The sequence below is a fragment of the Vibrio sp. 2CM40D genome, assembly GCF_023161825.1.
In the GTDB taxonomy this organism is placed as follows: Bacteria; Pseudomonadota; Gammaproteobacteria; order Enterobacterales; family Vibrionaceae; genus Vibrio; species Vibrio alginolyticus.
Genome location: NZ_JALNTL010000005.1, coordinates 173,014 through 230,684, shown reverse-complemented (window position 1 = coordinate 230,684; position 57,671 = coordinate 173,014). Strand labels below are relative to the sequence as shown.

The window sequence follows — 57,671 nt, the reverse complement described above, 5'->3', positions numbered from 1 at the left end:
CGTCTGCTTGAAACTAATCTCGTCATTCGTGGAAGTGCAGCGCCACCACAGCGACCTTAACCTAAAGATTAGGTATTCATCCCCAAAGCGGTGCTAAGGCGCCGCTTTTTTATTTACCCCTCCTGCTTTTTGTATATCCCCGAATAAATATAAGCGAGAACAGACACACACTCCTACACTCGGGCGTTGTCGCGCTTTAGCTATCAAGATTCTATCAATAGGGTGTTTTCTCAACTCGTTCTGGATTAACATATTTGCAAGAATCCTTGATGACCAGAAATAACCGTGGCAAATAGAGATTATGTAAGACGGGGGCGAGGCGCCCCAAAAAAGTCGACAAAAAAACAGCCGCCGAGAAGAAAAAAACCTTGGCGCAGTGGCCTGCTCGCTATCTTGCTCGTGGGCGGTTTTGGCTATGGTCTTTACCTTTTGAGTAGCGACCCAGAACCTAAACAACCAGTCGTGAAGCAGCCAACAACCACTGTAAGCAAACCAAAGCCGAAAAAAGACTTGCCGCCACCACCAGAAGAAAAATGGGAATATGTTGAGTCACTACCGAAACGTGAAGTTGAAGTTGTGGCCAAAGAAATTGAAGTTTCTAAAATTCCTTACATCATGCAGTGTGGCGCGTACAAAACTCAGGCACAAGCCGAAGAGCGCAAGCTTGCAATCGCGTTCCAAGGGATGTCGAGCAAGATTCGTAAGAAAGAAGGCAGTTCATGGTATCGCGTGGTGCTAGGTCCGTATAAGTTCAAACGTGATGCAGAACGTGACCGTCATAAACTGCAACGCGCGAAAATCGAGCCGTGTGCGATTTGGAAAGAAAATCTTTAAACTCAGGCCCTAGGAGCTAAGATCCTAGGGCCTTTCTTTTTGCCCCCTTGAATCCCCATTTCTCCTCCCCCATATACTGAATTAAATCCAAAGAGAAATAATCAAGAGGTCGACTGTGACTACCATTGTATCTGTACGTCGAAATAATAAAGTCGTCATCGCGGGTGATGGCCAAGTATCTCTAGGCAATACCGTAATGAAAGGTAATGCGCGCAAAGTTCGCCGCCTATACAACAACCAAGTACTAGCGGGCTTTGCCGGCGGTACTGCGGATGCCTTCACCCTTTTTGAGCGCTTCGAAAGCAAACTGCAAATGCACCAAGGTCACCTAACCAAAGCGGCAGTTGAGCTAGCCAAAGACTGGCGTAGCGATCGTGCTCTGCGCAAGCTCGAAGCCTTACTTGCCGTTGCCGACGAAACCGCGTCGTTAATCATTACCGGTAATGGTGATGTCGTACAGCCAGAACACGACCTGATTGCGATTGGCTCTGGTGGTGCTTACGCACAAGCTGCCGCAACCGCCCTACTAGAAAACACAGATCTAGATGCTCGTGAGATCGCGGAAAAAGCTCTCAATATCGCGGGTGATATTTGTGTCTTCACTAACCATCACCACACGGTAGAAGAGCTAGACTCAACAGTAGAGTCTGAAAAACCAACCGCGTAATCGTAACGAAGTAAGGAAAGAATATGTCTGAAATGACGCCTCGCGAAATCGTTCATGAATTGAACCGCCACATTATCGGTCAAGAAAAAGCCAAGCGTTCGGTTGCGATTGCACTTCGTAACCGCTGGCGCCGCATGCAGCTTGAAGAAAGCTTGCGTGCCGAAGTGACACCAAAAAACATCTTGATGATTGGCCCTACTGGTGTTGGTAAGACTGAAATCGCACGACGCCTTGCAAAACTAGCAAATGCCCCTTTCATCAAAGTTGAAGCGACAAAATTCACCGAAGTGGGTTACGTTGGTAAAGAAGTTGAAACCATCATCCGTGACCTAACAGATGTTGCTGTGAAAATGACGCATCAACAAGCGATGGAGAAAGTGAAATTCCGCGCAGAAGAGCAAGCAGAAGAACGCATTCTTGATGCGCTACTGCCACCAGCACGTGATAGCTGGGGTCAAGCAGAGCAAACGGAAGAGTCTTCTCACACTCGCCAGATCTTCCGTAAGAAACTGCGTGAAGGCCAACTAGACGATAAAGAAATTGAAATCGACGTAGCCGCACCACAAATGGGCGTAGAGATCATGGCGCCTCCTGGTATGGAAGAGATGACTAACCAGCTGCAAGGCATGTTCCAAAACCTGGCAGGCGACACTAAGAAAAAACGTAAGCTGAAAATCAAAGACGCAATGAAAGCGTTAGCGGAAGAAGAAGCGGCGAAACTGGTTAACCAAGAAGAGCTGAAAGAAGCAGCGATTTTCAACGTTGAAAACAACGGCATCGTATTTATCGATGAGATCGACAAGATCTGTAAACGTGGCGAGAGCTCAGGCCCAGACGTTTCACGCGAAGGTGTTCAGCGCGACCTACTTCCATTAATTGAAGGCAGCACGGTATCAACCAAGCACGGCATGGTAAAAACAGACCACATTCTGTTTGTTGCATCTGGAGCATTCCAAGTGGCAAAACCATCTGACTTGATCCCAGAATTGCAAGGTCGTCTACCAATTCGTGTTGAGCTAGAAGCACTAAGCAGCAACGACTTCAAACGCATTCTGACAGAACCAAAAGCCTCTCTAACAGAGCAGTACGTTGCGTTGATGAAAACGGAAGATGTGGACATCGAATTCACAGAAGACGGTATCACGCAAATCGCGGAAGCGGCATGGACGGTCAACGAAAGCACAGAAAACATCGGTGCTCGTCGCTTACACACCGTAATGGAACGCTTGATGGATGAAATCTCTTACGACGCAGCGGAGCAATCTGGCGCTAAATTCGTTATTGATTCCGCTTACGTGAAAGCGCGCCTAGGCGACACGATTGAAGATGAAGATCTAAGCCGCTTTATTCTTTAATCGCAATCTATTTTACCAAAGCCCAGAACCTTGTTTCTGGGCTTTTTGTATAGAATGACGACCACTGTGACAACACCTAAATCAAAAGATCTCGTCATTCTAGCGAGCTCAAGCGAGACTAAGAATCTGCTCACAGCAGACGCCTATTCTTTCCCACTCGCCTTCACCACTGCACAACCGGACGATAGATTCTGAATCACACTCGTTCCTCGCTGTTCAAAACGACGGTGACTTTGACAACATCTAAATCAAAAGACCTCGTCATTTTAGCGAGCTCAAGCGAGACTAAGAATCTGCTCACAGCAGACGCCTATTCTTTCCCACTCACCTTCACCACTGCACAATCGGATGATGGATTCTGAATCACACTCGTTCCTCTTTGTTCAGAATGACGGTGACTTAGACAACACCCAAATCAAGGATCTCGTCATTCTAGCGAACTCAAGCGAGGCTAAGAATCTGCTAACAGCAAGCGCCTATTCTTTCCTCTCACCGTAACACTTCACAATCGGATGATAGATTCTGAATCACACTCGTTCCTCGCCGTTCAGAATGACGGTGACTTAGACAACATCTAAATCAAAAGCTCTCGTCATTCTAGCGAGCTCAAGCGAGACTAAGAATCTGCTAACAGCAGACGCCTATTCTTTCCCACTCACCTTCACCACTGCACAACCGGACGATAGATTCTGAATCACACTCGTTCCTCGTTGTTCAGAATGACGGTGACTTTGACAACATCTAAATCAAAAGACCTCGTCATTTTAGCGAGCTCAAGCGAGACTAAGAATCTGCTAACAGCAAGCTCCTATTCTTTCCCACTCACCTTAACCACGGCACTATTGGGACGATAGATTCTGAATCACACTCGCTCCTCGCTGTTCAGAATGACGGTGACTTTGACAACATCTAAATCCAAAAGATCTCGTCATTCTAGCGAGCTCAAGCGAGACTAAGAATCTGGCAACAGCAGACGCCTATTCTTCCCCACTCACCTTAACCACCGCACAATCGGATGATCGATTCTGAATCACACTCGTTGTTCAGAATGACGGTGACTTTGACAATACCTAAATCAAAAAAGATCTCGTCATTCTAGCGAGCTCAAGCGAGACTAAGAATCTGCTAACAGCAAACGCCTTTCTTTCCCACTCACCTTCACCACTGCACAACCGGATGATAGATTCTGAATAACCCTTTGACTTCTAGTTGAGTTGTTTTAGGTCAATAGCGTATCTGCCTCTTTGTGCTTATACTGGGCACATTGGTTACTAGCACGAAATTTCCATGAAACAATCTCTACAGATCTGGCTTGAAGCCGCTCGTCCAAAAACATTACCTCTGGCATTGGTCTCTATCTTAACAGGTAGCGTGCTCGCGTACTCGGCGGGTCATTTCTCACTGACGATTGCCATCATGGCTTTCGTAACCGCGACATTGCTGCAAATTCTTTCCAACCTGGCAAACGACTATGGCGATGCCGTTCAAGGTACAGATAACGACAAACGCCTCGGCCCATTACGAGCGATGCAGTCTGGCGCGGTAAGTGCTAAACAGATGAAACAAGCGATTATCTTTAACATCGTTCTAACCGCCATTTCAGGCCTAGTATTAGTTTTCTATTCACTAAGTTCACTGGAAAGCATTGTTACTTTTATCGGGCTGGGAATTTTGGCCATTCTCGCAGCCATTGCTTATACCATGGGTAGCAAACCATACGGTTACGTGGGGCTTGGCGATATATCAGTGTTCTTGTTTTTTGGTCTACTAGGCGTATCCGGTACCTACTTCTTGCATACTGGTCACGTAGACACCACGCTATTCTTACCTGCTTTAGGCTGCGGTTTACTCGCCGTTGCAGTACTCAATATCAACAATATGCGTGATATAGAGAACGACCGAGAGTGTGGTAAACGCACGGTGGCGGTACGCTTAGGTCAACGTAAAGCCAAACAGTACCACTTTATTTTACTTGGCGGAGCTATCCTTGCCTTTGCGGCTTACTTGTTAATTCAAGACAAACCCGTTTGGATTAGCTTGCCATTCTTACTTAGTATTTATTTCGTGGCCGATCATGGTAAAGCGGTTTGGCATACACAAAAGCCTGCTCAAATAGCACCAATGATGCCAGTCATCGTGAAATGCTCTCTAGTCACCAACGTTTTGTTTGCAACAATTGTGGTAGCTCAAACTCTAGTAAGTTAAAAAAGGATTGTCATTGCATTGACTTAATGCCTAGATATACTCAAAGACAACCAATTTCTGTTTAGAAAGGTACGCTATGGAATACAATACCTCAGCACTCTGTGATATCTACCTCGATCAGGTAGATGTGGTTGAACCAATGTTCAGTAACTTTGGCGGTCGCGCTTCATTTGCCGGGCAAATCACCACCATCAAGTGTTTTGAAGATAATTCGTTGATCCGCGAGACATTAGAGCAAGATGGACTTGGTCGCGTTTTGTTAATTGACGGTGGCGGTTCCCTACGTAAAGCCCTTATCGATGCAGAAATCGCAACCATTGCGGAAGAAAACGAGTGGGAAGGCATTGTCGTTTACGGCTGTGTTCGTGAAGTAGATGAACTTGAAGATATGAACTTAGGCATTCAAGCCCTCGCTTCTATTCCTGTTGGAGCGACCAGTCAGGGTATTGGCGAATTGGATGTACCAGTCAACTTTGGCGGCGTTAGCTTCCTTCCAGAAGATTACATTTATGCTGATAGCACCGGAATTATCCTGTCGCCAGAACCATTGAATATTGATTTAGAGTTGGATGAAGAAGCATAACGAGTCTTAGACGCCTAAGTTATAGGGCCTTCTCCTAGCTCTTAGCGCCTAGCCTTGTCTCAACATTATCTACTTCCCTAAAACACAAACACCCGCTTAACGCGGGTGTTTTTAATTTGGAATGAAGAAGCCGAATTATTCCACTTCGTCCATTTTGCCAAGTAGTGCACGAATGCGCTCTTGCCATTGTGCGTGCTCTTGCTGTGCTTGTTGTGCTTTTTGCTCTAGCTCTTCACGTTGAGAGCGAAGCTCGTTCGCTTCTTCCGCAAGTTTAGCTTTATCTTCTTTCAGCTCTTCGACTTCCATCTGAAGAAGAGTGATTGTGTCAACTGCAGTTTGAATTTTAGATTCTAGTTGTTCTAGTACTTCAAAAGACATCTTGGCCTACCTATGTTATTCCGTTGGGACGATGTGCGAGATTGATGCACACCTAACCTATATAAGGTTCATTCTACTCAGCGTCGCGATGAGAAACACTCACTATATTCGATATTTTGCATCATTCGGTCAAAAAATCAGCGCAATCTCACTAAACGCTGACTTTTCTTGTCGCCGAAGCATTTTTGAGCAAGGATTTTGCGTCTCGCTACGCTGAAAATCGCCCTAAGTATTGATCAAATTCAAGTTAGATAAAGTAAAAGCCTCGCAAAAAGGCAAACGTTTACTCGACCTTGTGATAGAATCGCCGCGCAAATTCTTCTTCCCTCTTGCTTACTTGGAGACATCATGAAACGCGATTTAGCAATGGCATTTTCCCGTGTGACTGAAGGTGCAGCTCTGGCTGGTTACAAATGGCTTGGCCGTGGCGATAAAAACGCAGCCGATGGCGCAGCTGTTGAAGTTATGCGCACGCTACTGAACAAAACAGATATCAGTGGTGAAATTGTCATTGGTGAGGGTGAAATCGATGATGCGCCAATGCTGTACATTGGTGAGCAAGTGGGTATTGGTGGTGATGAAGTAGATATTGCAGTCGACCCGATTGAAGGAACGCGTATGACGGCAATGGGACAATCGAACGCACTAGCCGTACTTGCCGCAGGTGAGAAAGGCAGCTTTCTTAAAGCGCCAGATATGTACATGGAAAAACTGGTTGTTGGCCCTGGTGCAAAAGGCGTAATTGACTTAGAAAAGCCGTTAAAAGAAAACCTAGAGAACGTAGCAAAGGCCCTGAACAAGCCACTTGATACCCTAGTCGTTATTACCCTTGCGAAACCTCGCCACGATAACGTTATTGCAGAAATGCAAGCAATGGGCGTGCGTGTCTTTGCGGTGCCTGATGGTGACGTGGCTGCCTCTATTCTGACTTGCATGCCAGACAGTGAAGTGGACATGATGTACTGTATTGGCGGCGCGCCAGAAGGGGTTGTATCAGCAGCGGTAATTCGAGCGCTAGACGGTGACATGCACGGTCGTCTGCTTCCTCGTCACGAAGTAAAAGGCGATACTGAAGAAAACCGCATTTACGGCGCAGATGAACTAAAACGCTGCGATGAAATGGGCGTAAAAGCGAATGTTGTCCTCAAAATGGAAGACATGGCTCGTAGCGACAATGTGGTATTTTCAGCTACAGGCATCACTAAAGGTGACTTGCTGGAAGGTATCTCTCGTCAAGGCAATATGGCGACCACAGAAACGCTGCTCGTGCGCGGTCGATGCCGTACTATTCGTCGCATTAAGTCGACTCACTACCTAGATCGTAAAGATCCAGAAGTACGCGATATTATTCTTTAAGCATTTCTCGAGGCTCTCGCTCAGTCTGAGCTTGAGCCTTTCTTTCCGCACAGCCGGACAGTAGATTCTGAATCACTCTCGTTCCTCGTTGTTCAGAATTACGGTGACTTTAATAAGCTCTAAATCAAAAGAACTCGTCACTCTAGCCAGTTCCAGCGAGACTAAGAATCTAGTGGTAACAAGCTCCTATTCTTTCCTGGTCACCTTAACCACTGCTCAACCGGACGATAGGTTCTGAATCACCTCGTTCCTCGCTGTTCAGAATGACGGCTACCATAGCAAGCTCTAAATCGAAAAAACTCGTCATTCTAGCGAGCTCCAGCGAGACTAAGAATCTGGTAACAGCAAACTCCGCTTCTTTCCCGCTCAACTAAGCCACTGCACAGCCGGGCAGTAGATTCTGAATCACACTCGTTCCTCGTTGTTCAGAATGACGGTGACTTTAATAAGCTCTAAATTAAAAGAACTCGTCATTCTAGCGAGCTCCAGCGAGACTAAGAATCTAATAGTAACAAGCTCCTATTCTTTCCTGACCACCTTAACCACTGCTCAACCAAAAGATAGATTCTGAATCACCTCGTCCCTCGCCGTTCAGAATGACGACATATATTGGCTCATATGAACATAGCCCCTACAAATCCACACTCAAATTAAGTCAACACTTTTCTTTACTAACCCTATCGCGCATAATATGTACTGACGTATAAATGGTGGGTATATGAAGACCGTAGATAGGATATTGCAAATCGTTAAGCGTGATGGCTCCGTCACTGCAAAACAACTCTCTTCTGAGCTAGGTATGACAACCATGGGGGCTCGTCAGCACCTGCAAAGTTTAGAAGATGATGGCATTCTTTCTATCCATGACGTAAAAGTAAAAGTTGGTCGCCCTGCTCGTCATTGGTCTCTCACTCAAAAAGGTCATGAGCAATTTGCTGACCGTCACGGTGAGTTGACCATTCAGTTTATAGAAGCTGTCGAACATATCTTTGGCAAAGATGGACTGGAAAAAGTCACATCAGAAAGGGAAAAACTCACGTTACAAAGTTATCGTCAGCATCTTGAGCAATGCGACTCTCTGCAAAGTAAACTAGAAACACTTGTCACATTAAGAGAGCAAGAAGGCTATATGGCAGAGCTCGAGAAAGATGAGAACGGATTCATCTTGATCGAAAATCACTGCCCGATTTGTAAAGCCGCAACTCGCTGCCCAAGCTTGTGCCAATCAGAATTAAGTGTCTTTCAGTCTTTACTTGGACGTGACACCAAAGTAGAGCGTACCGAACACATCATTAGTGGCCAAAGACGCTGCGTTTACCGCATCCAACAACTGCAGTAACCACCACAACCAAACATCGACATGCCGCACTTATTCAATCTCAAGCTTGAAAGCTTCTCTTATAAGTGAGACGGCTGAAGAATTCATCCTCTCTCCTCTTTCTAGTGGTATAGGCTTTTAGTAACTAAAGGCAACTTCCATAAGGATTTGGAGAGCATCGATGTCTAATCTACGTCATATCCCATCCCAAACGCTTCCTCCATTCGATGAAATGGTTCGAATGGCAGAGCGAGACCCAGAAGCTTTTGAGCAATTTCGTCATGAGATGGCGAAAGAGATGATCGAAAGCGCATCAGAAGATATGAAAGCAAGATTGTGGGCTCAACAAAGCCACATTGATAGAGTCATCAGCACGTGTAAAAACCCTCATCACACCAATGTGGTATTGATGAACGAGTTGCAAAAACAGGTCGTAAAGTTCAAAGCAGCGATAGAAGGGGAAGCGGCACCGACACAAAAAGCGGATGTGGTTAGCTTAAATGCGTTTAAAGATAGGGATGATTTTTACTGATACTCAGTAGATAGATCGAGAAAGTTAGGGTTCGTTTCTCTTACCAAGGCTAACTTCCACTCACGCTTCCACTGCTTGAGCTGCTTTTCTCGGTTGATAGCATTAGCCATATCGTCGAATAACTCAAAGTAAACGAGCTTATGAACGTTGTATTTCTTAGTAAATCCTTCCACTACTCCATTTTTATGTTGCCATATTCTTTGGGGCAGCTGACTGGTAACACCTATGTAGAGAACGGCGTTGTTATTTGACGTTAGGATATAAACGCAAGGTGTCTTATCGATGATTCATTCTCCTTCATTATTCGCTGTTACTTTTCCATTGTAATTCTCGAGCTCAGTCAGTTTATTTCAAACTCGGAGCACTCTGTACGTAGATTCTGAATCACACTCGTCCCTCGCTGTTCAGAATGACGATGACTTTAACAACCTCTAAACCAAAGGGGAGCGTCATTCTAGCGAGCCTTGGCGAGACTAAGAATCTCATAACAGCAAGCTCCTATTCTTTCGCACTCACCTTGGCCACTGCGCAATCGGACGATAGATTCTGAACAACACTCGTTCCTCGTTGTTCAGAATGACGATGACTTTAAGAGCCTCTAGATCAAAAGAGTCCGTCATTCTAGCGAGCCGCAGCGAAACTAAGAATCTGGTATCAGCAAGCTCCTATTCTTTCCCGCTCAGCTTAACCACTGCTCAACCGGATGATAGATTCTGAATCACACTAGTTCCTCGTTGTTCAGAATGACGGTGAGTTTAACAACCTCTAAACCAAAGGGGAGCGTCATTCTAGCGAGCCTTAGCGAGACTAAGAGTCTCATAACAGCAAACTCCTATTCTTTCCCGCTCAGCTTAACCACTACTCAACCGGATGATAGATTCTGAATCACCTCGTTCCTCGTTGTTCAGAATGACGATGACTTTAAGAGCCTCTAAATAAAAAGAGCTCGTCATTCTAGCGAGCCTTAGCGAGACTAAGGATCTGGTAACAGCAAACTCCTACTCTTTCACACACAGCTTAACCAGGGCTCAAGCGGACGATAGATTCTGAACCACACTCGCACCTCTCTGTTCAGAATAACGATGACTTTATCAGCCTCTAAACCAAAAAGGATCGTCATTCTAGCGAGCCTTAGCGAGACTAAGAATCTAGTAATATCAAGCTCCTATTCTTTCCCGCTCAGCTTAACCACTGCTCAAGCGGACGATAGATTCTGAATCACGCTCGTTCCTCGTTGTCCAGAATGACGGTGACTTTAATAAGCTCTATGTCAAAAGAGTTCGTCATTCTAGCGAGCCTTAGCGAGACTAAGGATCTGGTAACAGCAAACTCCTACTCTTTCACACACAGCTTAACCAGGGCTCAAGCGGACGATAGATTCTTAATCACCTCGTTCCTCGCTGTTTAGAGTGACGGTGAGTTTAAGAGCCTCTAAATCAAAAGAGTTCGTCATTCTAGCGAGCCTTAGCGAGACTAAGAATCTACTTTCAGCACGCACGATACTTGAGGCAATTACTCCGGCTCAGGGCCATATTGGTTTGGTCCTGATGTTCCTTTTAAGAAGCCACATTCAATTAGAATCCATAAACCACAAATCAGAGAAATGGAAGCGACGAACATCTGTGGGGTCGACGGCTCTTGCGCGGCAGGGCTGGTCATTGGCGTGGCAATTCGGCCTATAATCAACGGAATATTCAGTGCTAGCCAATATATCGATTTGTTGCGGTCGTGCCAACGCTTGGTGGTGATCGCCAAATCAGGGATCAACAGAACCACCAAGAAAATAGGAAGAAGCACATAAGAGAGAGTAGGAAGCAGCTGGCTAATACCGGCACCAAAGCCTAGAATGGACACATAGTAAATGACGTTCCAAATCCAGTAGGTTTTACGGTTTATACGTCCTTGAAAAGAAAACAGTAACTCTTTAGTCGACATCAAATTTTACCCCAAAGTAGAAAGGTTATAGATTAGCCGAGTCGATATAGTTTGGAAAGGACACCGATAGCTTGGGTGCCCACAACGCCCATATAACAAGCAGAGCCAGGCTGAGAATTCGTAACAATAACCCCTCGCTATTCTCGGGCAATTCAGCGCAACCTAGTTCACGACCTTTTGGAAGCTATCTATATCCATGTCTCGGATATTGACTGTTAAACTGTGCACGTGACTGGCTTGCTCTTGAAGTGTCGCCATCAAGGCTCGTGACAGTTCTCGCTTTTGTTCTTGGGAGCGACCAGATAACAAATCAAAGTTGATATGGATAAAGTCGAGGCTATCACCCTCCTCTCCTATTAACCAATTGTGGCACCGGAGCGTTCTAGATTTCACTGACGCGAGTTCAAAGAGGCCACTTTCTAACGCCGTTTTATGTAAATCCTCCAGCAACCCCTGAACATTGACGCGTTCTTCCACCGAGTTTGAATACTCTAAAACGAGATTTGGCATTTTGATTCCTTTCTACAACAATTAATTCCAGCGCGTAGTAATACCAATCTCAGCAGCAATTTCCGAGGAATGAACTATCATTCTGTCTACGCGATCACCAATCGGTTGCTTTTGACAAAAATAACAGGATCGATGCTTGGTCGAATCAGTAAAGAAAGCCGGACAAGACATGACGCCAATCATGATCTGTTCACATTATTCTGTTATATTCCTACGTAGATTTTTTACATTAATTGACTATTTACATTAAAGATAAGGGAGATATTCCTATGCGTCGTCCTGTAGTGATGGGTAACTGGAAACTAAACGGCAGCAAAGCAATGGTAACTGAGCTGCTAACTGGTCTTAACGCTGAACTTGAAGGCGTTGAAGGTGTTGACGTAGCAGTCGCTCCACCAGCACTTTACATCGACCTAGCAGAGCGCGTAATCGCTGAAGGCGGTAACAAGATCATCCTAGGTGCTCAAAACACTGACCTAAACAACAGCGGTGCGTTCACTGGCGATATGTCTCCAGAAATGCTGAAAGATTTCGGTGCTACTCACATCATCATCGGTCACTCAGAGCGTCGTGAATACCACAACGAATCTGACGAGTTCATCGCTAAGAAATTCAACTTCCTAAAAGAAAACGGTCTAACACCTGTTTTCTGTATCGGTGAATCTGAAGCGCAAAACGAAGCTGGCGAAACTGAAGCAGTATGTGCACGTCAAATCAACGCAGTTATCGACACTTACGGTGTTGAAGCTCTAAACGGCGCAATCATCGCTTACGAACCAATCTGGGCTATCGGTACTGGTAAAGCAGCAACAGCTGAAGATGCACAACGCATCCACGCTTCTATCCGCGCACTAATCGCAGCGAAAGACGAAGCAGTTGCAGCACAAGTAATCATCCAATACGGTGGTTCTGTTAAGCCAGAAAACGCTGAAGCTTACTTCTCACAACCAGACATCGACGGTGCTCTAGTTGGCGGTGCTTCTCTAGACGCGAAAAGCTTCGCAGCAATCGCTAAAGCAGCGGCTAAAGCAAAAGCGTAATCTCGTTTTTACTGAGAGTAGAAATAACAAAGGGATGCATCATGCATCCCTTTTTGTTTGTGTTGTACCGTCGGAGTACCTAATAGAAAGTTCCGACCTACGCTGGCTCGGCAATTTTCACGGTTGGCTTTTTCGCTAGCTCCGCACTGGAATCTTTCTTATAAAGGTTCTCGTAGCAGTAATTTGTAGCTTCAATGTAGCCTTCTACACTACCGCAATCAAAGCGTTGACCTTTAAATTTGTATGCCAAAACACAACCAGATTGAGCTTGTTGCATCAGCGCATCGGTGATTTGAATCTCACCACCTTTACCTGGCTCTGTATTTTCAATCAGTTCAAAGATATCAGGTGTCAGAATATAGCGACCAATAATCGCTAGATTGCTAGGTGCAGTACCTGGCTCTGGCTTTTCAACCATGTTATCAATGCGGAAGATATCATCTTTGATCATCTCGCCAGCAATCACACCGTATTTATGCGTTTCTGATTCCGGCACTTCTTGTACCGCAACGATTGAACAGCGGAACTGTTTGTACAGCTCAACCATTTGCGCTAGAACGCCTTTGTCCTCATTCACACAAAGGTCATCCGCGAGCACAACAGCAAACGGTTCATCACCGACCAATTCACGTCCCGTAAGAATAGCGTGACCTAAGCCTTTCATTTCACGCTGACGGATGTAAGTGTAACTCGCAGAATCAATCAAAGAACGAATATCATCAAGCAGCGCTTCTTTACTTGTACCGCTAATTTGATGCTCTAGCTCGTAGTTTTTATCAAAGTGATCCATTAACGAGTGCTTACCACGACCCGTGACGATGCACATACCGTCCATACCGGCTTCAATCGCTTCTTCAACACCGTATTCAATCAATGGCTTGTTCACCACTGGCATCATTTCTTTCGGCATCGACTTAGTTGCAGGAAGGAAACGTGTACCGTAACCCGCTGCTGGGAATAAACATTTTTTAATCATAACCATTACCAACTAAAAAAAGGCTCCTCTGAGGGAGCCTATTACATTATTTTGAATATAAAGACTAATTAATCGCTACCAAACAGGTCACGGGTGTAAACTTTATCAGCCACATCAGCTAGTTCCTCAACCATGCGGTTAGAAACAATAACATCAGACATTTGTTTGAACTCTTCAATATCGCGGATAACGGCAGAATGGAAGAACTCATCTTCCTGCAGTACCGGCTCGTAAACCACTACTTCAATACCTTTCGCTTTAATACGCTTCATAATGCCTTGAATAGACGAAGCGCGGAAGTTATCTGAACCAGCTTTCATAATTAAGCGGTAAATGCCCACTACTTTTGGCTGACGTTTGATAATGGAGTCTGCAATAAAATCTTTACGAGTGCGGTTTGCATCAACAATTGCACCAATGATGTTATTAGGAACTTCTTGGTAGTTTGCTAACAATTGCTTTGTATCTTTTGGTAAGCAGTAACCACCATAACCGAATGACGGGTTGTTGTAGTGATTGCCAATACGAGGGTCTAAGCCAACACCTTCTATAATTTGGCGAGCATCAAGGTTGTGTGCTTCAGCATACGAATCTAACTCATTGAAATAAGCTACGCGCATCGCTAGGTATGTGTTTGAGAACAACTTAACCGCTTCGGCTTCTGTAGAGTCAGTAAACAAAACCGAGATGTCTTCTTTTACCGCACCTTCAACTAAAAGATTAGCGAACTTCTCTGCACGTTCGCTACGCTCACCAACGATAATGCGAGACGGGTGTAGGTTATCGTAAAGAGCTTTACCTTCACGAAGAAACTCTGGAGAGAACATAACATTCTGACAACCGAGCTCCTCTTTAATGCGCGCAGTATAACCCACAGGTACAGTCGACTTAATCACCATAACTGCATCTGGATTAATTGCCATCACATCTTTAATCACTGCTTCAACTGAAGAAGTATTAAAGTAGTTCGTTTGAGGGTCATAATCCGTTGGTGTAGCAATAACAACAAACTCCGCGTCTTTGTAAGCCAACTCTTTATCTAGCGTCGCGATAAAGTTGAGTTCTTTGTTTGCAAGGAAATGTTCGATTTCCGCATCAACAATTGGAGATTTCTTGTCATTCAACAAGTCCACTTTTTCTTGGATAATATCAACCGCCACAACCTCATGGTTTTGTGACAATAACATGGCATTGGACAAACCGACGTAGCCCGTGCCTGCTACAGCAATTTTCATTTTTATTTCCTATTATTTAACTGACGCTAGCATATCAAAACACCGACACTCTCGGTAGAGTGCGGCAATTAACTAAAAGCCTAACTAGCAACACAACTTAATTCAATTGAGTACCCAAGTAACGCAAATAAGCATTGCGAATGCGAAGCTTGTTCTGCTCAAAGTACTCTTGACCATAACGGCCTCGGTTAAAGTAGCGGCGAAGCATACTATTATCCATCACGAGTTCATCACCCTGGCCTGCTGCCAAATAGTTTGTATCGTTGCCAACTCGAGTCGTAACGTTGAAATCATAAGCCTCGTTACCACGAACTTGTATCACTCCCGGCGACATATCGCGCCATGGCGTTAATGGCAGTTTTACTGACACAGTGACAAACTGCTCTTCGTCTGTATCATTAAACTTTGTCACCTGATAACTTGCTGATACTTCTATGTCTTCAAACCAATGTGATGTCGTGAATTTTGCGCCAACATCCCCTTTCCAAAACTCGCCAGCAGTTGCGTTAAACTGCCAATCCCACTCTGGCATAGAGAATGTGTAACGAGTTAAAAAGGTTTGGCGGTCTGGATTCGCATAACCATTTTTGTCTTTTTCGTCTTGATGTTGGAAGTAGCTCATCTCTAGTCCCAACTCATGGTTGCCCGATTGAGAGAACCAAGCTGATTCGCTGCGCGCACCGATATAATCCGACTTAACCAAGCCTAGAGAGACCTGGTTAGCAATATCGACATATGGTAAACGGAAGAACTGATGCACCATTGCACGATCAATCTCGTTCTCGTACGCGCTATCTTCGAAATACCCACCTTCTTCAAAATCGTCACTTTCTGCTAAAGGTAAAATATGACGAACATCAATTGCCGCGCCAGACCATAGGTAGGTGTATAAGTTGCTAGACATAGCAAAAGAGTAATCATACACACCGTACTCGGTTGCAAAACCATGCCTTACCATAGGAGAAAGCACGATCTGCGAATCTAAAGTGCCTGAATTAACTCGCTCCGTTTTCCAATCAACCATGTCTAATCTTTCCGGTAAATCGCGCGTGATAAACTGAATGTCATCACAAGCTGCGCTACCATTGACAAAACTTTGGTAACAGTTAGCGTCAGACAAAACACTGACCACTGGTTTTTGGTTGGCAAGCATCACAAGTTCAAATTGATCCGATGCAGCGCCTATATCTTGCGCCGCATTTTGACCTAAATGACTAGACACAATACCCAGAGCGACACCTAGTCCGTCAACTTGGTTATGGTTGTAGCGGCGGTTTTCTACAGCCACCACAACTTTGTCATTTGATACGCCCACTTGAACATTAACGAAGCCTTCATTTTTTAACGCACTAACCAAAGAGGAAATTGACGCTTGTTGCGCTTTGTTTTGCTCAACGACTAAACGATCCATTAACGTCATATTATTCTTCGCGTAGTCGCGAGAGCGAGAGTATTCCGTTATCAATGGCATCGAGAGTGCAGCACTCCAAACGCTTGAACCATCCGATTCATGACCAGAATAAATCTGGTAGCTTAATGAGGCGGTTATATCATTAGGCAGTAAATTATCGGGAGTGAACACTTTTATAGAAGAGTTGAATTCTACTGAATCGTACTCTCCTACTAGTTGAACAAAGTCAAAAGGTTGGTATTCAAAGCCACCAAAAGGGCCATCTAGAACACCCATCAAACGCTCTTCTGACTGACCGAAACCAGCAGAAACCCTTAAGGGAAGTGCATTAAACGTATAATCAGCGACGGCAAAATTAGTCATGAGCTTATTTGCAGCCCCACCGACATCTTGCATACCCAAAGCAAAATCTAAGTTCTCATTCCCCCAAAAATTGGGAACCTGATACTTCAGTGATAATGATAAATCTCGAATACCGCCACAGCCTGTTTTAAAACAGTTCGAGTTATAATCATAAGTAACGATACTACCATGAGCCTCTAACCCTTCAATGAGGCCGAAAGATACTTTTATAGAATCTAAACCTTGCACCTCGTCAAGCCAAGGGCGCCCTTGGGCAAAAGATACACCAAAGTCGCCATACTCTTTAACTTGAGCATTAGGGTTAAAAACCAGTCCACTAAAGCTTTGGTTAGAATTTAGCGTCTGCAATTCGTTTGCCGCGACGCCACAACTACAAGCCAACGATAGGGTAATTATCGTTACTTCATCCACTGAAATCTTTTTGATCATAACTCTTTATTTTATTTAGTTTTGCTAGCTGGCACTGAGGCCTTCTGCTTGAGTTTTTTCTTTTTGAAAGCAATCTTCCACTGCGTCCAAGTATTTTTGTATGACTAACTGCTCATCAAACTCTCGTTCAACTTTTTGACGACTGAATTGTCCCATTGTTAACCTTTCTTGATGAGTGAGGTTGATCACCAAATCCAGTTTTTCAATTAAACTCTCTGTCGAACGAGGAGTACATAAATAACCATTGACTCCATCGTCAACCGTTTCACGACAACCAACATTGTCAGTTGTTACTATGGGTTTCCCCATTGCCGCCGCTTCTAGTAACGATTTAGGTACTCCCTCTCGATAGAATGAAGGAAGCACCATGCAATCTACCTTCGCAATCTCCTCTTCTACACAATCAGAAGTGCCAAGATAACTTACAATGCCTTCATCAACCCACTTTTGCATATCACTACTAGAGACAGCTGAAGGGTTATTAACATCAAGAAAACCTAGTAATCGAAATTCAACCTTATCACCATGTTTAGACTTCAATGCGCGAGCCGCTTCAACGTAGTGACCAATGCCTTTGTCGTACAACATTCTGGCAATCAATAAAAAGCGAATTACACCGTCATCATTTGCAGGGCTAACTTGAAAACGGTTGAGATCAGCTCCCGAACCAGGTAAACGATCAACAAGATACGATGGCGCTAACCGGTTCTCCAAAAACAACGTTTTATCGTCTTCATTTTGAAAGAAGATCTTACTTGCTTTAGATTGGCTCATTTTATACAGCAATCTGGCAATCTTAGACGTAAGGCCTTCATTAATAAAGACCATACCTAAGCCGGCAATATTATTGACCGACTTAGAGCCAACAAAATGCCCAGCTAACGTACCGTAGATATTATTCTTTGGAGTAAAGTTCAGTACCACATCGGGTTTGACGCTCTTAAAGATTTTGATAAATGAGAAAAACGTACCAATATCTTTAACAGGATTTGTACCCCCTTGGTCAATGTTGATATGACAAAAGCTTGCTCCAAGTGATTCAAGTTTCGGTGAATAATCATCTTTAGGGGCTATAGCTACAACCTGATAACCAGCGTCCAACAACGCCGTAATGGTGTTTCTTCTGAAATTATATAAATACCAACTTGTATTTGCTGAAATCGCAACCGTTTTCATCTAACTACCTAAACCTTATAAAACTCGCGATACCAATCAACTAAGGCTTGAACGCCTTGTTTAAGACCAACTTGAGGTTTATAGCCAGTCGCTTCGAATAAATCAGAGGTATCAGCATAAGTCTTATACACATCACCAGGCTGCATCTCGCGGAAGTTCTTTTTCGCTTCAATACCAAGCGCAGATTCGATTTCCGTGATGAAGTCCATAAGGTTAACTGGACTACCGTGACCGATATTGTAAACAGAATATGGAGCAGAACTAGAAGCAGGCGTACCGGATTCAACGGTCCAGTCGTCATTTCTTTGAGGGATAACCTCAGAAATACGTACAATACCTTCAACAATGTCGTCAATGTAAGTGAAGTCTCGCCACATATCGCCATTATTGTTTATATCAATTGTATCGCCCTCTAATATCTTCTTAGTGAAAATAAAAGGTGCCATGTCAGGACGACCCCATGGACCGTAAACGGTGAAGAACCGCAATCCAGTGGTCGGTAAGTCATACAAGTGAGAATATGAGTGTGCCATTAACTCATTTGATTTCTTCGTCGCCGCATACAAAGAAACTGGATGATCAACCGTATCACTTGTTTCAAAAGGTGTTTTTTGATTCAAGCCATAAACAGAAGATGACGATGCGTAAACTAGATGCTTAACTTTTGAATGTCGGCAACCCTCTAGGATGTTTAGGTGACCAACTAAGTTAGAATCCGCATAGGCCATCGGGTTTTCTATAGAGTATCTCACACCAGCTTGAGCTGCTAAGTGGATAACACAATCAAACTGGTTGTTAGCGAAGAAATCAGCTACAGCTTGTCTATCCGAGAGATCCATCTTTACAAATTCGAATCGCTCACTATTGTTGATCGTCAGTAGTCGAGCTTCTTTAAGATTAACATCATAGTAGTCATTAATATTATCTACACCAACAACACTCGCACCTTTACTCAAAAGCACTTCAATGGTTTTAGCGCCAATAAAACCCGCTGCGCCAGTTACTAAATATTTCATTTATCAAATTCCTTCCAATAACTACCTAATAAGACATCTGCATCTTTACTTGAAAGTGGTTCCCAACCACTACCATGACAAAACGTTAGTTCTCCAAAATAAACCTTTCCATCGACGTTATACATATCAACTCGAACGTACTTAAAAGGTTTCGCTAATTTTTTTGCTAGTGAAACCACGTCAGGCATATTAATTGGAAACTCGTAGGAATCATCAACTGATTCATACTTGGGTTGTATAGCAAAATCTAACTTTTCTAAATTCTCGGAATACAGTGATCTTTTATGATTACTAAACCGGTCACTATCAACCTGAATTATTACTTTTTCCTGGTTACTATCGTCCCCTTGAAAAATATGCAATTTGTAATCGGATGGCAGAGAACCATCTTTATGCATTAATAACTCTTCCATGAGTACTTGAGGCGTTTCAAGATCATAGAAATTTTCATCAATCTTTTGTCCTATTTTTACTTTTAGGTAACGATTGAATTGTGCTGATAATGCATTTAAATCTGTTAATTTTGACTTATCAAGTACTACTTTAACATTCTCACCACCACCTCCATTACTCGTTTTGATAACAAACTTATCAGGTGCTTTGTGAAAGAAATCAGGCGTTACATGAGTTGTTTTAGCAATTAAAGGAATTAAATGTTCTTTACCAATAGTATCTTCGACGTATTTTCTCACAGTATACTTATCAACATAACGAGAGAAGCTTAATGATTGAGAATCTAACTTTCGAGCAAATACTTTTTCTGAAAATGTACTAGGAGATATAAAGTCTGGATAATACTTATGAGTTATAACAAATCTAATTTTATTATAAACATTGGGAGTAATAACCAATCTAAGAACATCTCTAGTTATATTCTTTAATTCTTTTTTCAGATTCATTACTCAAATCATCCATATTCTTCATTATATTTTCAAAGCCATTTACGAAACCATCGTAATCAAATTTATCTTTCACATATTGAGTTCTTTGATTACGACAAGACAACACATCATCATCAATCGATAGAATATTTGAAGTAAACTCATCAACAAAGGTGTCATCACTGGCTTTTGTTTTCGTAATTAAGCCAATACTCTCGTTAACTAATACATCATTAATTCCATCAACTAGAGAAGAGCAAACAAAGCACCCTGCATTAAGTGCCTCTATAACGACTCTAGGTAGTCCTTCTTTGTGACTAGCGAATAAAAAAACGTCAGATAAAGACAAGTATTCATTAACAAAAGGAGTATATGGGACTATTATTACATTATCTTTTAGCCCAGAATCGTTTATTAAATTTAACACCTCGTCCTGATACTTAATGTCAATTTCAGTAGGTGGGCTTCCGATCATAAGTAATACATCACCATCTTTGTAGACTTTACCAAAAGCTCTTACAATATCTAGCTGATTTTTCCTTATACAAATACTTCCAACTGTAATATAAACTTTATTATATTTTTCTATTGTTCCTTTTATTTCTTCGACTGCGCTATAGTCCAAGATTTTAAAATTAAATCCTGTATTCAAAATAGTTAGCTTTTTTTGATATCGCTGCTTTTCATTTTCTGACAGAACATCACTACAGTCACTAGATATAAGAATTATCTTATTTGAAAGGGCTGCAGCGATTGAGGATATAAACTTAACTCGGTCATTGATCCTTACATACCAAGAAACTCTATCCCTTAAAATAAAAATAATAGGAAGGTAGAATAGAAAGCTGCGAATGTCATTCACACATATATAATCAGACTTTCCAATCAAGTTAATATTAAAAAGTTGCTTAATCCATAAATATATTAGCAGAAAAGGATATACAACCTTTTGGTAAAGTTTAAATTTACTTCTCGGCTTTAACAACAGTTCAGGAACAGGAAGAACAAATGAATTTATTCCTAAATCATTGGACTTCTGAGCTAACGGGCCGTTTTTAGATGTAATTAAACTAACATCCAAATATTCTTTACTATTTAATCCAGAAGCTAGCTCCAACATACTTTTTGGAGCTCCGTAAAGTCCCTTATAATAACTTTCTATAAAAATAATTTTTTTCATTAAATTAAATACTCTTTATGAATTTTTCATATTGACTCGTAATTTTCTCTAATGAGTATTTCTCGGTCGTATGATATATATCGTTATAGTTCCAAGACTTATTGATACAAAAAGACATCGCTTCTGCTAACTTTTCTACTGATAGATATTCAACTAATATACCATTATGATCATTAATTATGTCTCTCGGACCGCTTGGACAATCATAAGAAACTATAGGCGTTCTATATAATATAGATTCTAACAATACATTAGGGAATCCTTCATTGAATGAAGATAAAACTGTTAATTTTGCATTTTCATAATAAGGTTTAGTATTTTTTTGATGACCAGCAAATGAAACATTACTCTCTATCCCAAGTTTTCTCGAAAGTTGCATTAAACTTTCTTTTTCTGGTCCATCGCCTACTATAACCAATTTATAATCAGGGAATGTATTTAAGAACAGGGAAAATGCTTTTATCGTATCTTTAACGTTCTTCTGCTTTACTAATCTTCCCACATACAAAATATAATTTTCTTTTTTAACTTCTTTGTCGACGCCACTTTTAAAACGATCTATTGGATTATTAATGACAACATATCTTTCATTAACAGAATAGTTATCATCCATGTCCTTTTGTATACCAGTAGACTGGAATATATAGCCGTCGATATATCGATAAAAGGCCTTCATCAACGGACTGACTACGTATTGATACTTTTTGCTTTTATGTTTGATTGTTACGCTAAGTGTATTATTTATTCTGCTAATGATTTTTACATTATATTTAAATAATTTCTTTATTAGGAGAGCTACTAAACTGAGCTCATGATTAAATATTAAAACAGAATGTCCATTGATGTCTTTTAAAACTTTCTTCAACTTCCAAAAGCTTTTTAATGTACTCGTTTTGCCTAGGTAAACAATTTTTACTTTATCAGACACCTCATAAGAAGATCCTTCATCATCTAAAACAAAAATAGTAACATCATTTTTATCTTGAGATAGCCTTGAAGATATTTGGCAGCATACCTTTTCTGTGCCACCACCGATAAGAGAATTAATAATAAAATAGTAGTGCATTTAGAACAAATACCAAGAGTTAGAAACATTCCAAAGCAACGCAGAGTTAACACTTGTTTGGAAATAAGAGAAAAATTTCAAACCTGCATATAATAAAGGAATAAATATAAATGGAAAATAATAAAGTTTAAGCTTTTTAACGTTCAAAACACCGAACTTACATAGATCAGGAAGAATAAAAAAGAAAAGTAAAATATAAAAAAGATTAAACCTGTATGCGATGGGAATTGCAGTATACAATGGAATTATAAAAAACATAGAAGGAAGTATTCGAAGAACAACCATTGCATTAGTTTCATCTACAAACTTATCAAATTTAAAAACAAACGAAATGAAGAGAATTACAGCCAGATATATGTAGTTTAAATATGATGCACCACCCTCATCATCAACATAGTGGCTATAACCAACTTTCATAAGCATCGCTTTAAAAACAAATACCATTCCATATGAAAGAACACTACCCAACAAAAACATTAGAAAACGTATTGTTTTTTTATTGGTCAGAGAGTACATAAAGTAATAATAAAATATTATCACTAATCCCCACAACCCAGTCATTTGAATAGAAGTAGATAATAGTACTATTAGAATAGCTCTTAAATAATTTTCCTTTCTAAGCTCTGGGATTATAAAGAATAATATAAAAACACTTAATATCATCCTACTGATATTAAAGCTATCTATCACAAATAAGCTTATAGCAAAGTAAGATACGATTGAAAAAACATTTTTAGTCATTACATTGCATATCTTAAGATACAATGTCAATATGGATACTGAAAAAATAAATAGAAAAAAATTAAAATTATCGACTATAGATTTACTCAACCACATTAATAGAGCATAGCCAAATTCTATTCTTTGCTCATTAACACTAGATATATCCTTATTCAGTAAAACATTGAATATTTCTTGGTATACAATTGTATCAATACCTCCTTTCATGTGCGTGATTTCTCTCCACCCCATGATGGAAGATACCCCGACAACCATCGAAAAAAGAAACATGAAAGAAACTACATATAACTCGTTCAGCTTCTTATATTCTTTAGACTTCACATGAAGTAACGCAATTAAGGAAAGCGATAAAGAAAATACAATATATATATTCACATATTTACCCAAGTTTCATCACAACTATGTATAAGACTAGTAAAAATATTCATCATTATCATCAAACACCCATAAACTGCCTAACCACTTGTCATAATGTATTGAAGAGAATTTTTCACATCCAGAACCATGAGCAAATGTCATTTCCCCAAAGTATATTTTTCCACTAACATTATATAGGTCAACTCGAGCATATGAGAAAGGTTCTGCTAGCTTCCTAGCAATTACTACCATCTCTTCAAAATTATTAGGCTTTTTAAGGTCAGTATGAATGCAAGGTTTCTCTAGAGAAAATGGCAGCCAATTCAAGTTTTCGTCAAAAAATGAGCGTGTATGATTGGTATTTCTATCAAAATCCACATGCAATACAACTTTTGCCTCTCCAGACTTTTGTTTAAAGACATGAAACTTAAAGTCTTTTAAATCATTCGCTCCATTTTCATCATAGAGACGCTCTTCGATTAAGATCTTAGGTTCAATTTGGCTATACCACGTTTCTCCTTTAGTCGCTCCATAATCTACTTTTAATTGACTATTTAGATCTTCAACTATTGAAGCAAGCTTATTTTGACTTATTTTATCATCAATGACATAAACAGGCCCTGAGTTATGGTTTGCTTTAAGGACTAAACCTTTATGCTTTTTTAAAAGATCATTAGTCAAATCAACACTGATGCTTTCTCCCGTATATAATGTTGGGATAACAATTTTAGAGCCAACTAACTTTTCAACGTGATCTTTTACAAGAATTTTATCCGCATACTGCGAGAACTTAGATGCATTTGAGTATTTTTTTCTATGAAGAACTTTCTCGTTATAAGTTTTAGGTCTAGAAATTTTTGGGATATAATTGTTAGCAAGAATAAACCTTTTAGCAAAAGCTAGACTTCTATATGTTTTAAATCTTCTAAGATAACTTTTCATTATAAATTCTTTTATAGCTCAATGTATAATTAAAAAACAAAATTGCTCTAGCAGTAAGCAATCCTAAAGCACAACCTATAACCGAAAATTTATAGATGAGAAAAAATACGATTACAGCTGACAGTATCGATGTTTTAATCGCTATATTTCGATATTCAACATCTAGGTTATTAGGCAAAAAATAACCAACACTAAAGGAGTTCGAGATTGCAACAAAGATCAAGCTAGTTGAAATTACTTTTATATATATATCACTCTCTAAGCTCACACCTAGAATAACTTTTATCAGGTCGGAACCAAAGAAAAACAATATTAACACACAAGGAATGACGATTAATAAATTCAAAAAAAGAGTAGGTTTAAATCCATTTTTGTTTCTTGAGGTAATTGGATATATTGATTTTGCGACAACATTTTGCAACATAAATATCACACCACATACTTTCAATGATATTGCAAAGTTCGCAAATTCTAACTTGTCCGCATAATTACCTAATAACATTAGTGGAATAGCATTATATAAATTGGGGGCTAATAAACCAATGAATACGCTTAATCCGTCATTAACTGTTCTTTTGATATTATTTAAAGAAAACAATTTAATCTGATAGCGACTTCTCAGAAAAAACAGCAATAATATAGAGGTAATAAAGATGGGAATAGTTGTGAAAAGTACAAGAAGGAAGAAATCATCTTTACTTTTTATAAAAACAACAATTGCTATAAGAAGTAGGATCTTATTAGAAATCGATGCAATCGATAGATATTTGGTTAGTGCTGCTCCTTGGAAAAACCAAGCGGAAGTCAGAAGATATCCCAAAATATAAAGAAAAAGAGGAATCAAATACCATATGGAGTTAAATACATTTACAACATATAACGAGGAAAATAAAAAGAACACACCAGATAAAACAAACCGCAACCCTTGATAATCAGCATAAGCTGTTTCTAAAGCTAATTTATTTGCTCTATTTTTTGCAGCCACTCTAACGCCTGAATATTGGACACCATAATCAATGATTGTATGACCAAATGTAAGCATTGTTACAAATAAAAGGTATTGTCCATACAACTCTAAACCAATAGCTCTTGTGATAATTGGCATGGTTATAATAGGTATCAACATGCCCAGAAAGTCAATCGCTCCTAGGCTAAGAACATTTGATAGAAGTTCTTTTTTATTTTTTTTTAACATTCACTTACCGATGATAAACCAACTGCATTTAAAGCCATTTATAATAAGAAGCATAATACTTCCTACTTTACACATTAAAAATGAAGAACTAACGCTATGATTTACTTCATTTCAGTCCCCATTAGTGCTGGCTTTTTGAACATACGATTTATCCATGCTGAAACTCTCCATATGTGACTAATAATGGAGAAATAACACGCAAACAGAATTATAAAGGCAAGGAACATTGTAGATTCACTGACATCAGTAAAGTCAGCCCACAAGCCGATAGCGGCACAAATTGATGCCATCGAACAGATGAAAATTAACGTTGCACCTGGAGAAAGCCCAATACGCTGACAAATATGGTGTAGATGTTCTCTGTCTGGTTGGAATGGTGACTGACCTTTACGAATACGACGGATCATAATGGTTGCCATGTCCATCAACGGTAAAGCTATTAACCACAGTGCTGTGACTGGCTTGAAGGCTACCGCTCCTGGTTCTTGCGTGCCGCGAATCAGCATCCAGACCACCGTAAAGCCGATAAACATACTGCCAGCATCACCCATAAAGATTTTAAAGCGACGACCAAGTGGGAAACCTAAGTTCAGAAAGATGTAAGGAAGCATCGCAGTCACGATCATTAAACAGATCGTGGCTAAATATTCGTTTCCGTTGTAGGCAAACACAATACCTAATGCTGTAAAGGTGACCGAGGCTAACCCGCCCAGCAAGCCGTCTATGCCATCAACCATATTAAATGCGTTAATTGCGCCTATTACCGCAATAACGGTGATCACTGCGCCAGCGACTTCATTAAGGGCAATGGTTTCGCTCCCCATTAAGTAGCCTAAATCGTGTAAGCTGTGGCCTCCGATGTAAATCATCGCAAGGGATATTCCAGCTTGGATAATAAGACGAATTTTGAAACTTACATCGTAGTAGTCATCTAATGCGCCGAGCACTATAAGCACAGCCGAACAAGATAAGTAGAGTGATAGGTTGTCATTCATTGGTAGGAACAGAAGGAACCCGACCAGTATAGTAGAGAAAATGGAGATGCCTCCTACAAGGGGTACTACTCCTTGGTGGAGCTTTCTTGCATTGGGTTTATCTACCAGACCTACGCGCTTAGCAACTTTGCGCATAACAAAAAGTAGAACGAACGACAAAATAAATACAAATAAATATGCATTATTCATGGTAGCCAACTGTGTTATTAAATAAGTTTGAGGTAAATCTATAACGCATCCGACTGATTCCCTTTACGGATTCCATTGCATCACAGGTCCGATACTGCTGATTCTTGCTTCGCTCGTATCTAGACACGCCGAACTCTAAGAATGAGCAGGTGATTTTTTGGCGTGACAAAACCACATTAGCCAACGTGGGTTGTAACGCATTGCAAACGCTAATTTCTAATATTGAATATGTAAGTAACTGAGTTCCACCGACACTAGCTCGTGACGGTCATCGGTTCTCAGCCTTTTATAGGCAGGCCAAATACAAAGCTGAATACACTAACTAACGGTTTGGGCCGGTAGTTATGTACTTCTATAAACCTAGTATTTGGTTTTGATAGGTATGAGAAATGGAGATTTAAATTGTAACCTATGCCTAACCAACATTTGCTCGCCACTTTGTTAGCTTTGAGCGTCCCTCTGACAAAAGGGAATTACATAAATTTGTAATAGTTCTCGTTTTTTATAAATCAATCTTGCCAGAAATGCACTTAGGTGCTTATTATTATTAAAAATTATCTTGCTTGGTCTCTCTTCTGTTAGGAAAGAGACTAACAGATGATTTGGGCACGCTACCGCCCCTAGGTCTGGCTCCTAGAAGCAAGTTTTAGACGTAGTGTTTAATGGTTGCGTTTCCAAACAGGAGACGAATTGTATAGTAAACACGTTGCAACTAAAAGTAGAACGTGTAAAAAGCTTGCAAAAAAATGTCTTTTTTCTGACACTTAACTCGCCATAAACGTGACGCTTTTTTTTGTTGGCTTACTAATTATTAAACTCCTTCCGGCATAGCTGATGTTTGTATAGCTAGCGCGTTAATCTCAGAAGTCTAACTGAAAATAGTTGCAATAATATGAATTGCATCACAACAGGTTGCAATGCTACACAGTCAAATTTATGACGAATATCTAAGTCTCTCTAAACTTTCGGTTTTGCTGTTTTCTTACTCTCATTATCCTTGCCTACAATACGCTCACTTATTCACCACTTTCTGCTTACCTTGTTCATTGCGCGATTGACTGAGCCGTCTTTACGTCGCGAGGTGTCGCTATATATGAAAGCAAATACTCGTAAGCGTGGGTTAACAAAGGAAAAGACGTCGTTTCGTTATGAAAGTACTGCACCACGGTGGGAAAAATACGGTTACTGGCTCTTGTCACGAGCTCGTATTACAAAATGGAAGTGTGCTGATCGACTGTGGTTTGCTACAAGGTCAAGATAATGCTCAGCAGGAGAGTTTGAATATCGACTTTTCTATCTCTGATCTCAAAGCGGTTGTTCTAACCCATTCTCATATCGATCATGTTGGTCGGCTACCTTGGCTATTGGCTGCAGGTTATAAGGGGCCTATCTACTGTACGGAAGCCACCGCTGAGCTCGTACCGCTTATGTTAGAAGATGGATTAAAGCTCCAGTTAGGCATGAGGCGCCATCAAAGGGAAAACGTACTCGATTTTATTCGAACGCTTATTCGCCCTTGCTCTTACTCCCAATGGATAGAGATAGAAGAACATACCTCTCTTCGCTTTCAACCAGCAGGACACATTTTAGGGTCTGCATATGTTGAGTTTCATTTATTAAACAATGAAGTTGTTGTGTTCTCAGGGGATTTGGGACCTCGTAACACGCCTCTCCTACCTGATCCGGTATCGCCTGAAAAAGCTGACTATTTGTTTATCGAGTCAACATACGGCAATAAAGTTCACGAAGATGTTGAGTCTCGCAGTAGGCGATTGCTTTCTATTATTGAGCATGCACTTCAGGATGGTGGCGTAATTGTTATACCTGCTTTTAGCGTCGGGAGAACTCAAGAGTTACTGTTTGATATAGAACAGCTTATTCATGAGCACGCCTTGCAAGATTCTCTGCCTATTATTCTCGATTCTCCTTTGGCTAAAAAGGTAACTACTACCTATAGGCAATTTAAAAAGCTTTGGGGAGCTGAAGCGAAAGAGCGGCTCGAGCATCACCGACACCCTCTTGCGTTTGATCAATGTATTACCGTCGAAAGCCACACTGACCATTTAAAGCTCGTCAATCGACTCGCGAGCACGGCAGAAGCTGCTATCGTGGTTGCGGCCTCTGGTATGTGTGAAGGGGGACGTGTCGTCAATTATTTAGAAGCATTGCTGCCAGATAAAAGAAATGATGTGTTATTTGCAGGCTATCAAGCAGAAGGGACGTTAGGTCGGCGAATTCAGGATGGAGAAGAGAACATACTGATTGAAGGAAGGCGCGTTAGAGTGGAGGCTCAAGTACATACCATGTCAGGTTACTCTGCACATGCGGATAGGGACGATTTAATACAGTTTGTTTCTGGTATCCCTACTCCTCCGAAAGAAGTTCACCTTATTCATGGTGAACAGGAGTCGAAAAGATCGCTTTATCAACAACTGATAACCCTCGGATATAACTGCGTTATATAGTGAAATGAACAATCATTTAATTTCAATGCAATATAATATATCGCAAACATAGTTTTTCGAGTTCATTGATATAATTACGTTAAGATTCAAAAACAAGTCATGAACAAGGACTCAGGTTCAAGAAAATTAACAAAGTTATGAGCATGTTCTGGATTCAGGGATATAATTTCTATACGAAATAAATTATAATCGCCGACTTGTAAGCAATTGGCTAGTCGATAACAACTTATTCCATTCCTATGACAGACAGTATGAGCGACACGCTTCAAGAACGAGAAGCTTCTGAATTAACTAAGCATAATTCTATCAGCATAACATCAGCATTGGACGAGTTATCCGCAAGTGAATCAAATGCTTGCCTTTATATCTACTGTCCAAAAGAAGACGAAGCAAAAATTGCTCAAGTACTTAAGAGGCATCCTGAGATTAATGCTCAGGTTAATAACTATTCTCTTAGAGACTTCAAGAGCAAAACGCTTTGCCACTTCAAAAGCTCGCATCTAGATCCTGAACAGCAAGCGTTTCTTGTCGCGGCGACAGAGCTAGGTGCTTGGGTTGAGCCATTAGTGAGCTATTTTGACCGTTCACTCGGATATACTGAAACTGAGCTTTTGCACAGCGGCTACTTCTTACACCAAAAAGCTTTTTCTATCCTTTCTAATCGCAAGAACAGCTGGCAAAAACGCTTCATCGATCTGTTGTTTGTCTTCATGCTGTCATGGGTTGCTATTCCAGTAGGGCTTATTACGGCACTACTCATTAAGCTTGAATCGCCAGGTCCGGTATTCTTTAAACAGCGTCGTACCGGCCAGTATAATGAAGAGTTTGAAGTGATTAAGTTTCGCTCGATGCGAAACGATGCAGAAAAGAACGGAGCCCAATGGGCAACAAAAAATGACGCGCGCGTAACGAAAGTCGGCTGTTTTATTCGTAAAACTCGCATTGATGAGCTCCCTCAGTTAATCAACGTACTAAAGGGAGAGATGTCGATGGTTGGCCCTCGCCCAGAACGTGAAGTGTTCATCTCTGAGTTGGAAAAAGCCATTCCTTACTATCGCTTTCGTCACGCCGTTAAACCTGGGGTAACTGGCCTAGCTCAAGTAAAATACCCTTACGGCGCATCGGTAGAAGACGCTATTTGGAAGCATAAATACGATGTCTACTACATCAAACACCAAAACTGGATGATGGAAGTGAAGATTCTTTTCCTTACAGTCAAAACGGTGTTATTTGGGATGGGTCGCTAAAACACGGCGAAGTTAATCGAACGGATCACAGGTATAAAAAAGAGCAGCGCCTTACGGTCGCTGCTCTTTTTGTGTGTATATTCTGTAAGCTCTATCGAGGATTAAGGAAACTAAGATTTGCGCTTAGTTCGGTGTTTCATCGTACCTTTAACGGCGTAGACAGAAAATGTAAATAGGCTTCTTGGCAAGCTCAAGCCTACTACGTCTCTGTAGAACTTCCATTGATATGACAAAACGCTAAATTTGTTAGCTGTCATACCACTATCCATCCGATACTTTGCTAATGGCTTAGGTAGACAGTACGCTTTAGGAGTATCTTTCAGTATATCTAACCACAATCCCATATCCTGACGTTTACGAATAAGAGGCATATAGCGCTTACCGAGTGCCTGTGCATCATAAACGGCGGTCAGGCACCCGATAACATTACTATACATAAGTTTTTTATACGTTGTATATTCGGGAGCAGTTACAACACTCAGCTCTTCTTCACTAGTAAAACGGCTGTAGTGAGTGTAGGTCAGCGGATAATCATTTTCGAGCATGAACGCGATTTGCTCTGACAGTTTATCTTCTGTCCAGAGGTCATCCGAATCCAAAAAGGCAATAAAGCGGCCTTTTGCCTTTTCTATCGCGAAATTCCGGCTCGCTCCTGCACCTAGGTTTTCTTTGTTCTGATATACACGAATGTTATCGTATTTATCAGCATATGTTTGAATGACTTGCCAAGTATTATCGGTAGAACGGTCGTCAACGATAATCAGCTCCCACTCACTATATGTTTGACAAATCACACTGTCTATGCTGTCTGGCACTGTACCCTCTGAATTATAAGTGGGCATAATTATCGATACTAAATTACTAAACTGATCCATTTTTATATAATTCGTTAGGTTATATTAATCAAATACAAAAAATCCAATTCATAAATAACTTTCAAAATCTTTTAACTTTCTGTTTGGAGGACGTATATTCTTAACGTAATTATATTCAATTTGTAAGTCATCATTAAAATACTTAAAGAACTCTGATTTTAGTAATGCCATTTCTTCAGGAGACAGTACATTTTCATAATAAACAACAAGTTGTCCCTTTACGTGTTGTTCACAACGATAAGCAATATTTATCCTGTGATTTACAGCCATATTCTTAAACACATAATATAGTGTAAGTGAAGGATAACTCTGATTAGTGCCGACAATATTCTTACCAACTCGCCCTGTTATCTCAGAAATAACCTTGCTTTTTCTACCACAGGCACATTCTACATCTTTAAGTGAGACATAATCACCCAAATCATATCTAATTGTTGGAAAAGATTTAGCTATCAGATTGGTAACTACAGCGCGACCTTCGACTACCTCTAAAATACAGCACTCTTCATTTATGTGCATATTCCCATAAGGACATTCAAACGCAATAATTCCCGACTCAGCAGAACCGTACTCACTGACTATTTTCCTTCCAAAAGCTTGCTCGACCTCATCCTGATAGAAATCATAAATTTTCTCAGAGGTACCTTTAATGAACTTAATATTGGACAGCTGAATATTTCTTTTATTTGCAAGTTTTGCCACTTCATAAATCATAGAACTATAACCAGATAGATATTCGGCCTTTCTGCATTTATCTAGAAAATTCTCTAAGGGCTTGTCTGAGTAGGAAAAAACACGAAATCTATTCATAAGGAAATCAAGGAACCTAACCTTCAAAAGAGAAAGACCTCTGTGGTTAAAGCCCCAGAAGTATCCATTTCTATGCCAAACATTAACTCCAAAATGTGCCATCCCCCTTGCAATCGAAGCTCGATTATAAGAATCCCATAGTTCATCTTTATAAAAAGTTAACGCTTGACCTGTAGAGCCAGATGTTTCAGAAAAAAACAATTTTCCAAATTTATAATTATTTATAGTGTGGATATCATTATTATTAACAATCAATGTATCTTTACTTAAAATTGGCAGTTCCGTTAAAAAGCTCTTATCGTATGTATTACTAGGCGAATAGGAATGAGAATCTAGCAACTTTCTATAATAAGGTGAGTTCTGATAAGCAAATCTTAATATTATATTTAACCTTTCATTTTGAATTTCTTCAAGTTTTTTTTCCTCAAGGTAATATGATTCATCAAGTTCTTTCTTCACTTTTTTAAACGAGGGATTTCGAATAGCAACCCCGAGATAATATATCAACTTACTTATCAAAGCTAACCTCTTAATTACAAATAGACATATCAAACTATAAAATATAACTCTACTTTATTTAGCATATCTCAATAACCAGTTCATCAAAATGCAAAAATCGAGCATAAAAATAGTCCTGATAGATATATAGCGTAAATTACTTAACACCAATGACCGATTGATAGAAAGCTCTATTTTCTATGCACTTTTCTTCTACATTGAACTTACCGACGACGTCATTGTAGGCGTTCAAAGTCATTTTGTTATAAGTATCAACATCTAAACTATAAGAGATTTCAAGTGATTCAATGATATCATCTACATTAGCACTTGAAATAAGAATACCATTTACAGAATGTTTAATAAGCTCATTAGCGCTAGTTTGATTTGAGTATAATACTAAAGTTGAGCAAGCCATTGCTTCCAAAGGAGCTAAAGAAAACGCCTCCGCTTTTGTAGGAGAAACAAAAAATGAACTATTGCGAATCTGATGCACTAGTTCTTCTTTTGCTAAGGGAGTGTGGAACGTACAATTATTAATTCCTGCTAATTCAAGCTTTTTAATTAAAATATCCGATAGACCTTCAATATCTTTACCATAGACATCTAAAGTTACATTACCTTTTCCTTTTGAAAAAGTAATCCACGCTTCAATAAGCTCACAAATGCCTTTCTTTTTAATTATTGAACCAGCAAATATATACTTTTTAACTTCAAGTGAATCGACTTCATGATATAAGTCATCTACTTTAACACCGTTATGTATTGTGGAAAATTCTTTGGCTTTTAGTCGGAATAACTCATTAGTTGCATGGGCAGTATAATCGCTAACAGAAACTATATAATCAGCTTTAAGCAAATGACTTTTTTCAATTATTCTCCACAAAAAACTTTTAAGGCCAAATTGTTTTAACTCCTTATAAAAGTACGATACTGAACCATGAAGTCGAACTATAAACTTTGCTTTTAACTTAGGGAAAAATGCAAAAAAACCATTAAAATCTTGGCACTCAACAATATCAATTTTTTTATTACCTACGATCTTAGCTACATTTCTATATAACTTTATACGATCAAATAATTTATTGAAAATACCACCTTTCCTTCCCGGAATACGTACTATATTAACGCCGTTAATTGACTCATTGGTTGTTTCTTTAACATTATACAAGCCAACCACGTAGACATCACATTGAGCAGATAAAGACTCTGCAAGTTCTTTTGTAAATACACCGATACCGCCAGCTGGATATGGTGGATATTCATTACAAACGAAAAGTACTTTCATAACTAAACCTTAAAAGATTTTAAGTAAGAGATAAAGATCTCACTCAGCAATCGGACATTAACGTCCTTTATTGCTATTTTTGTGAAAGATTTAAGCCGATGTTTAATATACCTATTAATCTTTCTATTATCTTCAAGACTCTTACCCTTGTCTATTGCTACATATATATCTGGAGGTAATTTCTTAATTTTCGCCTTTGATAATGAACCAAGAGAGTCAACTCGATACCAAAGAGTTGAAGTATTGCTCGATACCGCCTCATGAGAAGACAATAACTCTACCCACAATGCTTGGTCCTCACCAAAATTACAGCCTTCTTTAAACTTATTACTTTGTTCAAATAACAGTTTTGATAAGCATAGGCACCCAGGAAAAAATGGTTGGATTGACCGCGTGCAATCTAATAAAAAGTCATCATATTTTCCATCTTTTAACTCTTTCCTTTTTATAAGGTGTCCTGAACTGCTTTCCCAAAAAGAATAACTTGTAAAAAACATGTCATGATTTTCATTTTCTCTAATAAGACTATCGAAAACTTTTAATTGCTCACCCGAAATTAGATCGTCAGAGTCAAGAAAGATTAAATAGGAGCCTTTAGCCAAACTTGCACCATAGTTGCGAGCAGATGACACTCCAGAATTTGAACGTTGAAAATATCTAATTTTTTCAGACATTCTATGAAAATCGATATATTCTGTTCCATCAGAGCTTCCATCATCTATAACTATTATTTCATAGTCATTTCGACTTTGATTCAATACGCTATTTAACGTATCTACTAATTTATCTTTTCTATTATAAGTTGGAACTATATAACTATATTTCATCATTACCACTTAAGTAAAATTCTTTATAAGTAAGAGTTAGGCAAACTATACCCTGAAGTAAGAAGGCATAATGCACTAAAAATACAGATGTATTAACAAGACTGAAAAAAATGATGCTAACAAGAAAGGTTAGTGCATGCCCCATCTCTATAGATACAAAAGCTTTAGTTTTTTTAAGATAAACTAACTTTAAACCCAAGATATAAGATAGTGCCCTAAGAAAGAATGATAGAAAAACAATTAATACTATCTCAAAGTTCGCTGTATACTTCTTATCTAGGAGTAAGCTAACTATAAAATCAGGAAAAATAACAAGAAGAATCAATGCGAAGAGTAAAGCTAAAGCAATAAATAAAGATATACGATATAAAAAACTATCTATAGACGGACTTCTATTTAATTCAGGTATTATATAGATAGATGACAGAGCTCCAACACCGATCAAAAGAGAGTCAGAAAGACGCCAACTTGCGAAGAGAATAGATAGGTTTACAGAATCTATATCATAAAAATGAAACAGTATATTTCTGGAAAGAAGGTATATCAGAGGAACAGCAAATGCAGATACAACTGCCATTTTAAAATAAGGGAGATATTTGTATAAAAAAGGTTTAATAATACCTGTTTTTTCAAAGAATGAAAAACCACTGTAATCGAATTTTTTTAATCGATACAACACCAATAAAACAACAAATATACCTATAACTCCTTGGGTTAATATCACCACCTGTACACCATAAGAATCATAAACAAATTTTATTGCTGCAAGAAAAAGTAGCATTTCAAAAAAGACAAATATTGTATAATCTTTTTTTCTTCTTTGACCGTTCAATATAGAATACAGTGTAGACTTAATAGCAATCACAAAAGAGGTAAATACAATTACGCAACCAAAACCACCACTAAATAGATAAGAAATAGGCAAAATTAATAACAGTAAAATAAATGATATTTTTAATAAAGTATAAATATCTTTATCACAATTATTCTTTACTGATTCATTAAGAAAACCATTTATTAGCCCAAATGAGAATATGAACTGAAGCACAGAGAGCTGATTTTGGATCAAATAGTAATCACTCAAATCAGAATGGGAGAATGTAATAGAAATTAACTTAAGTACTCCAAATGAAGCAAGCAGCTTAGAACTAATGGCTAGAATATTTAATAGCATGCTATTACGTCACCGGCTCGCTTGTAGTGTATGACCCATACGCCAACATAATAAAATAATAATAAAAGTTATAGTCATAAGGACGTTGAAACATGTTCAATAGAATTACCAAAACAAGTGAAGTTTCCGATAAATAAAAACGGTGAGATTTGATAAACAAAGACATATAAAAAACCAAAATAATAGAAAAAACAAAACCTAACAAACCATAATTAAATATAACACCTTTATATGAGGATACATCATGCCCAGTCCTAACATGAGCATCTTTTCCTTCGCCAATTAAAAGCGCTTTACTATCATTTAAAGCCGACAAATATTGTTTTTCAAATCTATCATCTACACGATTATCTTTTATTGTAATTTTATCACCATCCCAAACACGATCTAATATATATCTCTTACCACCATCAGTGGTAAGGACCGTAAGCAGTAAAATAAAAATTAATGATGCATTAAAAATTAATTTTAATGATATAGATTTCAGTGAAAAAAAGTATCTAGAGCACACTCCAACCAGAAGTAAAATATAACCACCTAGAGAAAATGAGAGTATATTAGACAAGACCAAAATTGTTATTTTAAAATTATTATTCTTACTTTTTTTATTTAAAATAAATGTAGTCAATATTGCCGTAATAGTTCCAACCATTCCAGGTTCGTCAAATATGGAAGAGAACCTGAAAAACTGATAGCCAAAAATACTTAAGTGCTGATCATTTAGTACAGCATTAAAACCATAATTAATGTAAAATTGACCTCGACTGGCCTTAATATAGTTCGTAGGGTCAATATGCCCTATAGCATCAACAAATCCAAAAACAATAAGTGGGTATTGAACAATTGATAGTGATAATATAAAAACCACCAACACGAGAAACATATTAAATGATGATGTCCTTATATGGCTAGGCAATAGTGAAAATATCAAAATACCTATAATACCAGAAGAAATCAAAGCAATATCATCTCCCCTTGGGAAATAACCGTAGATAATCCACAAAGACAATACCATAAATGCTATAAGATTATTCCTGCCAACGGATTTATTTGACAATAAATATAACGCTGATAATAAAAACAGTGCTATAAAATTCAACTTATATATATATGCATTTTCCCAGAGATAACTTGGATAAAGAGAGTTAAATGCAAAGAGCGCACAAGTTACAACCAAGCTTCGCTCAATAAACTTCATACCTTAGCTTTCCAATACGTCTTAGTGAAATCTATGAGTTTATTACTCTTTATCAGTATAGGAACTTTTTTTATAAAAAATAAAAATTTAAATACATATTTATACCTACTTTTCAGCCTATTGAACATTTCTCTCTTAGCTCTTACTTTATCCTCAGTAGAAAAGAAGTCGTTACCTGATACAATTAATGGATGTATGCATACGTAATTATTACAATAGTATATTTTGCCACCACTATGTATCACATCTGTAAGTAATATATATTCTTCTCCAGATGGTAAATTAGTTCCAAGACCAAAGTTTTCATCAAATTTAATTCTATTTTCTTTCATATGCTCTACGTTTAAGCACATATCAATAGAAGCTATTTTTGCACATGTAAATATATTAAGAAATTTACTTTTCTTAGCAACCCATTTTTTTTTAAAACCAAGAACATGAGAGCAAGAAAAATAAACACTTTCACCATAGTCACTTGCGATACTATTTGACTCCATTAAAAAACATTCTAATTCTTTACGATTAATTTTGACATCATCATCAAGAATAAAACCAAATTTACTTTGGCATAGCTCTATGGCTTTATTTCTACTTTTTGACAAACCAGTATCGAACATCTGCTCGTAGACTATATTTTCCGAGAAGTTACTTCTTGCAAACTCTAGATAATGAGCCTCATGACCATCTGTTATTTGATGAACTATTACATAACGAACGCCATCTTCCAATGTAACATTCATTAATCTTTCATTCATTGTTGAAATAAGAAATGTTACATCCATCTTAAACCTCAAATAAAGTCTTCTTTATATAGTGAAAAACAACCAATATCACTGATAATAATGCGCCCAAGAATGTACCTAGTATACAAATTAAAGCACGATTGGGTTTAGCCTTAATCTCAGGTACTACTGCTGGGTCAACCGTCTTAAAGACAAACTCCTCTTGAACTTCTGCAAGCATTAAGCTTTTAGTCTGTTCTTCTATAAGTTTATAAAAGGTACTCTGCATATCTGCAACCGCAGTTTTTTGAAGCTGTGTATTGAGGTAAGCAAGATTTTGAGAGCTCTCTTTAATTGTACGCTCACGCATCACTTTGTTAATATCCTCTACAAGCCATTCAACCCATTGCTGCGCGAGATAGGGAGAGTAGTAGGTAATAGAGAGATTATATAAACCACTTTCTTTGTCTGACTTTATAGTTAGGATTTCCTTGTTAAATACTTCAAATGCTTCTTGTGCGGTAGGTTTTGCCCCACGAAGCCCCTTCGGATCACGTAACCATTCTCCCGATGCTGGATCATAAACATCTTTATCAATAACCAGCTCATTCTGAGTTAAATCCCAACTTTTCGTCGCCATTATTGGTATAAGCAATTCATGCTTATTAATGAATCGTTCTATAAATTGACGTGACTGCATTACCTGTACAGCCAAGTCTACGTGAGACGATTCAGCTCCACCTAAATTCACACCAGCTAATGCCGCTAACCCACCGAGCTGCCCTGCCATTTTTGACAGCCCTCCCCCACTAACACTTTCTGTTGGAGCTAATAGTGCATCGGCTTTGTATATATTGGGGAGACTTAAAGCGTATACCACAGAGCCAATAGCAAAAAGAAGAGTGATGGAAGTAATTAGCCACTTTCCTTTCCATATTACTCTAATAAGATCTCGTAGGTCGATTTCGTCATTATGAACCTGAGAGGTTTGTAGTGGTTGAGAGGTGTTATCTTTGTACGCTTCTTTAGTTGATTCCATTGGATTTATAGAGTCCTTGGCTCTTAAGCTAAGCTCCCCTTGCCGATTCTCGAGTTTGCTGACAAGAGTACTTCATAAAGGTAAAAGTTGTAGTTCTATTTTTGCCGCTATGATTTTGTGGAAAAGGACTACAACTCTACTATTAATTTGTATATCAAACGATTGATACGCTACTTTAGGGCATTAATCGCAACACCCGTCTGATAAAGAATCTGCGTTGCAGCAGTCCAAGTACTTAATGCATCACGGTAATCGGTGTCAATTGGCACAACAATAGTATCGCCAGCTTTTAACCCTTCTTTATTGTTCCCGAACCAATAACCTGATGATGGCTTGTAAACAGAACCATCTGCACGCACTACAAAAATACGGTCTTCATCCGCTTGTTTCTTAGCTCCACCCGCTTTGTTCAAGTAATCATCAACATCAAGTTTGTTGTCTAACAAGTAGGTAATTGGAACCTGAACTTCACCCATAATCGATACAGTATTGCGGAAGGTTGGGACAAAGAGGAAGTCTCCATCTTCTAGCATAAAATCTGCTGAACGCTCACCCTTTAAGATGCGATTTAACTGTACCACCATACGGCCAAGTGCTTTGCTGCGACTTGCTTCTTCAACAAATGCTAACGTTTTTTCTGGGTCTGAAATTACAGAACCTATATTGCTATCTGCTCGGAACGTTTTCTTCGCGGTTTCTTTACGCATATCTGCGGCGTATTGATTTAAAAGCTTCTGCTCTTGTAAACGCAATGCTTCACGCGTAAATATTGCTCCTTGAGGGTGAGCAAACTCTGTCAGACCTCCAGCTCTGTCCAATAACTCACTTAAGGTTTCACCTTGGCGCACGGTATAAGTGCCAGGGAAGCGAACTTCACCCTGTAAAGTGACTGTGCTTTGTAGCTTCACATTTGGCTTTTCTAAGATGTTCAAACGATCTCGTCCCACGATAACTGCATCGTCTGAAGCACTGCCTTGAATTGCTTTACGCAGATCAATACGTTCAACATCAATATAAGCACGCTCATCCGCATTATTAATCGCGGTTCGTGCAAGTTCTGCATTAATTGTAAATGCGTTGTAAGTCAAACCACCAGCTGCTTCAATAAGCGTTGATACCGTCATTCTTGGAGTAATCGGGTAACGCCCTGGGTGCTTCACTTCACCAAAGACTTCAGCAATTTGAGGGGCTAGTCCCAAACGAGACTGTTGCTGAAGTTGTAACAACACAGGGGCAAGTAAAGTGCGACGAGTATTTTGCTTCAGCTTTTCAAAGTCTTCCTCTGTAATCTCTTTACCACGGAAAATGATTTTAGCTGGTTTCGCCTGCTCTGTGGTGCTCGGGTTGTTCAGCGTACCGTTTGCTGAATGCGAAACGGAAACAGAAGAGCTCATCACTTCTTGCTCTTTCTGTTGTTCCAGCTCAGCTTGTTCTTGCGCTTGCTCCAATGTTTTTGCTTTTGCAACAACCTCTTGTGTTGCTAATGTATCCAAGTCTTCGTTATTAAAGCGGTTGAAAACCAATATACGATCTCGTGATTGTAACTGGAGGTTGTCTTGGCTACCTGGTGATAGAATTGCGTTGGCTAAGCTTAGTTGGAACACTTCAATATCACGTTGCGAATTAATCTCTCTTACCACAACCGCATAGTTAACATCAGCTGTAGAATTAAAAGCTGAGTCAACAGATTTGAAAAGATCAGCAACACGAAGACCATTGCGCCATTCCACATAGCCAGGATGACGAACATCTCCCTCTATCTGTACGTAACGAGTAAGTTCTTCACTTTTTTTTAAGATCTTGATGGCATCGCCATTTTTAACTTTACTCTGTCGATCTTGCGTTTTATTGAAATCAAGCGTCAGAGCCTCACGAGCGCCATGTGAAGCGTAGCGTTTTATCTCCAATTGCTCGACATGGGCATTCGCAGTAAAACCACCAGCCATCTGAATAAGTTGCTGGTATGTTTCACCTTGCTTGACTTCATAAATTGCAGGGCGGTTGATTTCGCCTTCTATAGACACTGTATCGTTAACAGAACCGATTAAAACAACATCATCCGGAAGTAAGCGCACATCATTACTTGCATCACCTTTTAGTAACAGGTCATACATATCCAACTTACGAATGATTTTACCATCACGCTTTAACTGGATATCTCTCAGCGCCCCACTTTCACTAAAGCCGCCGCTGTAATAGATAGCTTGTGAAATTGTCGTCAATGCGCTAACCGTGTAGGCTCCTGGTTTATACGCATCCCCCATGACAAACACTTGCATGGTGCGCAATTCACCCATTGAGATATCACTGCGCACACCAATCATTTGTTCTTTTACTCGTTGAGTCAGAGAGTCACGCACATCGGAAAAATGCATGCCTGCAACATTTACTGGCCCAAGTGAAGGGAAGTTGATTGTGCCCGCACGATTTACGCGTAAACGATGCGTTTCATTATCTTTACCAAATAACTGCACAATGATTTCATCACCTGCACCTACAGTGTAATTCGCTGGAACTGGAACATCACTGATCGGAGCAAAAGTACTTGGAGAACCAGAAAAAAGATCTAAACCAAAACGTTTTAACTCTTCTTGTTCACCTTTTTTCATCCATTGTTCTTCTATATTGGAAGATAATGCGCCACTAGCTTCAGATCTAGGTTGGATTACTTGCGGATTTTCGTAAGGAGACTTGTTTGAAGACGAACTAGAAGGAATGGAGAAACCATATTTACTCGCCAAGGCCTGTTGTTGATCGGCGGGTAGATTTTGAAACATTTTAATTTGTTCTGGAGTGGGCGTTTGTGCTATCGAATAAGACGCAAACGTATTTGCCAATATAAAAACGGCAATAGAGAAATATCCTTTAAACATGGTATGTCACTATAATAGTTGAATAAAAGACCCTAGCCCCAAGTTTGAGCTCTAGGTATTTAAATTAGAATCGGTGCTGAAAACCCAGTGTAATCGAGTTAAGGCGAACTTGGTCTTCAGAGATGTTATCAACGAACTCAAATATCACCGCGCTTTGGTTGTTTAAAGCGTAGTGCATACCTAACCCAAAACTAAATCCTTGTTCTTTATGAGAACCTACATTTTGTAGATCAAGCTTAACGCTTGAATATCCAGCTAAACCATAAAGTGCAACTCGCTCTGAAACGGGCATATTCAACTTAACAAAGCCGCTCAAAACGCTATCAACGGCAAGACCACTGTCACGTTGAACTGATGTTCCATAACGCCCTTCTAAGCCAATATAGTCATTAAAGAAATAACCAGCTTGCGCACTAAGAAGGAAAGGGCTCCCCTCTTTTACGGACTCAGAAGACGAGCTTTTCAATTCTGCATTTGAGTAGCTCACTAAAGCGCCTGCGTAAAAATCTGCTGACGCTGAAAAAGAACTCAGGCTCAAGCCCAGTGCACTAAGTATTCCCAAACAATGCTGCTTTTTTATCACGTAAAAGTTCCTAGTACTGGTAATAATATGGACTGCTAAGACAAAGTTAAGCGTGCTATGCAGGCCAATAAATACTGAAGAGCTGGCACGCTACCGCCCTGAGGCGTTGAGCGTAAGCCACTGTATCGCTTTCTATATGGTGTAAGTAAAAACGACCTATTGACTCCAAACCTCTAGTTCTGGAGGAGATAGGCCGACAAATTATGCACTCTTGATAGTTTATCAGCAAGCAAGGGAGCAAGATAACCGCGCAATGTCACGCTGGTGTTAGAAATGAGATCATAAGCCATGGCAAAATAAGAAACTATTTACATGCTAAGGCTTTTTTATCTAGAATATAATTTGGAGCATTTTTTATGCTACCAAACATCGATGTTTTTTATACCGGATACACAAGGATTAATAATGAAGAATACAGCTCTAGCTATTCTTATGGCTCTAAGCGCATCAACTGCATTTGCAGCAGAAGAAGCAGGCTCAACAGGCGCTGCGTCTGCGTCAGCAACTGGCACTACAGCTGTAGGTGTAGGTGCAGCAGCAGCAGTAACTGTAGTAGCAGTTGCAGCGTCAGATAGCGACTCAACATCTACTTCAACATCTACTTCTACTTCTACTTCTAACTAATTTCGTTTTGTAGAACAGAAGCCAATCGCCCTGATTAAGTCAGGGCGATTTTATTTGTAAGAGGGATCAATGAATATCTTCCGAATACCTAAATGGATACGCCAACTCCTCATTCTTCCATTACTCCTTGTACTCTTTGGCTGCACACAGAAATTCAATGATGTTTCAGCAACCGTCCAAGAAGCCTACGGTAACTACATCGATGTCGAGATGACATCAGAAGAAATAAATGCAGTTCCTTATGCCAGTGCCTATTTGAAACTTGGAAATCAAAAACAGGTGTTTGTTGTTTTAGCTTTTGCGGAACGAAACCCTCTCAATGGAAAAATACAACTGAAATGGGTAAGTGCTGACAAAGCTATGATCGTTACGGAGAATGGGCATATCGTCAAAACGATTGGTCTACAGAGTGGGGACTTAGCAGGTGTTTACGGTGACGTTCCAGGTTTTTCTTTAGACTCAACCTCTGTCAACTACACACTTTCATACGATTGGGCAACACAATACCGTTATGGCTTTCCTGCAAATATAACGCGTTCTTACTCAGGCCAAGAAACGTTAACAACACCTATTTCTAGCACTATGACCAACGTATATAAAGAAGTTGTTGAGTTTAGCAGTCTTTCTCAATCGGTCGAAAACTACTATTGGGTCAATGAACAGGGTCAGGTCGTTAAAACCTTACAACACCTAGGGCCAAATATGATTCCGGTTGAGTTAACCATTTTGAAGGGATATAGCAAATCATGAGCAAGCAACTACTCACATTATTCGGTTTGGTCATACCGCTTTTGAGCATGCCTAGCTTCGCTCAAACAGAAACCTCTGCTATGCAACCATTAAATGTTGAATTGCTAGAAGCAGGCAAACGGCTACAATTTCAAGGGCCGGCTCGTTTAGAAAGTGTGTTAGCACTTGCTAGGGAGCAAAGCGTCTCTCTGCAATACTCTCTTGGTACCACTTTGTTTGATAAATCGGAACGCGCCGAGAAAACCTCTACCGCTTTAAAGAACTCGGTGCTCAATCAAATGATTCAACACAATTTGGTCGCACATCCATTCTACAAGTTCATTCAGCAGCAAAGCTTTGCACCGCGTTTACTGTCTGCGATCGATGTTGATAAAATTCGACTAGATAAATTCGACAACCCACTGTTGCGCGGCGATTACCTGCTCGCTAGCCCTCTACGCGAAGAAAAAGTGTATTACTTAGGAAACCTAAGTAGCGTGTATTCCGTTAAGGCGCAAGCAGGCATCCCTTTGCAAAGACAAATAGAGAATTTGAAAAATAACATTGGTGCGTTATCAACACCGCCAGTGTTGATCTACCCAGATGGTCACGTAGTTAAGCCGCATCACGGAGCTTGGTTAACGACACAATATTACTTACCACCTCTGACATTGGTATATATTCCGTTTGGTGATCTTGAATACTCCGAAATGGACCAAGATATTGTCCGCCTACTCACTCAATTGATACCAAGCTCCACAAAGAGACCACAATGATGCCAATTAGAAAAAGCTTAACCCTTTCTTTAATGGGCCCTGCATTGGTTTGGGCTCAAGATATACCCTTTGAGGCTCCCTCGTTACAGCCTTCTCAATCTGATTTTGGTGGTGTTGGTTTAATGCAGATGCCAACCGGACGTATGGCTCCTGAAGGGGAATTCAACTTTTCTGTAACAGGTAGTGATGAGTACCTTTTTTACAATGTGACTCTGCAACTTATGCCGTGGCTAGAAACAACCATCCGTTACACTCAAGTTAACGACCTGCCTTATTCATCATCCTTCCCCGATGTTGACAATGAATATACAGACAAGGGGATAGATTTTAAATTTAGATTATGGGAAGAATCTGAATACATGCCAGAAATCGCCCTAGGGGTACGAGACTTTGCTGGTACTGGTCTTTTTGATGCTGAGTTTCTTGCAGCGACAAAACGATATTCTAATTCGAAATTAGGTACTTTTGATTTTACTTTAGGTATGGGCTGGGGCTACCTAGGAACTAGAGATACGGTCACAAACCCTTTTTGTAAAGCATCAGACAAATTCTGCGATAGACCTTCAGAATTTCTATCTACTGGCGGAACAACTAACTTCGATAGAGCCTTTAAAGGCCCTGCTGCCCTTTTTGGTGGTATTGAATATCAGACTCTTCATAAGCCTCTTCGCTTCAAGCTTGAATACGACGGTAACGATTACAGCACAGACTACCCTGTAGTTCAGGCCGGTGTAGATATGTCTCCCCACACGCCATGGAACTTTGGTGTGCTCTACCGTATCGGAATGGCCGATTTTCGTTTAAGTTATGAACGCGGAGACACGTTGGTCGCGGGCTTAACGCTAAACACTAATTTCAATGACATGCCATCATTCTGGCGAGATACACCAACACCAGAAATCGAAGATAGCCAGCCTGAAGAACTGTCTGATGTTGATTGGGAACGTGTAACAGAAGATTTAGACAAAATTGCTGGTTACCAAAACACGCGTATTTATGTTGATGACAATACAGTAACTGTCGTTGGTGAGCAGAAGAAATATCGTGACCGTACAGAGGCACACGAAAAAGCGGCAGCTGTACTCCATAATGAAATGCCTGACGATATTGATACCTATGCGATCAATGAACGTAGCCGAGGCTTAGTCGGCGAACAAACGATTATTTCCAAAGAGAAATATCGCGACTTTGCCCAAGTTAATTACATCAATCCGAAAATAGAAGATGCAACCTCAAGGGCTACTACTAAGCCAACGGGAGAATCTATCTACGATGGTTTTGAACGTTTTGATTGGGGCTTTGCACCTAAACTAGTTCAAACTCTCGGAAACGCTGAAGATTTCTATCTCTTTAGTGTAGGGCTAAGCGGTAATGCCTCATACTGGCTGACGGACAACCTTGAAATTGGCGGTTCGTTATACTGGGATTGGTATAACAACTACGATAAGTTTATTTATGTCACTCCACCTGATGGCACTACCGTTCCTCGTGTTCGCACCATGTTCCGCGCTTACCAAAATGAACATGCTGTAACCATGTCAAACTTACAATTGACTTGGTTCCAAGAGTATTCCGATACGATGGATCAGCAATTCTACGCGGGTTATCTGGAGAGCATGTTTGCCGGAGTTGGTACCGAGTTTCTTTACCGACCGCAAGGAGCTAACTGGGCGATTGGCGCTGACGTCAACGTAATTTCTCAACGTGATCCACAAAGTTACTTCGGTGTTTACGACGAGAAATGGCAAAACGTGCCAGAATATGGACGTCCGTTCCAAGTTATTGATAAAGGCTTCACTGGTTTTGTATCTGGTTACTACTACCCTCAATGGGAATTCCTACAAGATTTGATGATCCAAGTCGATGTTGGTCAGTTCCTAGCTGGCGATGTTGGTACACAAATCAATGTTTCTAAGCAGTTCAAGAGTGGCGTAATTGCTGGCGCCTTTGCCTCATTTACAGACTTGTCTGCGGATGAATTTGGTGAAGGTAGTTTTACCAAAGGTTTCTACTTGTCGATTCCATTTGACATCATGACCGTTAAGCCAAGCAACAATCGTGCGAACTTTAGTTGGCAGCCTCTTACTCGTGACGGAGGACAGAAACTCGGACGTAAATACAGCTTGATTGAGTTGACCGACGAGCGAAATCCTTGGTATCAAAGGCCTAACCGTTCGGATGTGGAATAATAAAGTAATCAAGGGAGCTGCGGCTCCCTTTTTCATATCTAGATACTGAGTCATAGAAGACTCAAACCTATCTTCCTGCTTCCAATAGCGCTACTTTTCGTTTCTTGCTAGAATTCCTGAGAAAATTTTAATCTATGGTGGAAGTTCTATGATCATCGTAACTGGTGGCGCTGGCATGATCGGCAGCAACATTGTTAAAGCACTAAACGAAGCTGGTATTAACGATATCCTGGTTGTCGACAACCTAAAAAATGGCAAAAAGTTTAAGAACTTAGTTGATCTGGACATCACAGATTACATGGATCGTGACGACTTTCTGACCCAAATTATGGCGGGCGATGATTTTGGTCCGATTGAGGCAATTTTCCACGAAGGTGCTTGCTCTGCAACGACTGAGTGGGATGGTAAGTACATGATGCTAAACAATTACGAGTACTCTAAAGAGCTGCTGCATTACTGTTTAGATCGCGAGATTCCATTCCTATACGCTTCTTCCGCAGCCACTTACGGCGATACAGAGACTTTCGTTGAAGAACGCGAATACGAAGGCGCACTGAATGTATACGGTTACTCGAAACAGCAGTTTGATAACTACGTTCGTCGCCTATGGCAAGATGCTGAAGAACATGGTGAGACCCTTTCTCAAATCACCGGCTTCCGCTACTTCAACGTATATGGCCCACGTGAAGACCACAAAGGTAGCATGGCATCAGTTGCATTCCACCTAAACAACCAGCTTAACGCAGGTGAAAATCCTAAATTGTTCGCGGGCAGCGAATCATTCAAACGCGACTTCGTTTACGTTGGTGATGTATGTAAAGTAAACCTGTGGTTCTTAGAAAACGGCGTATCAGGCATTTTTAACTGTGGTACTGGCCGTGCTGAATCTTTTGAAGAGGTAGCAAAAGCAGTTATCAAGCATCATGGCAAAGGCCAAATTGAAACCATCCCATTCCCTGAGCACCTAAAAGGCGCTTACCAAGAATTCACACAAGCGGATCTGACCAAACTGCGCACCGCAGGTTGTGATGTTGAATTCAAGACAGTTGCAGAAGGCGTTGCCGAATACTTAACTATCCAAAACAGTTAAGCACCACAAGGTGGTAGAACCATAACCTGCCACCTTTACTCAAGTGCAATAGCCTGTATCATTCCTAACTATCTTTTTCTCATTTAAACCACTTCGCCCGTACACGAATAGGTAACTAGACACGCCATGACAATAAAACGTGATGACTTCGACCCCAAAGCATATAACCCTGAGTTTAAGCGCCACTTTCTGTCGCCTAAGTACTGGGGCACGTGGTTAGGTGTTATCTTATTTTTACCGTTATCATTAATGCCACTGGGTTTACAAAAGTGGTTGGCGAAAACCATAGCCAAAAAACTGTCTAAATCCCACAAAGGTCCAGCTCATCGAGCGAGGGTTAACTTTGAGCTGTGTTTTCCGGAAAAATCGTTCCAAGAACGTGAAGCTTTGATAGAAAAAACACTCTACACAGCGGCCATGTTCTTTTTTCGCTTCGGGTTACTAAGTTTACGCTCACCAAAATGGCTTCAGAACCGTTGCCAAATTCGCGGCCTAGACATTTTACGACAGCACATTGATAGCAACGAAAATGTAATTTTAATGGTTCCCCACTCTTGGGCTATTGATGTGCCTGCTATCTTGCTCGCTTCAATGGGAATGCCAGTTTCTGCAATGGCGAAGAAGCAAAAGAATGATGTTGCTGACTGGCTGATGCACAAGCAAAGGGTCCAATACGGTGGTCGTGTTTATGAACGCTCAGGTGGCATTAAGCCTTTTCTGAAATCCATTCGAGATGGCTATGTAGGGTATTATCTACCCGACCAAGATCACGGCCCAGAGCATAGTGTGTTTGTAGATTTTTTTGCAACACGTAAAGCAACGCTACCTGGTTTAGGCAAAATTGCGAAACTATCACGCTCAAAAGTACTGCCTCTATTTGCGTCGATGAACACTGAAGATGGTACGTTTGATATTGAGATTTTACCAGCGTTTGAGCTGGATAAAGGCGAAGAGCAAGACGCTCGTACCTGTAATGAAGCCATTGAATATTTTGTCGGTGATAAACCCGAACAATATATGTGGGTACTACAGTTGCTGCACTCTCAAGAAGGCGGCAATAACTATTACAATTTGTTTAAACTAAGATATAACAGCGACTGGAAAGTGCAGTGAAAGTATTTGTCGTAAGCTTGGCTCGATCGCTGGATCGCCGAGAACGTATTGAAGAAAAGTTAAAACAACAAGGCATTACGTTTGAATTTTTTGATGCAATAGATGGCTCTGTTGACCGTTTTCTTCATTCAGAAAAAAGTCGTCCTACCATTACTCTACGCCGCAAAGGGTATCAATTAAAAACCAGTGAAGTCGCCTGTTTTGCAAGCCATTACGAGTTGTGGGTTCGCTGTGTTGAGCTTGATGAACCGATCGTCATCTTAGAAGACAACGTCGACCCCGTCGAAGGGCTGAAGCAAGTACTCGAACATACCCTTCCATTGACTTCTAATTATGACTACATCAAGTTGTCTGCCACTCAGAAGCGTGTATTCACCCCAATCGTACCTATTGATGATAATCATATGCTAGGGGGATACTCAGCAGGCACTTGTGGTACCACCGCTTATATCGTCACACCTAAAGCAGCCTCAAAGTTTGTTATGCATGCTCAAGAGTTTATTGAACCAGTCGATGACTACATGGAAAAACCATGGAGACATGGTGTTCAAGTTTACAGCGTGTCTCCAGATCTCTTTACTAGAGCAGAGATTGCTTCGACGATTGGTGGTAAAAGAAAAGATAAATCCAAAATGACTCTTGCGAATAAAATATACGCTGAACTTTTTAGAACTTATGAGTCAATTTTGAAATTCCTATACTGGAAAAACAAAGCATGAAGATTTTAGTCATTGGCCCTGCATGGGTCGGCGATATGGTAATGTCGCAATCGTTATATATTGTATTAAAGCAACGCCATCCAGATAGCCAAATTGACGTTATCGCTCCAGGATGGTGTAAACCGATTCTTGAGCGTATGCCAGAAATCCATCAAGCGATTGAAATGCCTATCGGTCATGGTGAGTTTAACTTATTAGGCCGCAGGGAAATTGGCAAATCATTACGTGAAAAGCAATATGACCACGCCTATATCTTGCCTAAATCAGCGAAATCAGCACTGATCCCATGGTTTGCCAACATTCCTCTTCGTACTGGCTGGAAGGGAGAAATGCGCTATGGTTTATTGAATGACTTACGCCCTAACATGAAGTCTTTTCAGTATATGGTAGAGCGCTATGTAGCGTTAGCTTATCCAAAAGCAGAAATGGTGGATTCTAACTCTCTTGGCGGGCTTGAAACTTTACCTCGCCCACGCCTTGCAATCAACGAAGCAGAGCAACAAGCCACGATCAAAAAGTTCAACTTAGCCCAAGACCAACCAATTATTGGACTGTGCCCAGGAGCAGAGTTTGGTCCTGCCAAAAAATGGCCCGAAACACACTACGCTGAAGTTGCGACGCAAATGGCTCATTCTGGACATCAAATCTGGTTGTTTGGTTCTCAAAAGGACTTAGAGACTTGTAACAATATTCGCGCACTTGTTCCGACGCAATTCCATGAGCACATTCATGTTCTGGCAGGCCAAACCAGCTTAATTGAAGCAGTCGATCTCCTTGCTGCATGTAAGACTGTTGTCGCGAATGACTCAGGCTTAATGCATGTGGCAGCTGCGGTTGGTTGTAATGTTGTTGCCGTTTATGGCTCAACTTCACCGAAGTACACCCCCCCACTCGCAGAAAAAGTGGAGATTGTTCATACCGATATTGATTGTCGCCCTTGTTTCCAGCGTGAATGTCAGTACAAACACCTTAAGTGCTTGACAGAACTTTCGCCTAAGCAAGTGCTAGATAGTATCCAAAAACTTGACGCCATTACGATAAGCTCATGTTAGTTCGCATTATTTATACCTTACTACTCGCCCTAGCGTCACCGCTGCTTTTATTTGGTTTGTACAAGAGCAAACCAAATAAGCCTAAGTTCGGCTCTCGCTGGAAAGAGCACTTTGGCATAACCCCCAAGTTAAAAAGCAACGACAAACCTATTTGGATACATGCCGTATCTGTTGGTGAAAGCATAGCAGCAACACCTTTAATCAAAGCCCTTAAGGAACAAAACCCCGAACAATCTATTCTAGTTACAACAACAACAAGTACGGGAGCTGAACAGATTGCTAAGTTGGGTGATTTAATTGAACACCGCTATATGCCAATTGACTTTGGGTTCGCTATCAAAGGTTTTCTTAAAGCAGTGCAGCCAAAACAGATGTTGATCATTGAGACTGAGCTGTGGCCAAACACGCTTCACCATGTTTACAAAGCGGGTATCCCTATAACAGTCGTGAATGCTCGCCTATCTGAAAAATCGTGTCAGAACTACGCCAAAATACAGCGGCTTTTTAACCAGCTTCATCCATGCCTAACTCAAGTACTCTGCCAAACGGATTCAGATGCAGAGCGCTTCGAACGCTTAGGCGTTGAGAAAAAGAAACTATCCGTTACTGGCTCGATTAAGTTCGATATTCAAATATCAGAGCAAGTGAAACAGCAAGGACAGCAGCTTCGAGCCCAACTTGGAAACGATCGTCCGATTTGGATAGCAGCTAGCACCCACAAAGGCGAGGACGAACAGGTATTAGATGCACATAGACAAGTTTTAAAGTCTCTTCCAAATGCTTTACTCGTTTTGGTTCCTCGCCATCCGGAACGATTTGATGATGTGTTTGCGCTTTGCCAAAATTCCGGCTTCAATAGCACCAGAAGAACCAATGCTGCAATAGTTAACGCCGATACACAGGTATACCTTGCTGATACTATGGGTGAAATGCTGATTCTCCTTGGTGCCAGTGATGTTTGCTTTATGGCTGGGAGTTTGCTTGGGGATAAAGTTGGTGGACATAATGTGCTTGAACCAGTCGCACTCAACGTTCCAGTGATATCAGGCCCTAGTTACTTCAACTTCAAAGCGATTGTAGAAGACATGATTGCTCTGAATATTATAGACATTACCGATAAAACTCAGCTAGCGAGTAAAGTACTAGAGCGCTTTCAACATAGTAACTCTCAGCAAATGAGTGATTTTATTCAAGGCTATTTAAACTCGACTCAAAAAACAATTGAAGCAATTAAATAATGTCACAGACCCATTCAGCCTACTTTGTCATTACCGTTTTTGTGATTGCAATAATTGCCCTTGTCACAAGGTATCAAAACAAACCTGAAAAGGTTTTTGGAGTAGTTTTGCTTGTTTTATATAGCAGCAGATCCGTATCGACAGAGCAACTCATTAGCAGTATTGCCAATCCTGGCGTACTTACGCTGGTACTACTTATCATCTGCTCGCTAGCTTTAGAAAAGACCTCACTACTTCGTAGAATCTCGCAATTAGTCATCAAACCTAGCTATAAATCTACCTGGGTTCGACTGTTCTCGATAACCACATTGTCTTCAGCATTTCTAAACAACACAGCGGTGGTCTCTACCATGATCGCCCCAATACGTGCCAATGCCCTTCACCCAGCCAGCAAACTGCTACTTCCCCTATCTTTTGCTGCCATCCTTGGCGGAACACTAACGCTGATCGGCACTTCGACAAATTTAATCGTCAACAGTATGGTGCTCGATGCTGGGCTACCTAGTCTCTCCTTTTTTGATTTTTCACTTGTTGGCAGCATTGTTGTACTTGGGTGCGGGCTCACCCTGTTTTTACTTAGCCATTGGCTACCTAGCAACATTGAACGAGCAGATACTCAAGCTCAATACTTCATTGACGCTGAGGTAGAACCAAACTCCCCACTTATCGGTAAAACTATTCAGCGCAACGGGCTGAGAAATCTAAACTCTCTGTTTTTAGTCGAGATTCATCGCCAAGGAAGAACTATTTCACCAGTATCACCACATGAGTTAATAGAGGAAAATGATCGCCTATTATTCTGTGGAGAGATTAGAAAAGTAACTCAACTGAATCACTTCCCGGGCTTATCACTCTTTGCTCATAAAGGCGAAAGACTAAGTCATGATCTCAAAGAGGTAGTGTTACGCCCTGAAAGTGCTTTAGTAAATAAGACCTTAAAACAAATTGGCTTTCGCGCTATGTTCAACGCTGCAGTTGTCGCGATCCGACGCGATGGCCACACGGTTTCCGGAAAGCTCGGTGAAGTTACCTTAAAAGCTGGTGACTATCTGGTACTCGCTGTAGGTGATGACTATCACCAGCGAAATAACATCGCTAAAAACTTTATCCAGCTCCAAGCGCTAAAAGCCGATAGGCTGCTCAAAGGACCACAAGAAATTGTCGCTGTTCTTGGCTTTTTTAGTGCTATCGCCCTCGCAGCTATGGAGATAGCTCCACTGCTGCACAACCTGATCTTGTTGCTTGGTGTTCTACTATTAACTGGAGCACTGAAAACGAATGAAATTATACGAAGACTACCAGTCCAGATATGGCTAGTCATTTCATCTGCACTTTTGTTGTCTCAGGCATTAGATAACAGTACAGCAGTCGATCTCCTGAAGAGCGCAATGACAGAGCAAGCTGAGTTTATGAGCCCGTTGTCAGGGCTTATCATGGTTTACTTGGTCACTTTATTGCTAACGGAGTTGGTCACCAACAATGCGGCGGCGGCCTTAGTCTTCCCCGTTGCTTATGCCCTCGCGACGAGTCTAGATGCAAATCTTCACAGCTATATTTTAGCTGTCGCGTTCGGCGCAAGTGCAAGCTTTATTAGCCCATATGGATACCAAACCAACTTAATGGTTTACAATGCAGGTCAGTACTGTATCAAGGATTATATAAAGATTGGGGTGCCGATGAGTATTACGTATAGCGGTTTAGTATTAACGGCTATCACAACTATCTATGGCGTTTAACTCCCTCATCGAATCAAAGAGAGGCCGGAATGAAACTTTCTCCACAACGAATGACTCACCTTAAACAGCTTGAGGCAGAATCTATCCATATTATGCGTGAGGTAGCTGCCGAGTTTGATAACCCAGTGATGCTTTACTCTGTTGGTAAAGACTCTTCAGTGATGCTACACCTTGCGCAGAAAGCCTTTGCGCCTGGCATTCCCCCGTTTCCACTTATGCATGTTGATACCACATGGAAATTCAAAGAAATGATTGAGTTTCGTGACTACATGGCGAAAAAGCTTGGTATGAAGCTGATTGTGCACCAAAACCCAGAAGGGCTTGCGATGAACATCAGCCCATTTGTGCATGGCAGCTCAAAGCATACTGATATCATGAAGACACAAGGCCTAAAACAAGCCTTAGATAATCATGGCTTTGATGCTGCTTTTGGTGGTGCTCGTCGTGACGAAGAAAAGTCTCGCGCGAAAGAGCGTGTTTACTCTTTCCGTGATGAACATCACCGCTGGGATCCTAAAAATCAACGCCCTGAGCTTTGGAATATCTACAACGGCAAAGTAAACCAAGGCGAAAGCATTCGTGTATTCCCTCTTTCTAACTGGACTGAGCTGGATATTTGGCAATATATCTACCTAGAGAGCATCGAGATTCCAAGCCTGTACTTTGCAAAAGAGCGTCCTGTCGTTGAGCGTGATGGTATGTTGATCATGAAAGATGATGATCGCATGGAGCTTCGTGAAGGGGAGACGGTAGAACAACGCATGGTTCGCTTTCGTACACTGGGCTGCTACCCATTAACGGGAGCGGTTGAATCTCAAGCAACAACGCTACCAGAGATCATTCAAGAGATGCTGCTTACAACCACTTCTGAGCGCCAAGGCCGTGCCATTGACCACGATAGCTCTGGCTCAATGGAAAAAAAGAAACGTGAGGGTTACTTCTAACTATGACCTCGCCGTATCAAAAGAAGCGCAATGAGTCTGTGAGTGACGATGTGGTGTGGCATAACACCAGCGTAACTCATGAAGATCGTGTTGCGCTTAAGCAGCAAAAGCCTGTTGTACTTTGGTTTACCGGACTTAGTGGCTCAGGAAAATCGACCGTCGCCAACGCGGTAGAAAGCAAGCTATTAGCGTTAGGTAAACATAGTTACCTTCTTGATGGTGACAATGTGCGCCACGGTCTAAACAAAGATCTTGGCTTTAGTGATCTAGACCGTATTGAGAACATTCGCCGCATTGGCGAGGTGGCTAAACTATTTGTCGATGCCGGGAACATTGTTCTGACCGCGTTTATTTCGCCATTTATCTCAGATAGAGAGCAAGTGCGCCAATTAATGCAGCAAGGCGAGTTTTTAGAGGTGTTTGTTGATACTCCACTCGAAATCTGCGAGCAAAGAGATCCTAAAGACCTGTATAAAAAGGCACGCGCAGGTGAGATTAAACACTTCACAGGCATCGACTCTGAGTACCAAGCGCCTATATCTCCAGAAATTCACATCAAGACAGCAGAGCTGTCTGTCGAAGCGTGTGCCGACCAAGTGATTCGAGCGCTCACTGAAAAAGAATACATTTAAAAGGAAGTCATTATGTCTCATAGCTCTGAGCTTATCGCTAAAGACATTGAAGCGTACCTAAACGTACATGAAAACAAAGACCTACTTCGTTTCTTAACTTGTGGTAACGTTGATGACGGCAAATCTACACTGATTGGTCGCCTGCTATACGACAGCAAGCTGATTTATGAAGATCAAATGGCCGCGATCGAAAAAGATTCTCAAAAGTTCAATACGACAGATGAAGCGTTCGACTTAGCGCTACTAGTCGACGGTCTACAGTCCGAGCGTGAACAAGGCATCACGATTGATGTTGCCTACCGCTACTTCTCAACCGACAAGCGTAAATTCATCATCGCCGACACTCCAGGACATGAACAGTACACTCGTAATATGGTTACGGGTGCTTCTACCTGTGATCTTGCGATTGTAATGGTTGATGCTCGCCACGGTATCCAGACGCAAACACGTCGTCATAGCTATATCTGCAGTCTACTTGGAATTAAGCACGTTATCGTTGCCGTTAACAAAATGGATCTGATGGACTACAGCCAAGAGGTGTATCAGAAAATCAAAGCCGATTACCGAGATATGGCAAAGAACTTCAACATTAAGGATATCCGCTTTGTGCCAATCTCTGCTCTAAAAGGCGACAATGTTGTCACTCCAAGTGAGAACATGGATTGGTACCCTGGCGCTACATTAATGAAGCTGCTTGAAACGGTTAAGATTAACCAAGACATCAACACTGAAGTCATGCGCTTCCCAGTGCAATATGTCAATCGCCCAAACCTAAACTTCCGTGGTTTTTGTGGCACCCTTGCTTCAGGCATTGTACAGGTTGGTGATGAGGTTACTGCTCTTCCATCGAACAAAGTTTCTCGCATCAAATCTATCTTTACCTTCGATGGTGAGCTAAAAGAAGCAATGCCGGGTCAAGCGATCACCCTAACGCTTGAAGATGAGATCGATGTGTCACGCGGCGATATGCTTGTCCATTCCAACAACATTCCGGAGGTTGTAGACGCTTACCAAGCTCATATCGTTTGGATGGATGAATCTCCGATGCAAACGCATAAAGAATACCTATTCAAATTTGCGACTAAAACCTGTACAGGTAAGGTTTCTCAAATTGAGCATAAGGTTGATGTCAATACACTTAAGCAGCATGATCATAAAAATACGCGCCTTGAGTTAAACGAGATTGCACTCGCCTCAATAAAGCTTACCGATAAAGTTGCAATGGATGTTTATCAGCAGCTACCTCAAACTGGCGCTTTTATCATTATTGACCGCATTAGTAACGTGACTGTCGGCGCGGGTATGGTGTCATCGATACAATTAAACCATACTGAAGAACCAGCTCGTGTTTACTCAGAAGCAGAGAAAGAGCTCAATGCTTATGTATGTAAGCACTTCCCAGAGTGGGGCTGTGTAAAAATAAACTAAATAAATAGGTGAGCCATAAACATATCGCTCACCTATTTTATTGGGAAGGGTTAGAGAATATTAGATTTCTGATCCTCTCCTTTATCGCCTTCCTTTGAGATTTTCGCGCTCTCTGTTTATATTTTCTTATTCGATTGTTAAATGACTTTAAGTTCACTCCATCCAAGTCTTGTTTTAGTGACTCCAAACTATTGGCCATTGCTAACAAAAAGTCTCTCTGATTTTCGTGTGAGGACGAGGATATCCTTGTTGAAAAAGAATCTTTTTGATTAATTCTATATACAGACATTGGTTCAGGTAAGTAGACTCCGCCTCCCTTTACAGAAGACATAATCTGCATAAAATAGTCCCCACATGGCATTAATTTAATAGTGCTTGATGAAGCTAGGGATAAAGCAGACTTACGGATAAATAAAGATGCTGTTGGGCAGTAATCACCATCTCCTAGTATAACTTCATCAGTAGAAACGTAATGGGTTCCCTCAAAATGATTTGAGACTAGCTCTCTATTGCCTTCTGGGTCCTCTGAGTATGCTGGGTGAAAGCAAAGGTCTATATTTGGGTTCCCCTCTAAAGCATCAAATTGTTTCTGTAGCTTTGTATTATCTATCCAATAGTCATCACCTTCGCAAAAAGCTAAGTACTCTCCTTTAGCCTTTGGTGATAAGTGTGACAATGCTAGAGTTCGGATGCCTTTAGAGTAAAGATTTTCATCAGTATACATTCGAACTATGTTCGAATGCTTTTCACATATCTCATCAATAATTTCTCTACTATTGTCCGTAGAGAGATCATCATAAACAATAACTTCAAATTCGAAATCACAGAACTGGTTGAGAAAGCTATTAATTGTTTTTTCAATATATTTAGAGTGATTATAACAAACACAAAGAATTGAAACTTTAACAGACATATTATTACCGACCTACAAGTAGTG

At 40.5% G+C, this 57,671-nt stretch carries 53 protein-coding genes (2 of these 53 only partly in view); 25 read left to right on the top strand and 28 right to left on the bottom strand.

Annotated features, from left to right (window positions below; translation table 11 throughout):
• The 6 genes from cytR to rraA all read left to right on the top strand — a co-directional run.
• Window positions 1-60: the end of a DNA-binding transcriptional regulator CytR gene (gene cytR / locus MTF70_RS13415; RefSeq protein ID WP_254901949.1), read on the top strand. Its footprint begins 969 nt before the window's first position; 60 of the gene's 1,029 nt are visible here — the last part of the coding sequence; its start codon lies beyond the left edge, outside the window; it ends in the stop codon at window positions 58-60.
• Window positions 61-285: 225 nt separating this feature from the next.
• Window positions 286-834 carry a cell division protein FtsN gene (ftsN, locus tag MTF70_RS13410; protein ID WP_017820300.1) on the top strand — a complete coding sequence of 183 codons (549 nt, stop codon included), beginning with the start codon at window positions 286-288 and terminating at the stop codon, window positions 832-834.
• Between the two features lie 115 nt (window positions 835-949).
• Complete coding sequence (gene hslV / locus MTF70_RS13405; protein ID WP_025768350.1) at window positions 950-1,501, top strand: ATP-dependent protease subunit HslV; 552 nt, start codon at window positions 950-952, stop codon at window positions 1,499-1,501.
• A gap of 23 nt (window positions 1,502-1,524) precedes the next feature.
• Window positions 1,525-2,856 carry an HslU--HslV peptidase ATPase subunit gene (gene hslU / locus MTF70_RS13400; protein ID WP_025768349.1) on the top strand — a complete coding sequence of 444 codons (1,332 nt, stop codon included), beginning with the start codon at window positions 1,525-1,527 and terminating at the stop codon, window positions 2,854-2,856.
• Between the two features lie 1,287 nt (window positions 2,857-4,143).
• Window positions 4,144-5,061: a 1,4-dihydroxy-2-naphthoate polyprenyltransferase gene (locus tag MTF70_RS13395; RefSeq protein ID WP_005383178.1), complete on the top strand. Its 918-nt coding sequence runs from the start codon at window positions 4,144-4,146 to the stop codon at window positions 5,059-5,061.
• Between the two features lie 76 nt (window positions 5,062-5,137).
• Window positions 5,138-5,644, top strand: a complete 507-nt coding sequence (rraA, locus tag MTF70_RS13390; RefSeq protein WP_005379537.1) for a ribonuclease E activity regulator RraA — start codon at window positions 5,138-5,140, stop codon at window positions 5,642-5,644.
• A gap of 135 nt (window positions 5,645-5,779) precedes the next feature.
• Here rraA and zapB read toward each other — a convergent pair whose 3' ends face one another.
• The gene (zapB, locus tag MTF70_RS13385) at window positions 5,780-6,022 is read right to left on the bottom strand and encodes a cell division protein ZapB (protein ID WP_005379536.1); all 243 of its coding nucleotides are present in this window, start codon (window positions 6,020-6,022) and stop codon (window positions 5,780-5,782) included.
• 348 nt (window positions 6,023-6,370) lie between these two features.
• Between zapB and glpX the strand changes: the two genes are divergently transcribed.
• The 3 genes from glpX to MTF70_RS13370 all read left to right on the top strand — a co-directional run bounded on the left by glpX (window position 6,371) and on the right by MTF70_RS13370 (window position 9,228).
• Window positions 6,371-7,378 (top strand): class II fructose-bisphosphatase, encoded by a 1,008-nt coding sequence (gene glpX / locus MTF70_RS13380; protein WP_025768348.1) that lies wholly within the window; start codon window positions 6,371-6,373, stop codon window positions 7,376-7,378.
• A 718-nt stretch (window positions 7,379-8,096) separates the two neighbouring features.
• The gene (locus tag MTF70_RS13375; protein ID WP_005379532.1) at window positions 8,097-8,717 is read left to right on the top strand and encodes a metalloregulator ArsR/SmtB family transcription factor; all 621 of its coding nucleotides are present in this window, start codon (window positions 8,097-8,099) and stop codon (window positions 8,715-8,717) included.
• 160 nt (window positions 8,718-8,877) lie between these two features.
• Complete coding sequence (locus MTF70_RS13370; protein WP_025768347.1) at window positions 8,878-9,228, top strand: DUF3135 domain-containing protein; 351 nt, start codon at window positions 8,878-8,880, stop codon at window positions 9,226-9,228.
• Here the strand turns inward: MTF70_RS13370 and MTF70_RS13365 are convergent.
• The 3 genes from MTF70_RS13365 to MTF70_RS13355 all read right to left on the bottom strand — a co-directional run bounded on the left by MTF70_RS13365 (window position 9,222) and on the right by MTF70_RS13355 (window position 11,673).
• Entirely contained in the window at window positions 9,222-9,512 is a 291-nt protein-coding gene (locus MTF70_RS13365) for a GIY-YIG nuclease family protein (protein WP_080276962.1), read from the bottom strand. The genes MTF70_RS13370 and MTF70_RS13365 overlap by 7 nt on opposite strands.
• A gap of 1,228 nt (window positions 9,513-10,740) precedes the next feature.
• On the bottom strand, window positions 10,741-11,163 hold the full coding sequence (locus MTF70_RS13360) for a DUF805 domain-containing protein (RefSeq protein ID WP_005384868.1): 423 nt from the start codon (window positions 11,161-11,163) through the stop codon (window positions 10,741-10,743).
• A gap of 162 nt (window positions 11,164-11,325) precedes the next feature.
• Window positions 11,326-11,673: a 5-carboxymethyl-2-hydroxymuconate Delta-isomerase gene (locus tag MTF70_RS13355; protein WP_017820736.1), complete on the bottom strand. Its 348-nt coding sequence runs from the start codon at window positions 11,671-11,673 to the stop codon at window positions 11,326-11,328.
• 269 nt (window positions 11,674-11,942) lie between these two features.
• Between MTF70_RS13355 and tpiA the strand changes: the two genes are divergently transcribed.
• Window positions 11,943-12,713, top strand: a complete 771-nt coding sequence (tpiA, locus tag MTF70_RS13350; protein WP_005384863.1) for a triose-phosphate isomerase — start codon at window positions 11,943-11,945, stop codon at window positions 12,711-12,713.
• A 97-nt stretch (window positions 12,714-12,810) separates the two neighbouring features.
• Here the strand turns inward: tpiA and galU are convergent, their stop codons facing one another.
• The 12 genes from galU to wecA all read right to left on the bottom strand — a co-directional run bounded on the left by galU (window position 12,811) and on the right by wecA (window position 26,865).
• Complete coding sequence (gene galU, locus MTF70_RS13345) at window positions 12,811-13,689, bottom strand: UTP--glucose-1-phosphate uridylyltransferase GalU (RefSeq protein WP_005397961.1); 879 nt, start codon at window positions 13,687-13,689, stop codon at window positions 12,811-12,813.
• Window positions 13,690-13,757: 68 nt separating this feature from the next.
• The gene (locus MTF70_RS13340) at window positions 13,758-14,924 is read right to left on the bottom strand and encodes a nucleotide sugar dehydrogenase (RefSeq protein ID WP_025604212.1); all 1,167 of its coding nucleotides are present in this window, start codon (window positions 14,922-14,924) and stop codon (window positions 13,758-13,760) included.
• A 97-nt stretch (window positions 14,925-15,021) separates the two neighbouring features.
• Window positions 15,022-17,127: a YjbH domain-containing protein gene (locus MTF70_RS13335; RefSeq protein ID WP_205461442.1), complete on the bottom strand. Its 2,106-nt coding sequence runs from the start codon at window positions 17,125-17,127 to the stop codon at window positions 15,022-15,024.
• Window positions 17,128-17,151: 24 nt separating this feature from the next.
• Window positions 17,152-18,303: a glycosyltransferase family 4 protein gene (locus MTF70_RS13330; protein ID WP_161440728.1), complete on the bottom strand. Its 1,152-nt coding sequence runs from the start codon at window positions 18,301-18,303 to the stop codon at window positions 17,152-17,154.
• Window positions 18,304-18,311: 8 nt separating this feature from the next.
• Complete coding sequence (locus tag MTF70_RS13325) at window positions 18,312-19,319, bottom strand: NAD-dependent epimerase (protein ID WP_005384851.1); 1,008 nt, start codon at window positions 19,317-19,319, stop codon at window positions 18,312-18,314.
• Window positions 19,316-20,218, bottom strand: coding sequence for an ATP-grasp fold amidoligase family protein (locus tag MTF70_RS13320; protein ID WP_025768342.1), 903 nt, complete (start codon window positions 20,216-20,218; stop codon window positions 19,316-19,318). The genes MTF70_RS13325 and MTF70_RS13320 overlap by 4 nt, the downstream gene beginning before the upstream one ends.
• Window positions 20,184-21,380 (bottom strand): glycosyltransferase family 4 protein, encoded by a 1,197-nt coding sequence (locus MTF70_RS13315; protein ID WP_025768341.1) that lies wholly within the window; start codon window positions 21,378-21,380, stop codon window positions 20,184-20,186. Before MTF70_RS13315 ends, MTF70_RS13320 begins: the two co-directional genes overlap by 35 nt.
• 4 nt (window positions 21,381-21,384) lie before the next feature.
• Entirely contained in the window at window positions 21,385-22,446 is a 1,062-nt protein-coding gene (locus MTF70_RS13310; RefSeq protein WP_205461444.1) for a glycosyltransferase, read from the bottom strand.
• Window positions 22,447-23,394 carry an EpsG family protein gene (locus MTF70_RS13305; RefSeq protein WP_176311249.1) on the bottom strand — a complete coding sequence of 316 codons (948 nt, stop codon included), beginning with the start codon at window positions 23,392-23,394 and terminating at the stop codon, window positions 22,447-22,449.
• Window positions 23,395-23,598: 204 nt separating this feature from the next.
• Window positions 23,599-24,486 carry an ATP-grasp fold amidoligase family protein gene (locus tag MTF70_RS13300; protein ID WP_205461446.1) on the bottom strand — a complete coding sequence of 296 codons (888 nt, stop codon included), beginning with the start codon at window positions 24,484-24,486 and terminating at the stop codon, window positions 23,599-23,601.
• Entirely contained in the window at window positions 24,470-25,681 is a 1,212-nt protein-coding gene (locus tag MTF70_RS13295) for an oligosaccharide flippase family protein (RefSeq protein WP_205461455.1), read from the bottom strand. Before MTF70_RS13295 ends, MTF70_RS13300 begins: the two co-directional genes overlap by 17 nt.
• A gap of 101 nt (window positions 25,682-25,782) precedes the next feature.
• Window positions 25,783-26,865, bottom strand: a complete 1,083-nt coding sequence (wecA, locus tag MTF70_RS13290) for a UDP-N-acetylglucosamine--undecaprenyl-phosphate N-acetylglucosaminephosphotransferase (RefSeq protein ID WP_005384836.1) — start codon at window positions 26,863-26,865, stop codon at window positions 25,783-25,785.
• Between the two features lie 1,148 nt (window positions 26,866-28,013).
• On the opposite strand from wecA, the gene MTF70_RS13285 reads away from it, so the two are divergent.
• Together MTF70_RS13285 and MTF70_RS24365 are read left to right on the top strand one after the other, a co-directional pair.
• Entirely contained in the window at window positions 28,014-29,330 is a 1,317-nt protein-coding gene (locus MTF70_RS13285) for an MBL fold metallo-hydrolase (protein ID WP_205461457.1), read from the top strand.
• Between the two features lie 239 nt (window positions 29,331-29,569).
• Complete coding sequence (locus MTF70_RS24365) at window positions 29,570-30,577, top strand: sugar transferase (protein WP_017820724.1); 1,008 nt, start codon at window positions 29,570-29,572, stop codon at window positions 30,575-30,577.
• Between the two features lie 110 nt (window positions 30,578-30,687).
• On the opposite strand, the gene MTF70_RS13275 is transcribed toward MTF70_RS24365, so the two are convergent.
• The 10 genes from MTF70_RS13275 to MTF70_RS13230 all read right to left on the bottom strand — a co-directional run bounded on the left by MTF70_RS13275 (window position 30,688) and on the right by MTF70_RS13230 (window position 42,464).
• On the bottom strand, window positions 30,688-31,452 hold the full coding sequence (locus MTF70_RS13275; protein WP_205461459.1) for a glycosyltransferase family 2 protein: 765 nt from the start codon (window positions 31,450-31,452) through the stop codon (window positions 30,688-30,690).
• A 48-nt stretch (window positions 31,453-31,500) separates the two neighbouring features.
• Window positions 31,501-32,721, bottom strand: coding sequence for a phenylacetate--CoA ligase family protein (locus tag MTF70_RS13270; protein WP_148299875.1), 1,221 nt, complete (start codon window positions 32,719-32,721; stop codon window positions 31,501-31,503).
• 196 nt (window positions 32,722-32,917) lie between these two features.
• Complete coding sequence (locus MTF70_RS13265) at window positions 32,918-34,048, bottom strand: glycosyltransferase family 4 protein (RefSeq protein ID WP_025768334.1); 1,131 nt, start codon at window positions 34,046-34,048, stop codon at window positions 32,918-32,920.
• 2 nt (window positions 34,049-34,050) lie between these two features.
• Complete coding sequence (locus MTF70_RS13260) at window positions 34,051-34,878, bottom strand: glycosyltransferase family A protein (RefSeq protein WP_080276960.1); 828 nt, start codon at window positions 34,876-34,878, stop codon at window positions 34,051-34,053.
• The gene (locus MTF70_RS13255; protein ID WP_025768332.1) at window positions 34,865-36,049 is read right to left on the bottom strand and encodes a hypothetical protein; all 1,185 of its coding nucleotides are present in this window, start codon (window positions 36,047-36,049) and stop codon (window positions 34,865-34,867) included. Before MTF70_RS13255 ends, MTF70_RS13260 begins: the two co-directional genes overlap by 14 nt.
• Before the next feature lie 4 nt (window positions 36,050-36,053).
• Window positions 36,054-37,247 (bottom strand): hypothetical protein, encoded by a 1,194-nt coding sequence (locus MTF70_RS13250; RefSeq protein WP_025768331.1) that lies wholly within the window; start codon window positions 37,245-37,247, stop codon window positions 36,054-36,056.
• Window positions 37,244-38,029: a hypothetical protein gene (locus MTF70_RS13245; RefSeq protein WP_025768330.1), complete on the bottom strand. Its 786-nt coding sequence runs from the start codon at window positions 38,027-38,029 to the stop codon at window positions 37,244-37,246. Before MTF70_RS13245 ends, MTF70_RS13250 begins: the two co-directional genes overlap by 4 nt.
• Window position 38,030: 1 nt before the next feature.
• The gene (locus MTF70_RS13240; RefSeq protein WP_025768329.1) at window positions 38,031-39,008 is read right to left on the bottom strand and encodes a Wzz/FepE/Etk N-terminal domain-containing protein; all 978 of its coding nucleotides are present in this window, start codon (window positions 39,006-39,008) and stop codon (window positions 38,031-38,033) included.
• A gap of 170 nt (window positions 39,009-39,178) precedes the next feature.
• On the bottom strand, window positions 39,179-41,881 hold the full coding sequence (locus tag MTF70_RS13235; RefSeq protein WP_025768328.1) for an SLBB domain-containing protein: 2,703 nt from the start codon (window positions 41,879-41,881) through the stop codon (window positions 39,179-39,181).
• Between the two features lie 64 nt (window positions 41,882-41,945).
• Complete coding sequence (locus tag MTF70_RS13230) at window positions 41,946-42,464, bottom strand: outer membrane beta-barrel protein (RefSeq protein WP_205461461.1); 519 nt, start codon at window positions 42,462-42,464, stop codon at window positions 41,946-41,948.
• Window positions 42,465-42,869: 405 nt separating this feature from the next.
• On the opposite strand from MTF70_RS13230, the gene MTF70_RS13225 reads away from it, so the two are divergent.
• From MTF70_RS13225 to cysN, 13 genes are all read left to right on the top strand, one after another.
• Window positions 42,870-43,088: a hypothetical protein gene (locus MTF70_RS13225; RefSeq protein WP_005395817.1), complete on the top strand. Its 219-nt coding sequence runs from the start codon at window positions 42,870-42,872 to the stop codon at window positions 43,086-43,088.
• A 69-nt stretch (window positions 43,089-43,157) separates the two neighbouring features.
• Window positions 43,158-43,838, top strand: coding sequence for a YjbF family lipoprotein (locus MTF70_RS13220; protein ID WP_054729019.1), 681 nt, complete (start codon window positions 43,158-43,160; stop codon window positions 43,836-43,838).
• Window positions 43,835-44,593, top strand: coding sequence for a capsule biosynthesis GfcC family protein (locus MTF70_RS13215; RefSeq protein ID WP_161440704.1), 759 nt, complete (start codon window positions 43,835-43,837; stop codon window positions 44,591-44,593). The genes MTF70_RS13220 and MTF70_RS13215 overlap by 4 nt, the downstream gene beginning before the upstream one ends.
• Window positions 44,590-46,782, top strand: a complete 2,193-nt coding sequence (locus MTF70_RS13210) for a YjbH domain-containing protein (protein WP_161440703.1) — start codon at window positions 44,590-44,592, stop codon at window positions 46,780-46,782. Before MTF70_RS13215 ends, MTF70_RS13210 begins: the two co-directional genes overlap by 4 nt.
• Before the next feature lie 148 nt (window positions 46,783-46,930).
• A complete protein-coding gene (gene rfaD, locus MTF70_RS13205) occupies window positions 46,931-47,872 on the top strand; it encodes an ADP-glyceromanno-heptose 6-epimerase (RefSeq protein ID WP_005379462.1) in 942 nt (313 codons plus the stop codon).
• A gap of 126 nt (window positions 47,873-47,998) precedes the next feature.
• On the top strand, window positions 47,999-48,985 hold the full coding sequence (gene lpxM / locus MTF70_RS13200; protein ID WP_248394048.1) for a lauroyl-Kdo(2)-lipid IV(A) myristoyltransferase: 987 nt from the start codon (window positions 47,999-48,001) through the stop codon (window positions 48,983-48,985).
• Complete coding sequence (locus MTF70_RS13195; protein ID WP_053307407.1) at window positions 48,982-49,704, top strand: glycosyltransferase family 25 protein; 723 nt, start codon at window positions 48,982-48,984, stop codon at window positions 49,702-49,704. Before lpxM ends, MTF70_RS13195 begins: the two co-directional genes overlap by 4 nt.
• Entirely contained in the window at window positions 49,701-50,756 is a 1,056-nt protein-coding gene (gene waaF / locus MTF70_RS13190; RefSeq protein WP_053303377.1) for a lipopolysaccharide heptosyltransferase II, read from the top strand. The genes MTF70_RS13195 and waaF overlap by 4 nt, the downstream gene beginning before the upstream one ends.
• A complete protein-coding gene (waaA, locus tag MTF70_RS13185; RefSeq protein WP_205461463.1) occupies window positions 50,750-51,994 on the top strand; it encodes a lipid IV(A) 3-deoxy-D-manno-octulosonic acid transferase in 1,245 nt (414 codons plus the stop codon). The genes waaF and waaA overlap by 7 nt, the downstream gene beginning before the upstream one ends.
• Window positions 51,994-53,730 (top strand): SLC13 family permease, encoded by a 1,737-nt coding sequence (locus MTF70_RS13180; RefSeq protein ID WP_205461465.1) that lies wholly within the window; start codon window positions 51,994-51,996, stop codon window positions 53,728-53,730. Before waaA ends, MTF70_RS13180 begins: the two co-directional genes overlap by 1 nt.
• 29 nt (window positions 53,731-53,759) lie before the next feature.
• A complete protein-coding gene (gene cysD, locus MTF70_RS13175; RefSeq protein ID WP_049534422.1) occupies window positions 53,760-54,674 on the top strand; it encodes a sulfate adenylyltransferase subunit CysD in 915 nt (304 codons plus the stop codon).
• Window positions 54,675-54,676: 2 nt separating this feature from the next.
• A complete protein-coding gene (gene cysC / locus MTF70_RS13170) occupies window positions 54,677-55,306 on the top strand; it encodes an adenylyl-sulfate kinase (protein ID WP_053808652.1) in 630 nt (209 codons plus the stop codon).
• A 12-nt stretch (window positions 55,307-55,318) separates the two neighbouring features.
• Window positions 55,319-56,734 (top strand): sulfate adenylyltransferase subunit CysN, encoded by a 1,416-nt coding sequence (gene cysN, locus MTF70_RS13165; protein ID WP_205461467.1) that lies wholly within the window; start codon window positions 55,319-55,321, stop codon window positions 56,732-56,734.
• Between the two features lie 37 nt (window positions 56,735-56,771).
• Here the strand turns inward: cysN and MTF70_RS13160 are convergent, their stop codons facing one another.
• Both MTF70_RS13160 and MTF70_RS13155 read right to left on the bottom strand, forming a co-directional pair.
• Entirely contained in the window at window positions 56,772-57,647 is an 876-nt protein-coding gene (locus MTF70_RS13160) for a glycosyltransferase family A protein (RefSeq protein ID WP_170893632.1), read from the bottom strand.
• 12 nt (window positions 57,648-57,659) lie between these two features.
• Window positions 57,660-57,671, bottom strand: the 3' end of a protein-coding gene (locus tag MTF70_RS13155) for a sulfotransferase (RefSeq protein ID WP_170893631.1). 789 nt of this gene lie beyond the right edge of the window; the window shows 12 of its 801 coding nt (coding positions 790-801); its start codon lies off the right edge, out of view — the gene reads right to left on this strand; the stop codon is at window positions 57,660-57,662.

Excerpts from the sequence above, each read along its gene's own strand:
- hslU (WP_025768349.1), top strand. The coding sequence starts at position 1,525 with ATGTCTGAAATGACGCCTCGCGAAATCGTTCATGAATTGAACCGCCAC.
- MTF70_RS13395 (WP_005383178.1), top strand. The coding sequence starts at position 4,144 with ATGAAACAATCTCTACAGATCTGGCTTGAAGCCGCTCGTCCAAAAACA.
- rraA (WP_005379537.1), top strand. The coding sequence starts at position 5,138 with ATGGAATACAATACCTCAGCACTCTGTGATATCTACCTCGATCAGGTA.
- zapB (WP_005379536.1), bottom strand. The coding sequence starts at position 6,022 with ATGTCTTTTGAAGTACTAGAACAACTAGAATCTAAAATTCAAACTGCA.
- glpX (WP_025768348.1), top strand. The coding sequence starts at position 6,371 with ATGAAACGCGATTTAGCAATGGCATTTTCCCGTGTGACTGAAGGTGCA.
- MTF70_RS13375 (WP_005379532.1), top strand. The coding sequence starts at position 8,097 with ATGAAGACCGTAGATAGGATATTGCAAATCGTTAAGCGTGATGGCTCC.
- MTF70_RS13370 (WP_025768347.1), top strand. The coding sequence starts at position 8,878 with ATGTCTAATCTACGTCATATCCCATCCCAAACGCTTCCTCCATTCGAT.
- MTF70_RS13360 (WP_005384868.1), bottom strand. The coding sequence starts at position 11,163 with ATGTCGACTAAAGAGTTACTGTTTTCTTTTCAAGGACGTATAAACCGT.
- MTF70_RS13355 (WP_017820736.1), bottom strand. The coding sequence starts at position 11,673 with ATGCCAAATCTCGTTTTAGAGTATTCAAACTCGGTGGAAGAACGCGTC.
- tpiA (WP_005384863.1), top strand. The coding sequence starts at position 11,943 with ATGCGTCGTCCTGTAGTGATGGGTAACTGGAAACTAAACGGCAGCAAA.
- galU (WP_005397961.1), bottom strand. The coding sequence starts at position 13,689 with ATGATTAAAAAATGTTTATTCCCAGCAGCGGGTTACGGTACACGTTTC.
- MTF70_RS13340 (WP_025604212.1), bottom strand. The coding sequence starts at position 14,924 with ATGAAAATTGCTGTAGCAGGCACGGGCTACGTCGGTTTGTCCAATGCC.
- MTF70_RS13335 (WP_205461442.1), bottom strand. The coding sequence starts at position 17,127 with ATGATCAAAAAGATTTCAGTGGATGAAGTAACGATAATTACCCTATCG.
- MTF70_RS13330 (WP_161440728.1), bottom strand. The coding sequence starts at position 18,303 with ATGAAAACGGTTGCGATTTCAGCAAATACAAGTTGGTATTTATATAAT.
- MTF70_RS13325 (WP_005384851.1), bottom strand. The coding sequence starts at position 19,319 with ATGAAATATTTAGTAACTGGCGCAGCGGGTTTTATTGGCGCTAAAACC.
- MTF70_RS13320 (WP_025768342.1), bottom strand. The coding sequence starts at position 20,218 with ATGAATCTGAAAAAAGAATTAAAGAATATAACTAGAGATGTTCTTAGA.
- MTF70_RS13315 (WP_025768341.1), bottom strand. The coding sequence starts at position 21,380 with ATGAAAAAAATTATTTTTATAGAAAGTTATTATAAGGGACTTTACGGA.
- MTF70_RS13310 (WP_205461444.1), bottom strand. The coding sequence starts at position 22,446 with ATGCACTACTATTTTATTATTAATTCTCTTATCGGTGGTGGCACAGAA.
- MTF70_RS13305 (WP_176311249.1), bottom strand. The coding sequence starts at position 23,394 with ATGAAAGGAGGTATTGATACAATTGTATACCAAGAAATATTCAATGTT.
- MTF70_RS13300 (WP_205461446.1), bottom strand. The coding sequence starts at position 24,486 with ATGAAAAGTTATCTTAGAAGATTTAAAACATATAGAAGTCTAGCTTTT.
- MTF70_RS13295 (WP_205461455.1), bottom strand. The coding sequence starts at position 25,681 with ATGTTAAAAAAAAATAAAAAAGAACTTCTATCAAATGTTCTTAGCCTA.
- wecA (WP_005384836.1), bottom strand. The coding sequence starts at position 26,865 with ATGAATAATGCATATTTATTTGTATTTATTTTGTCGTTCGTTCTACTT.
- MTF70_RS13285 (WP_205461457.1), top strand. The coding sequence starts at position 28,014 with ATGAAAGTACTGCACCACGGTGGGAAAAATACGGTTACTGGCTCTTGT.
- MTF70_RS24365 (WP_017820724.1), top strand. The coding sequence starts at position 29,570 with ATGACAGACAGTATGAGCGACACGCTTCAAGAACGAGAAGCTTCTGAA.
- MTF70_RS13275 (WP_205461459.1), bottom strand. The coding sequence starts at position 31,452 with ATGGATCAGTTTAGTAATTTAGTATCGATAATTATGCCCACTTATAAT.
- MTF70_RS13265 (WP_025768334.1), bottom strand. The coding sequence starts at position 34,048 with ATGAAAGTACTTTTCGTTTGTAATGAATATCCACCATATCCAGCTGGC.
- MTF70_RS13260 (WP_080276960.1), bottom strand. The coding sequence starts at position 34,878 with ATGATGAAATATAGTTATATAGTTCCAACTTATAATAGAAAAGATAAA.
- MTF70_RS13255 (WP_025768332.1), bottom strand. The coding sequence starts at position 36,049 with ATGCTATTAAATATTCTAGCCATTAGTTCTAAGCTGCTTGCTTCATTT.
- MTF70_RS13250 (WP_025768331.1), bottom strand. The coding sequence starts at position 37,247 with ATGAAGTTTATTGAGCGAAGCTTGGTTGTAACTTGTGCGCTCTTTGCA.
- MTF70_RS13245 (WP_025768330.1), bottom strand. The coding sequence starts at position 38,029 with ATGGATGTAACATTTCTTATTTCAACAATGAATGAAAGATTAATGAAT.
- MTF70_RS13240 (WP_025768329.1), bottom strand. The coding sequence starts at position 39,008 with ATGGAATCAACTAAAGAAGCGTACAAAGATAACACCTCTCAACCACTA.
- MTF70_RS13235 (WP_025768328.1), bottom strand. The coding sequence starts at position 41,881 with ATGTTTAAAGGATATTTCTCTATTGCCGTTTTTATATTGGCAAATACG.
- MTF70_RS13225 (WP_005395817.1), top strand. The coding sequence starts at position 42,870 with ATGAAGAATACAGCTCTAGCTATTCTTATGGCTCTAAGCGCATCAACT.
- MTF70_RS13220 (WP_054729019.1), top strand. The coding sequence starts at position 43,158 with ATGAATATCTTCCGAATACCTAAATGGATACGCCAACTCCTCATTCTT.
- MTF70_RS13215 (WP_161440704.1), top strand. The coding sequence starts at position 43,835 with ATGAGCAAGCAACTACTCACATTATTCGGTTTGGTCATACCGCTTTTG.
- MTF70_RS13210 (WP_161440703.1), top strand. The coding sequence starts at position 44,590 with ATGATGCCAATTAGAAAAAGCTTAACCCTTTCTTTAATGGGCCCTGCA.
- rfaD (WP_005379462.1), top strand. The coding sequence starts at position 46,931 with ATGATCATCGTAACTGGTGGCGCTGGCATGATCGGCAGCAACATTGTT.
- lpxM (WP_248394048.1), top strand. The coding sequence starts at position 47,999 with ATGACAATAAAACGTGATGACTTCGACCCCAAAGCATATAACCCTGAG.
- waaF (WP_053303377.1), top strand. The coding sequence starts at position 49,701 with ATGAAGATTTTAGTCATTGGCCCTGCATGGGTCGGCGATATGGTAATG.
- waaA (WP_205461463.1), top strand. The coding sequence starts at position 50,750 with ATGTTAGTTCGCATTATTTATACCTTACTACTCGCCCTAGCGTCACCG.
- MTF70_RS13180 (WP_205461465.1), top strand. The coding sequence starts at position 51,994 with ATGTCACAGACCCATTCAGCCTACTTTGTCATTACCGTTTTTGTGATT.
- cysD (WP_049534422.1), top strand. The coding sequence starts at position 53,760 with ATGAAACTTTCTCCACAACGAATGACTCACCTTAAACAGCTTGAGGCA.
- cysC (WP_053808652.1), top strand. The coding sequence starts at position 54,677 with ATGACCTCGCCGTATCAAAAGAAGCGCAATGAGTCTGTGAGTGACGAT.
- cysN (WP_205461467.1), top strand. The coding sequence starts at position 55,319 with ATGTCTCATAGCTCTGAGCTTATCGCTAAAGACATTGAAGCGTACCTA.
- MTF70_RS13160 (WP_170893632.1), bottom strand. The coding sequence starts at position 57,647 with ATGTCTGTTAAAGTTTCAATTCTTTGTGTTTGTTATAATCACTCTAAA.